This is a genomic window from Caballeronia sp. GAFFF1, assembly GCF_023630705.1.
Lineage (GTDB): Bacteria > Pseudomonadota > Gammaproteobacteria > Burkholderiales > Burkholderiaceae > Caballeronia.
Map to the genome: position 1 here is coordinate 345241 of NZ_JALQEM010000041.1, position 56983 is coordinate 402223.

Below are 56983 nucleotides of genomic sequence, written 5' to 3' on the forward strand. Positions count from 1 at the left end.
ATCTGCACTGACCGCCGCCGGTTCAACGACATCGCGGCTGTCCATCGACGCGCGCGTCAGCCATGCCGACTTCTGCAATTTACGTTTTCATGCAGCCGCTGCCGTCAAAAGACTTTCATCGAACTGAGTCATCAACGTCCTTACTAGCTCAACGATACCGGGCTAAATATGTCACGACGTGACAAATTTTCAAAGCTTTGAAAAAGCGCGCAGCGGCGCATTCGGACCGCCGCCGTCCTCGTCGTCAGCGCATTGCATTCGGCAGCCGCAGCCGCGGATTTGCGCTGGCTCTCGACAACACCGAAGCAAAACCGCCTTTCAAACGCCTCATGCGCCAACGGCACGTTCGTTGCGTCTAGCTAGATACCAACCCTGTCACCGCGTCATCGCACCGGCGAATCTCGACGTAAGGTGACACCGATCGCATCCTTATCCCGGAGAATCAAATGACGAGCCCGACGGTGGGTGACTTCCTTGTCGACCGCCTCTACGCCTGGGGCGTGCGCCGCATTTACGGCTATCCCGGCGACGGCATCAACGGCGTATTCGGCGCGCTGAACCGCGCCAACGGAAAGATCGAATTCATTCAGGCGCGCCACGAGGAAATGGCCGCCTTCATGGCCTCCGCGCACGCGAAGTTCACGGGCGAACTCGGCGTGTGCATCGCGACTTCCGGACCGGGCGCCTCGCACCTGCTCACCGGTCTCTACGATGCCCGCATGGACCACATGCCGGTGCTCGCCATTTGCGGGCAACAGGCGCGCGCTTCGCTCGGCGGTCACTATCAGCAAGAGCTCGATCTGTCCGCGATGTTCAAGGACGTCGCGGGCGCCTTCGTGCAGCAGGCGAGCGTGCCTTCGCAAATCCGACATCTGGTCGATCGCGCGATTCGCACGGCGCTCGGCGAACGCAGGGTGACGGCGCTCATACTGCCGAACGATCTGCAAGACCTCGACTACGAACCGCCCGGCCGCAAGCACGGCACCGTGCATTCGGGCGTCGGCTATCGCGCGCCGAAGACGGTGCCCTACGCCGACGATCTGCAACGCGCCGCCGACGTGCTCAACGCGGGCAAGAAAGTCGCGATCCTTGTCGGCGCAGGCGCGCTGCAAGCCACCGACGAAGTGATCGCCGCTGCTGAAAAGCTCGGCGCGGGCGTCGCCAAGGCGCTGCTCGGCAAGGCCGCGCTGCCCGACGATCTGCCCTTCGTGACCGGCTCCATCGGTCTGCTCGGCACGGAGCCGAGCTACAAGATGATGACCGAATGCGACACGCTGCTCATGATCGGCTCGGGCTTTCCATACTCGGAGTTCCTGCCGAAGGAAGGCGCCGCCCGCGGCGTGCAGATCGACCTGAAGGCGGACATGCTCTCCATCCGCTACCCGATGGAAGTGAACCTCGTCGGCGATAGCGCCGAGACGCTGCGTGCGCTCTTGCCCATGCTGCAACAAAAGACGGATCGCGCATGGCGCGAAGGCATTGAAGGCTGGATGGCCGATTGGTGGAAGAAGCTCGAAAAGCGCGCGCTGGAGCCGGCTACGACAGGCGTGAATCCGCAGCGCACGGTGTGGGAACTGTCGCCGCGCGTGCCGGCCAACGCCATCGTCACAAGTGATTCGGGGTCCTGTGCAAACTGGTATGCGCGTGATCTGAAGGTCAAGCGCGGCATGATGTGCTCGCTGTCCGGCGGCCTGGCTTCGATGGGCGCGGCGGTGCCGTATGCAATCGCGGCGAAGTTCGCGCATCCGGAGCGGCCCGTGATCGCGCTCGTGGGCGACGGCGCCATGCAGATGAACAACATGGCCGAGCTCATCACAGTCGCGAAGTACTGGAAGCAATGGTCCGATCCGCGCTGGATCTGCATGGTGCTCAACAACGAAGACCTGAATCAGGTCACGTGGGAGCAGCGGGTGATGAACGGCGACCCGAAGTTCGAGGCGTCGCAGAACATTCCGTCCGTGCCGTATCACCGCTTCGCGGAGTTAATCGGCTTGCGCGGCTTCTATGTAGACGACGCGGAGCGCATGGCCGCTGTCTGGGACGACGCGTTGGCATCGGACCGGCCTGTCGTGATCGAAGTGAAGGCGGACCCGAACATCGCGCCGCTGCCGCCGCACATCACGCTGCAACAGGCCAAGGCATTCGCGACGACGCTCTTCGAAGGCGATCCGAACGAACGCAACATCATCGTCGATACGGCGAAGCAGGTGTTGGGCGCGGTGCTGCCGGGGCACAAGGACGAGTAGACGGGGCCGCGCCATGCATCTCACCAAACGCGAAGCGCCGATCGACGCCGTTCGGGCACGCGCCTATACGATCCCGACCGATCGTCCCGAAGCAGACGGCACCTATGCGTGGAACTCGACGACGCTCGTCGTCGCCGAGGTCAGCGCGGCGGGCAAGACGGGCATCGGCTACACGTATAACGATGCGAGCGCGGCGACGCTCGTCGAAGCGACGCTCGCGCCGACGCTCATCGGCGAAGACGCTTGGAATATCGACGCGCTCTGGCTGCGCATGCAGCAGCGCGTGCGCAACATCGGGCGTTCGGGGCTCGCGGCCAGCGCCCTATCCGCGCTGGACTGCGCGCTTTGGGATGTGAAGGCGCGCCTGCTCGACATGCCGCTCGCGCGTTTGCTCGGGGCGATGCGTAATCGCGTTCCCATCTACGGCAGCGGCGGATTCACGACCTACACGGACGATGAAATCCGCGCGCAGCTCGGCGGCTGGGTTCACGAAGACAGATGCCGCTGGGTCAAGATCAAGATCGGCACGGAGCCTTCGCGCGATCCGCATCGCGTGGCGGTGGCACGAGAAGCCATCGGGGATGCAGCGGGCCTTTTCGTCGATGCGAACGGCGCATTCGATCGCAAGCAGGCGCTCTTCTATGCGGAGCAGTTCGCGCAATACGGCGTGGAATGGTTCGAAGAGCCGGTGTCATCGGACGATATCACGGGCCTCGCTTTGCTCAGAGATGCGCTTCCCGCGCACATGGAACTCGCTGCGGGCGAATACGGCTACACGCTCGACGACTTCCGCGCGCTGCTCGCGCATCACGCCGTCGATGTGCTGCAAGCCGATCTCACGCGCTGCGGCGGCGTCACGGGCTTCTTGCGCGTGGCCGCCCTGTGCGATGCCTTTCACGTGCCGCTGTCCGCGCATTGCGCGCCCGCGCTGCATCTGCACGCGGCCTGCGCCGCGCCCCGCTTGCGGCATCAGGAATGGTTCCACGATCACGTTCGCATCGAGTCGATGCTGTTCGACGGCGCGCCGCGCGCCCACGAAGGCGCCATTGCGCCGGACTGGTCGCGGCCCGGCTGCGGGCTCGATTTCCGGCACGCGGACGCGCACCGGTATGCGGTTTAGAACGTACGGCATTCGACATCAAAATGACGCAAACCAGAATGATCGACATCGCCATCGGCTGCGGCGTCGCGGCGGCGGGACTTGCCGTCGCGCGGCTCGGCACGCGCGAAGCGCATCGCTCGAAGAAGCAGACGCACATCGACACGGCGCGCACGTTCAACCATAGCTCGGCGCTGCTGGCGCTCTCCGTTCTCGCGGACAGCGCGATGGAGCACTATCGCGGCTCCTTCGACAACCCGGCTATGTACACGCCGCTCGTCGTCTCGACGCTCTCGCTACTCGCCGGACTGCACGGCGGATCGGACCGCGAGGCGGCACGGCATCCCGTGCGCGATTCGGTCTATATTGGCGCGGCGCTCGCGGGTATCGCGGGGACCGGGTTCCATCTGTACAACATCACGAAGCGTCCTGGCGGATGGAGCTGGCACAACCTCTTTTATGCCGCGCCTATCGGCGCGCCCACGGCGCTGCTGCTTTCCGGCGCGCTCGGGGCGGTGTCCGAACGATTGCGCGACGAACCCGCGCACGAGCCGCGTCTTTTCGGCATGCCGGCCGGACAGGCGCTCGCGCTCGTCACGAGCGCGGGCCTCGTCGGCACGCTCGGCGAAGTCGCGCTGCTGCATTTTCGCGGCTCGTTCCAGAACCCGTTCATGTATGCGCCGATCGTCATTCCGCCGGTCGCGTCCGCCCTGCTTCTCGATACCGCACTTGCCGCACCGCGCGAACGCCCGCTCACCCGGCTATGGCTGCGCATCACGACGGCGCTCGGCTTTGTCGGCGTCGGCTTTCATGCACGCGGCGTCGCGCGCAATCGCGGCGGCTGGCGCAACTGGAGTCAGAACCTGTTCAACGGGCCGCCGCTGCCCGCGCCGCCGAGCTTTTCCGCGCTCGCGCTCGCGGGGCTCGCCGCGCTTCGACTGCGGGAGACCGAAAAATGACCACGCTGCCCCGCTATCCGGACTATGACGTGATGAACAAGCGCGACACGCCCTCGTGGGACGACGTGACGCGCCAGGTCATCGACAAGCGGCTCGCCACGCCGAAAGGCCCGAGATTTTTCGATGCAGTCGAATGGCGCGCGCTCTGTGCGTTGTGCGCGTGCATCGTGCCGCAGGACCGCGAGCGGCCCGCCGTACCGGTGGCTTCGCTCGTCGATGCGCGCCTTGCCGAGAACACCGGCGACGGCTATCGCGACGCGCGCTTGCCGCCGATGCGCGACGCGTGGCGCATCGGCCTTCGCGCGCTCGATGCCGAAAGCCGCGCGCGCCATGAACTGCCGTTCGCGAGCATCGACGACGACGCGCGACGCGCGCTGATCGACGGCATGCAGCACGGCAAGCTCGACCGCCCCGAGTGGCAAGGCATGCCGCCTTCTGTCTTCTTCGCGGATCGCGTGCTGCACGACATCTGCGGGATGTATTACGCGCATCCGCACGCGTGGAGCGAGATCGGCTTCGGCGGGCCGGCCAATCCTCGCGGCTATGTGCGCATGGTCGCCAACCGGCGCGATCCGTGGGAACCGGCCGAAGCGAAGCCCGGCCACGAAGACGATGCACGCAAGGAGAATCGCCGTGTCCGCTGAATCGCCGAAGGACGCTGAGCACTTTCCGCGCGGCAAGAACGGGCGCGCGCCCGACGTATTCCATCCCGGCGCATGGATTCCGATGCGCGAATATCCGCAAGACGAAGCAGTCGATTTCGCGATCGTCGGCACCGGCGCGGGCGGCGGCACGCTCGCGTGTCGACTCGCGGAGAAAGGCTTTAAGGTCGTCGCGTTCGATGCCGGCGCGTGGTGGCGTCCGCTCGAAGAGTTCGCATCCGACGAGACGCATCAGGGCAAGCTCTTCTGGACCGACGACCGCATCTGCGACGGCGAAAACCCGCTCAAGCTCGGCAACAACAACAGCGGCAAGGCGGTGGGCGGCAGCACCGTTCACTTCGCCATGGTCTCGCTGCGCTTTCGGCCGGAGTGGTTCAAGTCGCGCACGCTGCTCGGCTACGGCGCCGACTGGCCGGTGGACTGGCGCGAGATGTGGCATTACTACGCGCAAGTGGAAGACGCGCTGAAGATCGCGGGACCGGTGAACTATCCGTGGGGCCCGAAACGTCCGCGCTATCCGTACCGGCCGCACGAACTGAACGCAGCGGCGCTCGTGCTCGCGCGCGGCTGCGAGGCGCTCGGCATCGACTGGTCGCCGACGCCGCTCGCCACCGTCTCCGCGCCGCGCGGCGAAGCGCATCCGTGCGTGTATCGCGGCTTCTGCGTGTCGGGTTGCGCGACGAATGCGAAGCAAAGCGCGCTCGTCACGTGGATACCGCGGGCCGTGCGCGCAGGCGCGGAGATTCGCGACCTCGCGATGGTCGGGCGTATCGTGATGGGCGATGACGGACGCGCAACCGGCGTCGAATACATGCGCGGAGGGCAATGGCAGTTCCAGCGCGCGCGCAATGTCGTCGTGGCGGGCTATGCGATCGAAACACCGCGCCTGCTCTTGATGTCCGCCACGGACCGCTATCCCGATGGCCTTGCGAACAGCTCCGGGCTCGTCGGCAAGAACCTGATGGTGCAGATGAATCAGGCCGTCTGGGGAACAATGGACGAAGAAGTGCGCTGGTACAAGGGCCCGCCTTCGCTTGCGCTCACCGAGCACTGGAACTACGAAGACACGGGCAAGGATTTCTTCGGCGGTTATTGCTACATGAGTCAGGGCCCGTTGCCGGTGGCGTGGGCGTCCGTGCAGAACGGGCGCGGCCTGTGGGGTCAACAGTTGCTCGACGAAATGCAGAAGTACAACCATCAGGCCGGGTTGAAGATCGTCGGCGAGACCATGCCGCAGGAACGCAACCGCGTAACGCTCGCCGATGAGAAAGATCAGTACGGCCTGCCGGTGGCGCGCGTGACCTATTCTCTCTGCGACAACGACAAGCGCCTCGTCGCGCATTCGCTCGACTACATGAGTCTCGCGCTCGAAGCTGCCGGCGCACGCGATGTCTGGCGCGAAACGGACGACACGTGCCATCTGAACGGCACCGCGCGCATGGGCGACGATCCCGCGACGAGCGTCGTCAATGCCGACTGCCGCAGTTGGGACATCGACAATCTCTGGATATGCGACGGCTCGGTGTTTCCGACAGTGGGCGGCGTGAACCCGTCATTGACGATACAAGCCATCGCCATGCGCACCGCCGACAGGATCGAGGCGCTTGCGGCACGCGGCGAACTGTGACGACAATGAATCTTCTCAACGACATCTTCGGCACGCAGGGACACGTCACGGTGCTTCAGGAATGCGCCCGGGCGGCGATCGTGTTTTGCTGGGGTCTCTTTCTCGTGCGGGTCGCGGGGCGCAGAATCTTCGGAAGATGGGCGGCCCTCGACATCGTGGTGGCGATCATCGTCGGGTCCAACTTGAGCCGCGCCGTGACAGGAAACGCGCCGCTCACCGGCACGCTCGTCGCAACCGCTTTCATGATCGCGGCGCACTGGGTGGTCGCGCATCTCGCTTCGCGCTACCGGCTGTGGACGTTCATTGCGGAGGGCAGTCCCGTCACGCTGTTCTCTCAGGGCAAGCCATGCGAAAAGGCGCTCATGCGATACGGCGTGTCCGAGAATGACATCAACGAGGCGCTAAGCGAGAACGGCGTCGACGACGTGGAAGACGTGCAGAAGATCACGCTCGAACCCAGCGGGAAAATCAGCGTCTCGAAACAGAAACGAAGCAATTGACGACGAATGCAAACGGCTTGCGCAGACCGCGATGCGGAACGACGCTTGCTTATGTCACGACGTGATATTGGTCCCCCAGGAGCGCGCAGATGAGCAAAGAAGCCAAGAACCCATCGTATCCTTTCGCTTCTGGCGGGTGGGGATCGATGAAAGCGGTCGCGACGATCCTCATGCAGGAAAAAGTGCCGATCAAGGACAGCGCGATTCTGCTCAAGCAGAACAAGCCTGACGGCTTCATGTGCGTGAGCTGCTCGTGGGCCAAGCCCGCGGATCCGCATACGTTCGAATTCTGCGAAAGCGGCGCGAAGGCGACTGCCTGGGATACGACCGCGAAGCGAATGACGCCCGAGTTCTTCGAACTGCACACCGCTAAGCAATTGCTCAACTGGCACGATCACGATCTCGAAGAAGCAGGACGGTTGACCGCGCCCATGCGCTATGACGCAGCGACGGACAAGTACGTGGAAGTCACCTGGCAGCAGGCGTTCGACGAGATCGGCAAAGAGCTGAACGCGCTGGACCCGGAGACCGTCGTCTTCTACGCGTCCGGGCGCGCCTCGCTCGAAACGGCCTACATGTACCAGCTTTTCGCGCGCATGTACGGCTGCAACAATCTGCCGGACAGCTCGAACATGTGTCACGAAAGTTCGAGCGTCGGTCTGAAGGAAGCGATCGGTGTCGGCGTCGGGACCATCACGCTCGAAGACTTCGAGAAGACGGACCTGATGTTCTTCTTCGGCCAGAACGTCGGCACGAATAGCCCGCGCATGCTCCACCAGTTGCAGGACGCGCGCAAACGCGGCGTGCCGATCATCACGTTCAATCCGCTTCGCGAGCCGGGTCTCGTCTCCTTTGCGAATCCTCAGTCGCCAGTGGAGATGCTGACGCCCAAGGAAACGCAGATCAGCACGCAATATCATCAGTTGAAGACCGGCGGCGATACGGCCGCCATTCTCGGTATCTGCAAGGCGGTAATCGAGGCCGATGACCGCGCGCAGGCGGAAGGCACGGAACGCATGATCGATGTCGCGTTCATCGAGGAACACACGACCGGCTTCGAGGAGTTCGCGGCCTGCGCGCGTCGAACCGAATGGAGCGAGATCGAAAAGATCAGCGGACTGCCGCGCTCCGCGCTGCTCGAAGCGGCCAATGAGTACATGAAAGCCAAGGCCGTGATGGCGCACTACGGCATGGGGCTCACGCAGCACAGGCTCGGCGTGCAGAACGTACGCATGCTCTGCAACCTCCTCTTTCTGCGCGGCAACGTCGGCAAGCCCGGTGCGGGGCCTTCGCCGATACGCGGCCATTCGAACGTGCAAGGGCAGCGCACGGTCGGCATCACGGAAAAGCCGGAACTCGCGCCGCTCGATCAGCTCGCGAAGCAGTTCTCTTTCGAGCCGCCGCGAAAGAAAGGCATGAATACCGTCGAAGCATTCGAGGCGATGGTGAAGGGCAAAGTGAAGGCGGTCTTCAATCTCGGCGGCAATCTCGTGCGCTCGGTGCCGGACAGGTTGCAGACGGAGCCCGCGTGGTCGAGCCTGCGCCTCACGATCAACGTGGCCACGAAGCTCAATCGCAGTCACCTCGTGCATGGCGAGATATCGTACGTGCTGCCGTGCCTGAGCCGTATCGAGTTTCATCGCACCCGGCTGGGCGATCAGGCAGTCTCGATGGAAGACAGCACGGGCTGCATGCACGGCTCGAAGGGCGTGACCGAGCCGGCAAGCGAGAAAGCGCGAGCGGAGCAATTCATCGTCGCGGGCATCGCCAAGGCGACGCTGGGCTCGCGTTCGACAGTCGACTGGGACGCATGGAGCGACGACTATTCGCTCGTCAGGAACGAGATCGCGACGACGTATCCCGAGACGTTCCATGACTTCAACGAACGCATGTGGGAGCCGGGCGGCTTTCATCGGCCGCTGCCCGCTTGCAAACGCGTCTGGGAAACGAAGTCCGGCAAAGCGGAATTCATGACGCCGAACTCGCTCGGCGAAGACCCGGACATGCCTGAGAAGACGCCCGACGCGCTGCGGCTCATGACTCTACGGAGCGACAGCCAGTTCAACACGACCATCTATAACCTCGACGACCGGTTCAGAGGCGTAAAGGGTTCACGCATGGTCATCTTGATGAACGAGGCCGACATCACGAAGCATCATCTGAAGGAAGGTCAGGAAATCACCTTGCAGACCGTTGCAGACGACGGCATCGACCGCCGGCTGTCGGGGCTGAAGATCAAGGCGTATGCAATTCCCGAAGGCTGCATCGGCGGCTATTACCCGGAGTGCAATGTCTTGCTGCCGCTATGGCACTACGCTGAGGAGAGCAAGGTGCCGGGCGCGAAGTCGATCCCGGTGCGTATTGTTTGATTCAGGCGTCGCTGATCTGAGCGGCCCGCGTGCGTCACCGCGCACACGGGCCGCTTCTCATTGATGGATCTTCGAACGAAGCCGCTCCACCTCGCGGTCCGAGACCGGCGCCGCATGATTTCCCCAAGTGCCACGAATGAAGCTGACGACCTGCGCCATTTGCGCGCTCGTCAATTGACCATGAAAGCCCGGCATCTTCTGCGGCGCAGGCCCTGTGTCCGTCTCCGGGCTCTTGCTGCCCTCGATCACGATGCGCATGACCGATGTCGGATCTTCCGCCAGCACGAGCGGGTTGCCGGCGAGCGCTGCCACCTTGCCCGGCTGACCCTTGCCGTCCGCCTGATGGCAGCGCGCGCAGAACGACAGATAGACACCCGCGCCGGGACGCTCCACTTCGCCGGTCTGAATGCTGCGCGCCGTCTGCACCTTCGCATGCTCGTTGTTGGCGTAACTGCCGTACGTGCGCTGCGGAGGCAGTGACTTGAGATAAGTGGCGATCGCTTGCAGGTCTGCATCGGTCATGTACTGCGTGCTGTCCCCGATGACCGGCGCCATGGCTCCGAAAGCAATCGCGCCTGCGCCGTGACCGGTACGCAGGAAATCGACGATGTCCTGGGCAGTCCAGCGCGCCAGTCCGCTCCCCGGGTCGCCGGTGAGATTCGGCGCGAGCCAGTGATCGTTCACGCCGCCCGTGAGATACAACGGCGAGGCCTCGCTGTAGCCGAGCTCGTTATAAGCGGGGCCGCGCGGCGTATGACATGCGCCGCAATGCCCCAATCCCTGCACCAGGTACGCGCCGCGATTCCATTGCGCGCTGCGCTTCGGGTCGGGCTCGTATTGATCTCGATTACCGAATGCCCAGCTCCAGAACAACATGCCCCATCGCTGATTGAACGGAAACGGCAGATGCGTTTCCGGCGCGCGCTTCGCGCTCGGCTTCACGCCATGCATCAGATACGCATAGAGCGCGGTGACGTCGTCATCCGTCATGTTGGCGAGCGACGGATACGGCATGGCCGGATAAAGCCGCTTGCCGTCGCGGCGCTTTCCATAGCGTATCGCGTCCGAGAACTCCTTCAGCGTATAGCGTCCGATACCCAAGGTCGGGTCCGGCGTGATGTTGCTCGAATAGATCGGGCCAAAAGGCGAATTGACCGGCATGCCCCCGGCAAGCGGCGTGTGATCGGCCGCATCGTGACACGCGCTGCAATCGCCCGCTTTGGCAAGGTATTCGCCGCGAGCGATCAATTGCGGCGAACGGATCATCGGCGACTGCGCCGTAACGTTGTCGGGAAGCGTGTCGTTCGCCCGGCCACTGCATGCGCCCAGAGTGGCGAGCACGACTGGCATCAGTGCAGCGGCGATGTGGTTTTTCAAACTCGTCGCGTTCATTTCAATGCCATTGATTGCAGGAGTCGAGGAACACTTCGGCCAGAATGGTGAAGACCAGCGCGAGGACGAAGAGACAGCCGATCAACGCACTGCAGAGCGCAATGAAGCGCTTGCGGGCCAACTGTTCTTCGAAGCGCGAAGGCTTATCCGACGAAGAAGCGCTCGCTTTGGCCTGCTGCTCTTTCTTCTGCAAGAAGCGAAAGCCGTAAACCGCCATGCTCGCGCAAACAAGCGACACGATCACAGCCGCAGCCGAGGTGCCGTACAGCCACGCATGAAAGTGCCTGAAAACTGGCTCCGCACGGCGAATCGACTCGGCGTAGCAGGCCTGGGCCGAGATCGTCTCGGAGATCATCACCTGCAGCAGCCACGCGCCCGGCGAGAGGAAAAAGCCCGCGCACGCGCAGACGACGAGACGTCGCTTTTCTTCTTTCGTGAGATGCTGCTCAGGCAGCGTGCACGTTTGCATCAGTGACCCCGCATCCAGAAAGGCGTCACATAGAGCGACGTGAAGATGAAGAGCCACACCACGTCGACGAAGTGCCAGTACAGGCCGCCAATACGCATCGGTGCATTACGTTCCTCGTCGAAATAGCCGAGCGCGATCCACACGGCGAGCAACACGAGAATCGCGATGCCGACCATGACGTGCGCCATGTGAAAGCCGGTGATCGTGAAGTACAGCGAGCCATAGAGATGAGCCGTGATGCCGTAGGGATGGTCGTGCCATTCCTTCAACTGCATGCCGGAGAACACGCAGCCCAGCGCAATGGCGCCGAGCATCCACGCGAATGCCGGCCAGCGCTTGCCCTTCTTGAGCGTTCGCTCCGACATCCACGCCAGCACGCTACTCATGATGAGCACGCCGGTGCTCATCGCGCCGGTGCCGATCTTCGGCATGCCCTCGGGCGGCCACGGCAATGTGGTTTGCGACTGCGAATAGAAATAGCAGAAGATGAGATAGCCGAAGAGACTCGCTTCGGTGGCGACCAGCGCGATGACGCCCCACCATCCGCCCGAATGCTCGCCCGTGCTTCCGACGGGCAGTACGTCGTTCTTCTTCGCGGTCTTCGCCGGAATGGTTTCTTGAGAAGTGGGCGGCTCGCGTTGCCCGAGCGAGCGGCGGGGCCACATCCACGCCACCAGCGTTGCACCGCACCCCGCGAGCATGAGAGCAGTGAACCACGGCGAGCGAAGCAGCAGTGCCGCGAAACAAAGCGCAGCGAAAAGAGCCAGCAGGAATGGCGACCATGCGTCCTCCGGCATCTTCAGAATGGCGTCGGGCTTGCCGTTGAACGGATGCACGCCGAGCGCCTCGCGTCCCTGATGCAGCAGATAACCGGACTCAAGGCTCGACTGCCGCCCTTTGGGTTGCAAGCGATCTTCCCACATAGGATGCCGCGACTCGACAATCGGCAGCACCGCGAAGTTGTAGGCCGCAGGCGGCGAATCGGTCGACCATTCGAGGCCCGGCGCATCCCACGGGTTCTGCGGCGCCTTCTTTCCCCGCTTCGCCGAGATCAGCGCATTGACCAGAAAGATCCCGATGCCGATGGCGAAGATGAACGAGCCGATCGTCGTAATGAGATTGGAGGTGTCCCATCCCATGCCTTCCGGATACGTATAAATGCGCCGGGGCATGCCGAGCAGCCCGGATATATGCATCGGAAAGAAACCGACATTGAAGCCGACGAGAATGATCCAGAACGCGATCTTCCCCCAGCGCTCGCTCATCAGACGCCCGGTGAATTTCGGAAACCAGTAGGTGATGCCGCCGAATACCGGGAACACGTTGATGCCGAGCAGCACGTAATGAAGATGCGCGACGACAAAGTAAGTATCAGTGAGTTGCCAGTCGAGCGGCACCGCTGCGGTCATCACGCCCGAGACGCCGCCGATCACGAACATCAGCACGAAGCTCGCAAAATAGAGGAATGGCGTCGAGAACACGGGGCGCCCTGTCCAGATCGTCGCGATCCACGCGAAGACGGCGACCGCGCTCGGGATCGTAATGAGCACGCTCGCCGCGCCGAAGAAGGCCAGCGCAAGCGGCGGAATGCCGGTCGCGAACATGTGGTGAATCCACACTTCGAACCCGATGATCATCGTCGCGACCGTCGACATGGCCACTGCCGCGTAACCGACGAGCGGACGCCGACAAAACGTGGGCAATGCATCCGAGACGATGCCCATAGCTGGCAGCACCACGACATACACCCACGGATGCGCGAACATCCAGAAAAGGTGCTGCCAGAGCAGTGGCCTGCCGTCGCTCGCCACATCGAAGAAATGCGTGCCGACGTTGCGGTCCATCCATAACAGGAAGAATGCAAGACTCACGGACGGCACGGCAAACAGGTTCGCGAACGAGATGGTCAGCGTGCCCCATACGATGATCGGCAGCCGATCCACCGACATGCCCACCGCGCGCATGCGAAAGAGCGTGACCACGAAATTGACGGCGCCCACGGTCGTCGAAATGCCGAGCAACACCATGCCGAGCGAATAGACGTCGATGTTCATTCCACGGCTGTATTCGAGCGACGAAAGCGGTACATAGTTGAACCAGCCCGCATTGGGCGCTTCGCCGAGCGGAAAGCTGCAATAGAGAAAGATGCCGGCAAACAGAAAGACCCAATACGAAAGCGCGTTCAGACGCGGGAACGCCATGTCGCGCGAACCCAGCATGAGCGGCCAGAGAAAATTCGCGAAGCCGCTCAGGACCGGCAACGCGTAGAGAAAGATCATCGTGATGCCGTGCATCGTGAACAGCTCGGCAAACTGTCCCGGCGTGACGAGCGTCTCGTTCGGCCGCGCGAGTTGCAAGCGCATGATGAGCGCCTCGACGCCGCCCAACAACAGAAACACGAACGCGGTCACGATATAGCGCAGGCCGATCTTCTTGTGATCGACTGTCGTGATGAAGCCGCGCCATCCCGCTTCGCCTTCCCATACATCGAGCAGCCGCTTCTCGGCTTCCGATCCTTTCGGGACGCTGCCGAACTCCGGCTCGCGTCTGAACGCGACGCGGTGCGAGTGCCCGGCGCTTCGATCCCCTGTCACGGCCATCGTCTTGTCCTTACCTTAGAGTAGCGAGGTATGCCGACAGCTCGCCTGATTCAACAGGCGAAAGCTTCATGTCGGGCATGAGCGTGCCGGGCTTGATTTCCTGCGCATGCTGAATCCAGTCCATCAGATTCTCCGGCGTATTGACGACCGTGCCCGCCGCCAACAGCCGGCGCGACAGCACATGCGTGAGATCGGGCGCCTGAACGCCGGCCGCGTTGCTGCCGCGCACCGCGTGGCATCCCGCGCAGCGTTCCTCGAAGAGCTTCCTGCCGTGCACGGCCTGCGTCGTGGCGGGCGCGGCTGCTGTGCGTTGCTGGGCGGCGTACCATCGGTCATAGTCCGCTTGCGGCTGCGCGTAGACTTCGAATGCCATGTGAGCATGTTGGACGCCGCAGTACTGCGTGCACTGGCCGCGAAAAATGCCGGGCTTGTCTGCCTGTATCCACTGACGGTTGGTGTTGCCGGGTATGGTCTGCGTCTTGCCGGACAATTGCGGCACCCAGAACGCATGAATGACGTCCGCGCTCTTCAGCAGCACGAGCACCGGCACGCCCACCGGAATATGCAGTTCGTTGGCGGTCGCGAAGGCGCTCGGGCCCTGTCCGTAGTCCACTTTCCACCACCAGTCGTACGCAGTGACCGTGACGGTGAGAGCCGGCGTTTCGGGCGGATCCGCGACCTCGGCCAGCACCGTCAGCATATAGATGGCGATGCCGAACAACGCCGCGGTCGATATGGCCGTGCCGACATAGATAAAACTCAGGCCGCCACCGTTGCCGAGCGCGCGGTGGTCTTCTTTCTTGCGGTGACGGAAGGTCGCAATCAGCAGCATCACCGCGATGATGATGCAGACAAGACTGCATATCGCCGTCAGCACCCAATCGAGATGCAGGACGGGATGCGCCGCGGGTCCCTTGCTGTGAAGGAAATAGGCAAGCGGCGTCGGTCCGCTCGTGAGTGAATCGGATGTGTCGGGCGCTGCCTCGTTCGCAGATGCCGTGATCTGACGAAGCGAAACCGCGAGCGCCAGCCCCGTTCGCAAGAGGGATACGAAAAACCGACGCACACAGATCACATCTTCTCCTTGATGCCTCGCCGGATGAGCCAGTAAATGACCGGGTATGTAGTCAGAAAGCCCGCCACCATCGCAAGTTGCATGCGCACCCACTACGCCGAGTCAGTCGGCTCGATCGGCGTGGCAAGCTTCGCGAAAGCGTTCGTCACGCCGAACATGCCCACCTCGTACGCGACGAGAGAAAGCGTGTCCGCCTTGACTGCCGCGATCACGCCATCGCGAAAGCCATGGCCCCGCATTGGCGCGCCGATCAGCTAAAGCCTGCACCAACGCCAGCGCGAGCCGCACGATCAGTTCCGAACCCGCGATGCTGAAGGCAAGCAGTAAGGCTAGCCATTACCCAATGCGGTCTCCCAATGCGCAGCCTGCGCCGAATGCGTCGCACCCAGAAATGTGGCTTGCCACATCGGCGCTTCGCGCTGCTTTGCGCCTGGCGTGGCGCGCCTGGACGCGCATTAGAAAATCAAGCCTGCCGGGCCCCAGTACAGCATCGTCAACGGCTATACCACTGACATGATCGCCACCGGTTGTCGATGTCCGGGCATTGCAACGTCAACTACCACTGCACAGGTGGAAGCACTGATAACGCCAGCCATGCCGGTGCAATCGCGACCGACCAGTGTGCCGGCATCTCGGTTCTCCTGCGTTGTGATCGGGCGACATGCTCGTGCTCGCACGGCTCCAAGAGATCATCGAAAAAGGGGGCTCATCTGGGGGCTTCCACGAAGCAAGCCGCATTCCGGGGCTTGTTTCACGCACGCAGCGCGGGCGATCCGCCGCGCGCCAGCGGTGGCATCGACGTCGATTTGTAGCACATTGTGCTTTTTTCCTGCCGATTGCAAATTGTTCCTGAGCGCCGCCCCGCGCGACTTCAGGCACCTGGCAGGCTCAGATGCATCTGCTACCATGAATGGCACATCCGGCCGAAACGCAATGCATTTACCGACCCACTGAACGAAGATCCGTGCGCAGAAATGAAGCAACCGAATATTCGCGGGACCAAGGGCCTGCCGAGCAAGACGGATCTCGAATCGCTTTCGAATTTCCGCTATCAGCTTCGCAAGTTCCTTCGTTATTCCGAAGAAATCACTCACGCGGCCGGCATCACGCCTCTGCAGTATCAACTCCTGTTGCATGTGCGCGGCATGCCGGGACGTACGTGGGCGAGTGTCGGTGAACTGGCCGAACGCCTTCAGGCAGCGCCCAACGGCACGGCCGCACTGGTAAGCCGGTGCGAGCGTGCGGGACTCGTCGTGCGGAAGCCGGGAGAGAGCGATCGGCGCCAAGTTGAAGTCCACTTAACGCCTAAGGGCGAGCGATGTTTGTTGATGCTCGCTGCAATGCATCTCACCGAGATGCAAACCTTCGGCTGGCTGGCAAACAGTGTTTGATGCTCTCATAGCGTCGTCTGCGCATCAGCGGTTCACCTCACCACAAAACGTCACCGCGTGACATTCTCGCTCGCCGCCGAAAACTTGGCACGGCTGCTGCTGTGAGGCGTTTGACTGTCCTTTCAACCGTTGTTCCTGACATCGCCCTAAGCGTCAACGAGGAGGCACCGAATGCCAAAGGTAGTCGTAATCACAGGCGCGGGTGCCGGCGCAGGTCGCGCGACCGTAGATGAATTCGCGCGGCAGGGCTACGACGTCGCCCTTCTCTCACGCGACGCCGAGCGGCTGGAGCGGGCGGCGTCGCAAGTCCGCGAGACGTATGGCGTGCGCGCGCTGCCCATTCCGATCGACGTGGCGGATGCGCAGGCGGTTGAGCGCGCGGCATCGCATGTAGAAGAGACACTGGGACCCATCGACATCTGGGTGAACGTTGCGATGGCGACCGCGTTCGCACCGGTCTCCGAACTCACGGCAGAAGAGATCGAGCGCGGCACGAAGGTCACCTATCTCGGGCAGGTCCACGGCATGATGGCCGCCCTCGCGCGCATGCGCACGCGCAATCGCGGCACCATCGTGAATGTCGGCTCGGCGTTGGGCTACCGCTCGGTGCCGCTGCAATCCGTCTATTGCGGCGCGAAGTTCGCCATTCGCGGCTTCACGGACTCGCTTCGCTCGGAGATCATCCATGACCGGCTGAAGGTCCATCTGACGATGGTCGCGCTGCCCGCTCTGAACACGCCTCAGTTCGACTGGGCGCTCAACAAAATGGGTAAGCGCGCGCGACCCGTCGCGCCGATCTTCGAACCGGAGGTCGCTGCGCGCGCCATCTATTTCGCCGCGACTCACCGCCGGCGCGAGGTCTGGGTGGGCTTTTCGAGCGTCAAGGCAATCCTCGCGAACCGCATTGCGCCTAATCTCATCGACCGCTATCTGGCACGCAGCGGTTATAGCGGCCAGCTTACCGACGAGCCGCTCCCGCATGACGCGCCGAGCAATCTGTTCGAGCCCGTTCCCGGCGATTACAGCGCCCACGGGCGCTTCGGCGATGAATCGCGGCAACGCAGCGTCGAATTATTCACCGATCGTCACCGCGCGCTGTTGTGGGGACTCGCGGGGATCGGGACCGTCGGTTTGTTCGGACTTCTATATAAACGATGGAGCGGGCAGCGGTGAGCCGGCGCATCGAAGACTATGCGCTGCTGGGCGACGGCCAGACCGCAGCGCTTCTGAGCCGCGATGGCTCCATAGACTGGCTATGCTGGCCGCGCTTCGACGACGATGCGTGCTTTGCCGCGCTGCTCGGCACGTCGGACAACGGATGCTGGTCGCTTGCGCCTGCCGGCAACATCGAGCGTCGGGCGCGGCGCTATCAAGAGAACACGCTCGTCATGGAGACCGACTTCGAACTGGGCGACGGCGCGGTTCGCGTGATCGACTTCATGCCTGTCGGCGAAGCATCGAGTTCGGTGGTGCGCATGGTCGTGGGCCTGCGCGGCGTCGTGCAGATGAACATGAGCCTCTGCTTACGCTTCAACTATGGCGCGCTGCGTCCGTGGAGCGAACCGATCGACGGCGCGATTCGGTCTTGCATCGGCCCGGATGGCGTTTTCCTGCGCGCGGACATTGCGCTCTGTATGGACAAAGGTCGCGCGCAGGCGTCGTTCGCCGTGCAGGCCGGCGAATCCGTCACCTTCGCGTTGAGCTATGGCGCGCCGAACGAGACTCCGCCCCCGCCCGTGGATGCGCAAGCCGCGCTGCGACGAACGCAGCACTTCTGGCGCGACTGGATAGACCGCTTCGATAACGGCAGGACGCACTGGCCGGAAGCGGTCAGGCGCTCGCTGCTGACGCTCAAGGCGCTCACGCACGGCCGCACCGGCGCCATCGTCGCCGCGCCCACGACCTCGCTGCCGGAGGCGCCGGGCGGACGGATGAATTGGGACTACCGTTACGGCTGGCTGCGCGATACGAGCTTCGCCATGGTCGCCCTGCTGAACGCGGGCTTCAACGAAGAAGCGAGTGCATGGCGCGACTGGCTCCTGCGTTCGATCGGCGCGTCGCCCGAGCATATCCGCATCATGTATCGCGTCGATGGCGGGCGTCACCTGTCCGAATGGACCGTCGACTGGTTGCCGGGCCACCGCTATGCGTTGCCCGTGCGCGTGGGCAACGCCGCGGCCCATCAGCATCAGGTCGATGTCCTCGGCGAAATCATCGACTGTCTCGACGTGGGACGGCGCGGCGGGCTCGAGCCTGCGAGCAGCGAGAAGTTCATCGAGACGCGCATCGTCGAGCATCTGGAGCAGGTCTGGAATACGCCGGGCTCGGGTATTTGGGAGTCTCGATCCACGCCGCGCCACTACACCTATTCACGCGTCATGGTGTGGGTCGCGCTCGACCGGTTCGTGAACAACCGGTCGGGCGACGCCGCTTGCGCTGCGCTCGTCGAACGCATTGCGTCGCTTCGGGAGACCGTGCGCGAGGAAATCTGTCGCGAGGGTTGGAACGAAGCGATGGGCAGCTTCACGCAGTACTACGGCGCGGACGAGCTGGACGCCAGCCTGCTTCTGATGCCGCTCGTCGGTTTTCTGCCTGCCGACGAGCCGCGCATGGCATCGACGATCGAAAGAATACGCCGCGATCTGAGCGAGAACGGACTCATCCGACGCCGCAAGAAGCGGCCGGACGGCCCCAACGAAGGCACCTTTCTCGCGTGTTCATGCTGGATGGCCGACTGCCTGCAAATGCAGGGACGCACGGAAGAGGCCCGGCAACAATTCGAGCGCGTGCTTGCCGTGGCAAACGACCTCGGACTGCTTTCGGAGCAGTACAACGCAGAGCGCCACGAACTCGCCGGCAACTTTCCGCAGGCGCTCACTCATCTCGCTGTCATCAATTCCGCACTCGGTCTATGCGGGCCGACGATACAGCGCGGAGGCGGGTGATCGCGATGCACCGTTTCGGACCGCCCTCAGTTCCCAACATTCCTTCGACAATTTCAACCGCCGCGCGGCGACCAACTAATTAGCCATCCGTAATTCACCTAACGAATAGGCATCCGGTTCAACTTACCGATTCGGCGCGCAGGCTTTGTGGGGAAACACACACATACAAAACGATTAGGGATACGACGGTTTTTCCAATGCCCTAATGTCTCCTTGCGGTGATCCGACACCGTCCGTGGACAGAGGAGCACACATGAAAACGTCGCTGAAAGAATTCGGCGCTGCTATGCGCGCCTTGCTTCTCACGCTGGTTTTGATTCCTGCGCTATCGTTCGCGCAGAGCACGCTGAACGCGCGATCCTTCACCGATGTAGACGACACCGCCGATGCGACCGCCGGCAATTCGGCCGTATCCACAGCCGGAAGTCTCGCCTCGCTGTTGCAGCGGCTGCAATGCGCCTCGGGGCTCAATCCGTCAGGCAACTCGGCGACCGTCTCGCTCACGGCGAAGATGACGTCGTATCGAATCTACAACCCGTCCACGAATGTGTTCGATACGGTCAACATGCGTTCGTATAACGGCTGTCCATCGGGACCGACCATCAGCATCAAACCGGGCGCCACGCTCAAGCTGAACTTCACGAACAATCTTCCGCTGAATCCGAACGACGCGACCTGCCCCAGCCAGCCCGATCATGTCACGCCGCATTGCTTCAACAACACGAACATTCATACGCACGGGCTGCACGTATCGCCGTCCGGTAATGCCGACAACGTGCTGATCACCGTGCCGCCGAGCGGCGGAAAGTCCACCAGCGACAGCACGCATCACTACGTCTACGAGATTCCGTCGAACCATCCGTCCGGCACCTTCTGGTATCACTCGCATCTGCACGGGTCGACCGCCATCGACGTGGCGAGCGGCATGGCGGGCGTGCTCATCGTGCGCGGTTCGCGTCAGGCGCGCGCGGGCGTCGCGAACGGCAGCGCGGACATCGACACGATCCTCAAACGCAGGACATTCGGATTGCCGCTCACCGAACATGTAATGCTCTTCCAGCAGATCGAATACGCGTGCTTCAGCGACGCGACTTCCACGGTGCCGCTGCTCGACTCGACCACGGGCGAGTGGATCTGCCCATCGGGCAAAGTAGGCGAGATTCGCGGGTATAACAATCAGTTAGGGTTCGTTCCCGATACGCGAACGGGCGCGCCCGCCGGCGCGGTGAATTCGTCGTGGATCATCTCGGGACGCTATACGCAGATCAACGGCGTGGTGCAGCCCATCTTCCCGAGTGCGATCGGCTTCGTGCCGGCCGGCGATATCCGGCGTCTGCGCATGGTGCACGGCGGCAACCGCGACACCATCAACGTGAAGATCGTGCGGGCGAACCTGTCGTCGCTCGGCCTCGCCGATTCGCAGTCGCTCAGTACCGCACAGGTGAACACGGCGACCAATGCCGCGACGTCCGCATTGGCGAACGACCGCACGAAGTCTTCGCAGGTCGTCACGCTCGACGCGCTATGCAGCGGCGAGACAGTGAAGCAACTGGAGTTCGCCGAAGACGGCATTACCATGCAGACGATGGTGGAGAAAGACGTCAACTCAATGAATCCTGGTTATCGAAGCGACGTGCTGGTGGCGTTCCCGTCGCCTGGCTTGTACTGCATCCTCGACGAAGCGGCATCCGCTTCGGCCACTATCAATTTCCGCGCCGGCGCGAGCAAGGTCAAGGACCGCCGGCTGCTGTCGTTCGCGCGCGTCGGTCCTGGCGTGAACATTCCCAATACGACTCTGGGCAGCCATTCGAAGTACTGGCAGTTCATCCGCGATCAACTGGTGGCCGCCAATCCCGCGCTCGCGCAACCCGCGAAGTCGGATCTCCAGTCGTTGAACCTGCGCGCTTTCGCGCCGACCGTGCCCGTCGACGGTCCCATCAAGCAGACGGTCAATCAGCAATTCCAGATCAATCTGCCGACCGGGCCGAATCAGCCGCTGACTTTCCAGATCGAAGGCGCGTCGTATGACCCGTCCGTCATACGCGTGACCGGCACGCTGGGCACGGTGGATCAGTGGAACGTGTCCGCCTCGACCTTCGCGACGCACGTGTTCCATATCCACACGAACCCGTTCAAGATCATGGACATCAAGAACGCGGCGAACCATTCCATCTTCGACGGTTCCGGCAATTGCACGCAGGAGGAACTTGCAACCGGCGACACGGAGTACTGCAACCTGCAAGGCGTGATACGCGACACGCTCTTCATCAAGGCGGGCTACACGCTGCAAATGCGCACGGCCTACGAGGACTTCACCGGCAAATTCGTGATGCACTGCCATATCCTCGATCACGAAGACCGCGGCATGATGGAGAACGTGGCTGTCGTATCGCCGACGACCGCCTGGTTGCAGCGCCTCACGTCACCGGTCACGGCGATGAAGGCGAGCACGAGCCGATGGCTCGCCCGGCTTCGCGGCGAGGACGAGACCAAGCTGGCTCTTGCGGCATCGTTATGTTCTGCCAAAGACTTCGGGAGAGGTCAGTAGCGTGATGCACATTCGCCGGCGCGCGAACGAACCCGCCCTTTGCGGGACCGTTCGCCGCGTTGGGGAACGCGAGTTGTTCGCGATGACTCAAAGCGCGAATCGCGCATGCAAGCTGCAACGAGACACGCCGTCTATTTTTCTCGCGCCTCAAGCCTGCACCCGCCGCAATGCGCCCTTGAACGAACATCCATTGAGCGCGAGAAACACGAGCAGCGTCGCGCCGAAGATGCACTGCCGCCCTGCTTCGCCGATCTGCAGCGCGGTCAGGAGACTCGTGAGCGCGGTGAGCAGCAGCGCGGCCATGGCCACCGCGATGTAGTCGCCGCGTCCACCTGCGAGCGACACGCCGCCGATCACCGCGACGACCACGCTCGGCAGCACATACGTGGTGCCGAGCCCGAGGAACGCCTGACCGACATAGCCGACCAGCAGCACGCCCGTCAGCGCCGCGATGACGCCGCTCGCCGTATAGACCGCGATGCGAATGGCACGCACGCGCGTCCCCGCTATCGCCGCCGCCGTCGGGTTCGCGCCGCTCGCGAGCAACCGTCGCCCCCACGCGGAATGATCGAGGAAGCGCCAGACAAGCGCGCCGGCCACGAGCCAGATCACCGCGACGGTCGGCACGCCCGCGAGCGTTCTGCCGGCGAGCGCGGCGAGCGCCGGGCTCGCCGCCGTGTTCACATGCATTACCGATGACCATACGATCAGCCCGCCATCCACGAGACTCGCCATCGCGAGCGTCATGACGAGCGGCGGTATCCGCAAAAGCGTGATGCCGACGCCGTTCACCGCGCCCACCAGCGCGCCGCTCGCCGCAGCAACGGCAATGGCCGCGCCCAGACCCAGCGACGCGGGCCCAAGCAGCGCCGCGCCGAGTATGCCGCCGAGCGTGGCCGCCGCGCCGACCGACAGGTCCAGCCCCTGTTCGCCCGCGATCATCACGAGCGATTGCGCGATGCCGAAGAGACCGAGAAACGTCGCGATCTTCAATTGATTGGCGACTTGCCCCGGACTCGCGAAACCCGGCACGGCGAACTGCCCGCCGACGAGGACGATGATCGCGAGCACGAGCAGGAAGAGGCGGCGCGATTGCGTATTCATGATCAAGCTCTCCTTTTCGCGCCGACGAATGTGAAGCCGAGCGCGATCACGATCACCGCGCCCTTGAACACTTCCTGATAGTTGCTCGGAATGCCCGCGAAGTAGACGACGTTGCCGATCAGCGCGAGCACGAGCGAGCCGCAGACCGCGCCGAGCATGGAGCCGCGCCCGCCCGCGAGCGAGATGCCGCCGATCACCACGGCGGCCACCGAGTTCAGCGTGTACGGCAGGCCGAGGCGCGCATCGCCGGATGCGGTCTGCGCCGAGAGGCACACGGCCGCCGCGCACACGAAGAGCCACGCGAGCATGTAGCCGAGCAGCTTGACGAGCCGCACGTCGACGCCGACCTTGAACATGGCGTCGGCGTTGCTGCCGGTTGCAATCAGCCGCCGTCCGAAACGATGCCGTTGCAGCACGGCCCAGATCACGACAGCCGCGAGCACGGGCAGCGCCGCGACCGGCACCACGCCGATGCGCGCCGCGAACCATTCGCCGAGCGCGTCGGGAACGGTGCCGCCCGGCTGCGGCATGAGCAGCAGCGCGCAGCCGAACCACACCGCGCCTGTCGCGAAGGTGGCGATGAGCGCGCTCTGCTTCGCGTAGCCGACGAGAAAGCCGTTGCACGCGCCGGCCGCGAGCGCGGCAACCAGCGCCGCAAGACACGTCGCGCCCGTGCCCCAGCCCATGAGACCGGGCGCGGCCGCGAGCACGCAATTCACGAGCGAGATGCCCGCGCCCACCGACAAATCCAGCTCGCCCATCAACACGACGACCGCCTGCGCCATGCAGACAAGAATCACCGGCGCGGCGTTCTGCATGTTGCTCGCGAGCGAGTCGAGCGTCAGAAAGTCGGGCTGAAGCCATGCGTTGCACACGATCACGGTCAACAGCATGACGAGCGCCGGCAATGCGCTCGCGGCGCGCGCAAGCGTCGCCTTCAGCCCCGTGCCGGTGCGTGTCATCGGCACGGCTTTCGTGCCGGGAAGGCCTTCGCTCAAGTGCGCTTTCATGCCGCGCTCCGGCCGAAGAGCGCACTGGTCACGCGGGATTCGTTCATCTCGTCTCCTTCCAGCAGCGCGACGATCCGGCCTTCGTACATGACGACGAGCCGGTCGCACACTGCGAGCAATTCTTCGGTGTCCGAAGCATAGACAAGCACGGCGGTCCCTGCCGCGGCGAGCGCGCCGATCGCTTCGTAAATATCCTTGCGGGCGATGACATCTACGCCCTTGGTCGGATCGCTCAGGAGCAGCACATCGACCTGACGGTTCAGCCAGCGGCCGATCACCACCTTCTGCTGGTTTCCGCCCGAGAGATCGCGCACCGGCTGCCGCGCATCGGATGTCTTGATGCGCAGGCGCTTCACCACGTCGTCGACGAAGCGGCGAATCGGCGCGCGATGCAACCGCCACGGGCTTTGCGCGAAGTTCACGTTGACCTGCGCGAGGTTGAACTCGACCGAATGATCGAGCCACAAGCCCTGACGATGCCGGTCGTTCGGCACGAGGCAGACGCCGGCCGCGATCATCTGCCGTGGCGAGCGCGGTTCGACCGTCTTCGCGCCGTGCGGTCCTGCCAGCGTCACCGTGCCGCCGTCCGGCATGCGAAAGCCGGCAAGCGCATCGAGCAGTTCTTCCTGGCCGTGGCCCTGCAATCCCGCGATGCCGAGTATTTCGCCGCGCTTGAGTTCGAGATCGACGCCGCGCAGCCGCGCGCCCGCTCGCAGGCCGCGCACCGTCATCGCCACAGATGCGCCGTTGCGCGACACGCGGTCCGTTTGCGCCGTTTCGTGCGCGCCATCGTGCAGATGCGCGGCCGCCGCGCCGCCCGCCACGCCGCCCATCAGTTCGAGCACGCGCGGCTCATCCAGTTGGCCGCGCACCGGCAACTCGCCGACCGCGCGGCCGTTGCACAGCACCATCACGCGATCGCATAGCGACTCGATCTCCGCCATGCGATGCGAGATGAAGACGACCGCCGTGCCGCGCGCCGTCAGGCCGCGCACGGCGCGCATCAGGCTATCGACTTCGGCTGCGGCGAGCGCGGCGGTCGGCTCATCGAGAATCAGGACGCGCGGCGCGAGCGCGAGCGCCCGCGCGATCTCGACCAACTGCTGATCCGCCGCGGTCAGGCTGGCCGCAGCGGCATCGACGTTCCAGCCCGGCCGCAGGCTTTCGAGCAACTGAAGCGCGCGCTCGCGCGTGCGCGGCTGATTCAGAAAGCGCGCCGCGCGACATAGCTCCGCGCCCAAAAACACGTTCTCCCAGACTGGCAAGTCGGGCGCGAGCCCCGGATGCTGATGCGCGATCGCGATGCCCGCCGCCCGCGCCGCCTTCGGCGATCCGACGGCGAGCGGCGCGCCGCCCAGTTCGATGGAACCGTGGTCCGGCATGCTGTCGCCCGCGAGAATGCTGGAGAGCGTCGATTTCCCCGAGCCATTCGCGCCGAGCAAGCCGAGCACTTCGCCGGCTTCGAGCGTGAGGCTCGCGTCGTCGAGCGCCAGCACGCCGCCGTAGCGTTTCGTGAGCCCGTTCGCGATCAATAGAGACATGGTGCCGCCGTCACTGCGCGAAAAGCGCGTCGAGCTCGGCTTCGGAGAGCCACTGCCCGAGGAAGTAGCTGTCCGGCTTGCCGTTCATCGAGGCGAGGGTGGCGTCGAGCGTGTCGCTCGTCACCGTCTTCGTGATCGGGAAGTAGTAGGTGTTCTCCGGCAGGGCTTTGAGCTTGCGTCCCTGCGCGAGACGCACCGCGATGCCGAGCGCCGTGCGGCTGATATCGGGCGGATTCACCTGCACGAAGACCTTCATCGGATTGCCCGAGTCGCGCTGCTTCTTCCATTCGGTGAGAAAGCCCTTCTGCGCCTCGCCGGTCATGATCGGCACGCGGCGGTTCGCGTTCTCGAAGGCGCGCAGCACGCCGAGCGCCATCGCGTCTTCGGTGAACACGGCGTCGATTTTCGGCTGCGCGGCGATCACCGTCGCCATCACGGACTGCGCCTTTGCCTCGTCCCATTCGCCATAGCCGGACCACACGACCTTGATGCCGGGATACTTCGCGAACGTATCGAGCGCGGCTTTCTTGCGCGCTTCGGCCGCCGGATGTCCGGGAATGCCGTCGAGCACCACGACATTGCCCGTGCCGTGCAGTTGCTCCGCGATCCATTCGGCGTAGCGCTGGCCCCACTTGTAGTGATCGACCGTCACGTTGGTCGCATAGCGGTTCGACACGGCCTGATCGAACGAGACGACCGGAATCTTGCTGCGCTCCGCTTCGTTGATGACGCCGTTGAGCGCGGTCGCGGAATTCGCATCGACCATGATCGCGCCGACTTTCTGGCGGATCATGTTGCGCATGTCCTGGATCTGCTGGCCGGTGTTCGCGCCCGACTGCTGGATGACCAGCTTGTCGGCCATGCCCTTCGCCTTATAGGTCTCGAACTGCTGGTTCGCGCCGTCGATCATCTGGTTGCGCCATTCGGTGCCGAAGTAGCCGTTGGACAGCCCGATGGTCGGCGCGGCGGCGAACGCGGATGCGCACGCGAGGCTGGTCGCCAGCGCGGCGAGCAAAGTGCGCGGTTTCATGTGGTCGTCTCCTGATTTTTTCGTAAGCGAAGGCGCCGGCCGCAAGGAACGGCCGGCGCCACGCAACGCGTCTGCGAGCGTTTAGTGCACCGGCGCGGGCGCCGCTTGCTCGACGCCTGCATCGGCCGGCAGCGGCGTGCCGATATGCAGTTCCCCGCGCGGCGGCAGCGAGTCGTGCGTCGTCTTGAAGATGTCGCCGTCTTTCATCACGAGCGTGATCTTCTTCGGGTCCTGCAAGATGGTGAGGTCCGCGAGCGGATTGCCGTCCACGAGGATGATGTCGGCGAGATAGCCCTCGCGAATCTGGCCCAGCTCGTCGGGCATCATCATCAGTTCGCCGCCGTAGCGCGTCGCGGAAACGAGCACTTCGACCGGCGTCATGCCGATGTAATCGACGAAGTACTGAAGGTCGCGCGCGTTGGTGCCGTGCGGCATCCACGCGAAGCCGTAATCGCCGCCCGGCAGAACGCGGATGCCGCGCTTGTGCATCTTGCGCAGCGTTTCGGCGGCGGTTTCGAGCTCGCGCTTGTAGCCCATCTTCGTCGCCATTTCCTCCGTGATGCCCCACTTCTCCGCGTGATACAGCGTGCTGATGAGCCAGCCGATGCCCGGCGCAACGAAGTGCTTCTCCTTGTTGGCTTCAAGCATGTCGAGCGCTTCTTCGTCGGCAAAGCTCGCGTGGAAGATGAGTTCGAGACCGTGCCGCACGCATTGCTTGACCGATTCGCTCGACCGCGCATGCGCCGCCACGCGCTTGCCCGCGCGCTTGGCTTCGGCCGCGAGCATCGCGATTTCTTCTTCCGAGAACGGCGAGGATTCCGCCGAAATGCCCGCGATGTACTCACCCGACAGATTGATCTTCAGGTGATCGACGCCGTACTTGACGAACATGCGCGTGGTCGCGCGCATTTCTTCGGGGCCGCTCACGACCGCGCCGAAGTTCAGTTCCTTGAACGGCATGTGCGGCAGCGTGTTATCGGCGAGGCCGCCGAGAATGGTGATTTCCTGACTGCCCGCGAGATAGCGCGGCCCCGGAAACTCGCCGGCATTGACGGCATTGCGCAGCACCACATCGAGCCGCGGCTTCGCGGCGGCCGCGCCGAGCGCCGACGTCCAGCCCATTTCGAGGTAGCGCTTCGCCACGCGCACGCACCACAACATGTGCTCCTCGGGCGGCATGAACTGGATGGCGGATAGCGAAGGCTGGTCGTTCCACGAGAAATGCGTGTGCGCCTCGGTCATGCCGGGCATCAGGAACGCGCCGCGGCCGTCGATGCGCCGCGCGTCGGGCGCGCTGATCGGCGCTTCCTCGCGCGCCACGCGCACGATGCGGCGGCCATCGACGAGCACCTGGCCTTTGAAGGGCTGGGCGCCGCTGCCATCGAAAATGGATACGTTGTCGAACAGGATCGAACTCATGTCTGTCTCCTCCACGCGGACCCGGCGCGTTCGCGCGGGCCGCCGGTTGATTACGGTCTGACCTGGTGGGTGTTGGTCCGGCGCCGGTCGGTGGCCGTCTCTGCGGCGCTTGCTCGACGCGGCGTGCCGGCTCGTTCAGTTCCTCACTGCGCCGCCTCGTAGAAGCGCTTGAGTTCCGCCGTCGATTCGGCGGGCTTCTCGAACGTCGTCCAGTGGCCGCAGCCGTTCAGCACGACGACCTGCGCGCCCTTGATGCGCTCGGCCATCGCCTTGACGGCATCCGGCTTGCCGACGCCGTCCTGATCGCCGGTGACGAGCAGCGTCGGCACTTCGATGCGCTCGATCTCGGCGGCCTGAGCGCCCGCGAGCGCTTCGCAGCTTTGCGCGTAGCCTTCGGGCGACTGCCGCATCACGCTTTCGCGCACGAGCGCGAGCGTCACCGGGCGCTGCGACTTCGTCTCGTCGCTGGTCGCGCCCTTCACGATGGCATCGGCAATCTCCTGCACGCCCGGCACGCCCTTCTCGCGCGCGATTCCGGCGCGCTGGCGCATGCCTTCGCGGCCCGCATCCGGCGGCGCGACGAGCGGCCCGAATAGCGCGAGGCTCTTCACGAGTTCCGGATGCTTCACGGCCAGATGCTGCGCGACGATGGTGCCCATCGAATGCGCGACGACGTCGGCATTCGTCACTTGCATCTCGCGCAGGACGGAGGCGATCGTGTCCACGTACAGATCGATCGACAGCTTCCCTTCAGGCAACGGCGAACGTGCGCTGCCCGGCAGGTCGAGGCGAATCACCTTCTTCCCTTCGAATGCCGACAGCACCGGCGTCCAGTTGTTCGACGATCCGCCGAGACCGTGGATGCACACGACCGGCGCGCCTTCGCCATCGGTTTCGATGAATACGCCCTGCACTTCTCTCGTTGCCATGTTCACGCCACCTCGTTTTCAAGAATGCCGATGCCCGGAATCTCCATACGCACGACGTCGCCGCTTTGCAGGAATTTCGGAGGATTGAAGCCGATGCCCACGCCCGCGGGCGTGCCCGTCGCGATGACGTCGCCCGGCTGAAGCTCCATGCCGGCCGAAAGCGTCTCGATGATCGTCGAGATATCGAAGATCAGGCGCTTCGAGTTCGATTCTTGACGCAGCTCGCCGTTGATCCAGCAGCGCACGTCGATGTTCTCGGCGTCGATCTCGTCAGCCGTGACGAGAAACGGACCCATCGGGCAGAAGCCGTCGAGCGACTTGCCGATGAACCATTGGCGATGCAGCTTTTGCAGATCGCGCGCGGTCACGTCGTTGATGATCGTGTAGCCGAAGACGTGGCTCATCGCGTCGGCCTTCTTGATGCCGCGCCCGGCCTTGCCGATCACGACGCCGATCTCCACTTCGTAGTCCATCTGCTGCGTCACGTCGGCGTGGCGCGGAATGCGCTCGCCCGTCGCGATGATCGTCGAGACGGGCTTGGTGAACACGACCGGCGCTTCCGGAATGTGCTCGCCTGCCTGCGCGCTCTTGTCGAAGCCCGACTTGCTGAACTCTTCGGCGTGGTCGTGATAGTTCTTGCCGACACAGAACACGTTGCGGCGCGGCTGGTCGATCGGCGCGAGCAATCGCGCCGAGGCGAGCGGCTTGCCTTCGCCGCGCGGCTTGAGCGTTTCGCGCAGGTCGGCAAACTGTTGGACCAATTGGACCATGTCGTCGGAGAAGCCGTCGCAAAGCTCGGACACCGGCCAGTACTTCTCGCCTTCCGCATCCACGACAGCGACCGTTTTCGCGCCATCTACCCGCAAAGTTGCTAATTTCATGGTGGGCCTTTAATCTAGACTTGTCGGTGAATCTGGAGCCACTCTAGGACCAAAAAAGGACAAAGAGAACTAGGGTTAACCAATCATCGGTACCAATTGGTCTTCAAGGATGAGCAGGAAAAGTCATGAGCAGCGTCGACGAAATCAGGCTGACAGTCAGGTCCAAAGGAGCGCGCGAGCTCGCCCACTATCTCGAAGAGGCAATCCGCAGCGGCCGGCTGGGCGTGGGCGTGCGTCTGCCGCCGGAGCGCGAGTTGAGCGAAGAGTTCGGCGCGTCGCGCGGCGCGGTGCGCCGCGTGCTCGCGGATCTCAAGGAACGCGGGCTCATTCGCCAGGCGGTGGGCAGCGGCACGTTCGTGATGCCGGGCGGGATGTCGACAGGCCTGGTGGCGCCGCCCGAGCCGCAACCGGAGTCAAAGAGCGACGTCGTGCAGACGAGCCCCGCCGAACTGATGGAAGCGCGGCTCCTGATCGAACCGCTGATGCCGGGATTGATCGTGCGCTATGCGACGGTCGCCGACTTCACGCACATGACCGAGTGCATCGAGCGTTCGGAAGCGGCGCCGAGCATCGAAGAATTCGAACACTGGGATGGGGAGTTGCATCGCGCGTTCGCGGTGGCGACGCATAACAGCTTTTTTCTGCGCGTGCTGGAATTGACGAACGAAGTGCGCGAACAAGGCGAATGGGGACGCCTGAAGCGCAAGTCGCTCACGCCCGAGCGGCGCAGTCAGTACGAAGCGCAACACCGCGCCATCGTGGATGCGCTTCGGGATCGCGATGCGGAGCTGGCTTGCGAGCTACTGACCGGGCATCTGCTTCAGATTCGCGAGAACCTCTTCGGGCGTTGAAGCAGTCACTTGCCGCCGCCCGCATCGCCACGCTTTTCGCGGACTCATTCACCGCATGAGTCCGTGCGTGCGTTTCATCGGGAAAGCTCTAATCGAAGCGCCGAAAATAGCTGCATATAGTGGCTCTGTTCTTTTTCCCGCCTGTGCGCTGCATAAACCAAAATATGAGACAACCGCGCGATTCAGTGCGTCATGCCCGCCGCGATTCCCGTTTCTGAGCGCCAAGACGCGAATAAATACGCATTCAGAGCTTCATCGAAACGCATCGAAAGAAAATCATCATCGACGTCTTTCCAATGTGAAAGCCGCTCTGAAGTGATTAGCAAGCGATCACCCATTATCTGGACGCAATCGACGACACGTCGACTCGCATCGACCAAGAAACGGAGGTGGACATGACGCAGAACGGCAACGCAAAAGACGGCAGCACGAAAGACGATAACCACAGCATCAGCACCGCGCGGCGCGGCCTGATGCAGGGCGCGGGGCTCGGCGCGGCGCTCTCGCTGCTGGGCGGCGTCACGGGCGCGGGCGGGTTGATTTCGAGCGCTCAGGCTGCCGAATCCGCATTTCCGCAGCACAAGAAATGGAAGATCGTGTTCGTCAATCACGTCACCACGAATCCGTTCTTCGTGCCGACGCAATACGGCATACAGGACGCGTGCTCGCTCTTCGGCATGGACTATCAGTGGACCGGCTCGGCCACGTCCGATGCCGGCGAAATGGTGCGCGCCGTGAACTCCGCGATCGCCGCGAAAGCCGATGCGATCGCCGTGCCGATTGTCGATCCGACTGCATTTGACAAGCCGATACAAGCCGCGCTTGATGCCGGCATTCCGGTGTTCGCCTATAACGCCGACGCGCCGCGTGGCAAGACGAGTCCGCGTCTCGCGTATATCGGACAGGAACTGTATCTCTCCGGTTATCAGATGGGCGAGCGCATTGCGAGTCTCGTCGACAGCGGCATGGTGGCGCTCTTCATCTCGACGCCGGGTCAGTTGAACATCCAGCCGCGTCTGGACGGCGCGAGCGATGCCATCAAGAAGTCCGGCAAGAAGATCGACATTCAGACCGTGGCGACGGGCGCGACGGTCAACGAGGAACTGTCCAAGATCAAGTCGTTCTATCTGGGACACCAAAACCTCAAAGGCATGTTCGCCGTCGATGCAGGCAGCACGCAAGGCGTCGCGCAAGTGATGAAGGAATCGAACCTGCCGTCGAAGGGCGTGCATGGCGGCGGTTTCGACCTGTTGCCGCAAACCGTTCAGCTGATCCACGAAGGCTTCCTCGATTTCACCATCGACCAGCAGCCGTATGTGCAGGGCTTCTATACCGTGGTGGAAGCGTTCACGTTCCTCGCGTCGGGCGGACTTGTCGGACCGGCGAATATCAACACGGGTCTCAAGTTCGTGACCAAGGCGACCGTCGAGCCGTACCTCAATACGTCGACGCGTTATGAAGGCAAGACCACCAAGCCGCAAATCGTTCCGATGAGCGGCGCGATCAAGTCCTGATGAATACGCTGAACGAGCCGGGCAAAACACACGGCGCCGCGCCGGTCGCGAGACCGCGCGGCGCGCTCTTCGCGCAATGGGCGGCCGAGTTGCGGATACTGCTCGTCGCGGTGCTGCTCGCCGCGTACTTTCAGGTCGTCAACCACGACTTCCTGCTCTCCAACGCGAGCCTCGTCAACCTGTCGCAGTTCATCGCGCCGGTGGCGATCATCGCGCTGGGCGAAATCATGCTGATGATCGGCGGCGATATCGATCTGTCGGCGGGCATGGTGTTCGCGTTCGCCCCGTTCATGATGGTCTTCGCCAACGATGCCGGCGCGCCGATGTGGCTCGCCGTCATCGCGGGCCTCGTCGCGGCGGCCATCATCGGCTTCGTGAACGGCGCGGTGACGGTATATCTGCGCCTGCCCTCCTTCGTCACGACGCTCGGCACGCTGTTCCTCATCAACGGCATCACCCTCACGGTTTCGCGCGGCACGCCGGTCGCGACGCCCGGCTCGCCGGAGTTCGCCGCCGTCATGGGCGCGTGGGGCTATAGCGAGATCATCTGGACGGTCGGGCTCGCGATCATCATGCATGTGCTGTTGCGGCACACGCGCTGGGGCCTGCATACTCAGGCGGCGGGCGCGAATCCGCTTGGCGCGGGCGAAGCGGGCATTCTCGTGAACCGGCTGCGCCTCGGTAACTTCGTTCTCGCGGCCGTGCTCGCGGGTCTCACGGGCATACTCGAAGGCTTTCGCATCACGTCGATCGATCCGCAAGCGGGCGGCAATCAGATCATGTTTCTCGCGGTCGCGGCAGCCGTGATCGGCGGCACGCCGTTGACGGGCGGCTCGGGCACGATCGTCGGCGGCGTGATCGGCGCGGCGGTGCTCGGCATCCTGAACGACGGCTTCACGCTCATCGGCATCAACGCGTTCACGTTCAACATCATTCTCGGCGCCGCGATTCTCGCCGCGATGATCTTCAACATTCACGTCGGGCGCATTCGCCGCAAGGGAGGACGGTAATGGCTGAAGCGCAAACCGCCGCGCCCGATCTCGCCTTGCGCGGCGACAACCTAGTGAAACGCTTCGGCGCGGTGACCGCGCTCGACGGCGTCTCGCTCACGCTCGGCAAGGGCGAGATTCTCGGCGTGCTCGGCGACAACGGCGCGGGCAAGTCCACGCTCGTCAAGATTCTCACGGGCTTTCATCAGCAGACTAGCGGCACGCTGCACGTGCACGGCCAGGAAACGCTGATCCGTTCCGTCGATCACGCGCGTTCGCTCGGCATCGAATGCGTGTATCAGGACCTCGCGCTCGCCAATTCGCTCAGCATCTACCACAACATGTTTCTGAACCGCGAGATCGTGCGGCGCGGGCCGCTCAGTCTCCTGCGGCTCGTGGATCACAAGCAGATGCGCGAGCGCGCGGCGCAATGTCTCGACGATATCGGCGTGCATGTGCCGTCCGTCGATTTGCCGGTGGAGCGTCTGTCGGGCGGTCAGCGTCAGGCGATCGCCGTGGCGCGCGCCGTCAATTCGAACGCGCGCATTCTGCTGCTCGACGAACCGCTCGCCGCAATGGGCGCGCGCGAAGCGGGGCTCATCATCGACCTCGTGCTGCGGCTCAAGGAGAAAGGCGGGCTGTCGATCATCATGATCATGCACAACTACGCGCAGACGCTCGACATAGCGGATCGCATCATGTTGATGCAGCGCGGCCGCGTCACATATGAGCAGCGCAGCGCGAATACCTCGGTTGCCGAACTGATGGATATCGTGCGGCGTGAATATCGCGCGATGCGGGCAGCCACGGCGCATTGAACGCGCTTGGCCGAAGCGCGAACGTTACTCGACTTCCCGCCCGCCGATAAAACCGATGCCGCGAGCATGATGCAAGCCCGCGGCATCGGTCATCAAACAGCCACTACTGCGCCGCGCACGTAAAGCTCGACGCGACGTTCACATCGCCCGAACCGTTATAGCGCGGGAAGGTCGGGTACTCGCAGAGCGGGCGCGTGCGGCCCGGCACGCCCGTCTTGTCCGCGACGATCTGCGCAGGCGGCGTTACGCCCTTCTCGACCCAGTTCTCGAGCGTCGTCAGCGAGTCCCATCCCGCATTGAAGATGCTGCTGATCGAGTGCCCGTAGCCGGGAATCTCGTAATAGCGCACGAAATTGCTCACCGTGGACGCGCCCATCGTCTGACGCAGACGCTGGTAATACTGCTCAGTGGCCTGCGTGCTGACGAGCGCATCGGACATGCCGTGCGCCATCAGGATCTTGCCGCCCTTCGCATTGAACGCGGACAGGTCCGTCTTGTTCACGTCCTGCTCGGCCGTCAGCGCGCTGATCCGTGCCTGATACGCGCCCGGGTTTTGCGGATCGACCGTGAGCGAGTTGACGCTCGGATCACGCGCCACGAAGTAGCGAATCCACTGATCCCAGAAGACGCTGAAGTAAGGCGCGGTGGCAGGCATGGGACTCGCCGGCTGCACCAGGTTCAACGCGAGGGCAATGACGGTCGGCTGCACCGCCGATGCATTGACCACGCCCAGGTCTGCGCCCCACACGTTGAAGCCGGGATACTGCGTCTCTCCGCTTGCCAGTGGGTAACTGAACGTGATCGGCGTCGCGTAGACCTTGAGCGCCGTGATCTGCGCATCGGAGAGGCACGTGTCGCCCGTGTCCGCGCCGTTCGCGCATCGCAGCGGCGTGCCGTTCACCGTCGCGGTCGCCGGATCGAAGCTCGCATTGCAGGCGGCCACGTTGCTGATGAGACCGTCCGCTACGCCGTCGAGCGCATCGCAGGCGGACACCGCGGCATCGAGCAGCACCTTGCGCTTCGCCTGATTCGGATACGCGCCCGGCTGCGCGAGCGCGCGCGTGATGCGGCCAAACTGAAGGTCCAGCGTCGCCGCATTCCATGCCGGATACAGCACGATGGAGCCGTCCCAGTCCTGCGGCCAACGCTGGACGACCGCCAGCGCCTCGCGTCCGCCGGACGAGCCGCCTGCGAAGTAGGCGCGCTTGGGCTTGTCCACCGCATAGCGCTTGCCGATCAGATAGACCGCCGCATCGCGCGTTTTCTTGAGCGCATCGCCGGAGAAGTTCGCGACGGCTTCGTCGTTGGTGCCGAACGAACCGTCGCGGCTGCCGAGCGCGCCGGCCTGATGGCCGGAATCGCTCGCGAATACCGCATAGCCGCGAGCGAGCGGCGCGGGCTGTGTCGTCGGGCCGGCCGGGACGTTGCCGCCCACGGCGGGTATCGTGCCGTCGTAGCCGCCGCCGCCGAACATCATCGCCTTGCTGTTCCACTGCGTCGGCATCGCGACCTGGAAGTTGATCTTCGGCGCGGTCTGATCGACGGGCGCAATCGATCCGCTCACGAGGCAATACTCGGGCGTCGCCGTGACGCCCGTTCCGGATGCGGGCACGATCGCGGCGGCGGCGACGGTCGCGCCCGTCGTCGGCAAACCGATCGCGCTTGCAGGCACGCTCATTCCCGCGAGTTGCGCACAACTGAGCGCAGCGGTCGGCGGCGTGCCGTTGTTGTTATCGTCGTTTCCGCCATGACACGCGGCAAGCGCCAGCGCGGCAAACGGCGCAGCCGCCACCGCTGCCTTGTTGACGTACCGGATATAGCGAGGCCTGCAGAATGCTTCGGGCATGTCTCCTTCCTCCTGGCAATTGAATCGCTCTCGTGAACGGCTTTCTCGTGCCGCGTCGTGCGGTGCGTTTTTTTGCGTCCGCGTAAGAATCGTTGACGGCGGCGCGATGGAAGTCAAGCGGGGCGTGTACCAACGCGTGGGATGGCAATCAATTCAATAAGACTTACTGCGCCAGCAGGAATAAAAGTGAGTTGCGAAGGTAGGCTTTACCTCGTCGATGAACGGCTCATCGGCCCGAGTTCGATTTGATTTGACATGTGCGATAGCGGAAGGCCGCATCCGTGCCTTCTTTTCGCATGAGTTGGCCGATTAGCCGGATGATTCATCAGTCGCCATGCAAGGCGAGCGATTAGCACGCTTCTTGGCCGTGCTCAAAGAAGCGCCGGAGTCATTGACATGACGAACCGGCGCTCGCGTGACTTAACTCGCCTCGGCTGCGTTTGCGCTGCCATTTTGCGCAGCCTCGGATACCGAAGCGCGCTTGACGGAAGCCTTCTTTGCAGCCTTCTTCGTCGCCGTTTTCCTCGTCGCGGCCTGCGTTTTCTTTGCGACCTTCTTCGTGGCCGCCTTTTTGGTTGCCTCCTTCTTGGTTGCCGTCTTTTTGCCGGACGCGCCGTTCGCCGCTGCGGCATCGATCAGAAACTTGGTTCTGTCTTTCGCGGAGGCGAGCCACGCCGGTGCCTTGCCTCGGCCACTCCATTCCGCGCCTGTCTTCGGATCGCGATACTTCGGCGGCTGCGGGCCGCGTACATAATTGCCGAGTTGCTTGGCCGGTTTCGCATCGGCGGCTGAGGCCGTGCTTGCGCCGCCGTCGATGAGAAACCTGTTGCGGTTCTTGGCATTTGCAATCCAGCCCGGCGCGCGGCCGTGACCGCTCCACGTCGCGCCGCTCTTCGGATCGCGATATTTCGCATTCGACGCGCCGCCTTTCTGCAACCCCGCGCTTGCGCCGCGTTTCGCGCCAGTGTCTTTGCCGGCCGCGTGCGCACGCAAGTCGTCGACAGTCAAACCATATTCGTCCATCAACGAATGAATTCGGGCGATGACACCCGCCGACTGTTTCTTTGCTATTGCTTCGGCTTGCGCCTGTAGCTTGGCTATCTTCGTCTGAATGTCTTTGAGCGTTGCCATAGGATTCCCCTTTTCGATTGCAATGCCCGCACTATGCCATATGCGTCGCCCGCGAAACACATTCATCGCGTGACACAATGGCCGACATCGATCGAAGCAAACGCATTTTGACGATTTTTCGGCGCGCGCGAAGCCGCTAATTGCACGCTATCCGAAAATACGCGCCCAAATCTTACGAATGCGGCGAGCGCGGTCCTCAAATAGAAATGAAGCGATGAACGCGAAGATTCCTGATACCACGCCAGTCAGAAAATGTTCGACGTACGGATTGGAGTAATGACTTGCGTGTGAATACGCATCGCCTAATGCAGTCAGCAAGCCCACCAGCAATGCATTGCCGTATCGGTTTTCATAGAGTTTCGTCGCCGGCGTGAAAGTGAGGAGCACCGCGAGAAGTCCCGTCAGAAGTCCGGTTTTGAATGCGATAGTCCAGTGCGCGAGACTCATGACGTTGCTCCAGCTACCCGGCATGCAGGTCATGCATGCACTTGTCGGTTGCCAGAAACGCTGCACGAACAATCGGACGCGACGTTTCCACTCGGTTGACATGATCGTTGCCCTCGGCAATCGCGACGCCGGATAACTCACGTTACGACGACGAGCGGCTATGTGCAATCCCTGTCTTGGTTACGCCTCTTGTTCGAAGTCATTCGCTTCGAGTGACTCAAGACAACCCAGTCCAACGAGCGTCGCTTCGATTGCATCGTCGAGCGGCGTATGCGGCTCATGACCGAGCACATCGAGAAGCCGTGTGTTGATCATGCGCACCGGCGTTCGCCATAGATAACGCATTTCGCGCATCTCGCGAAAAGTCACGTTGAATGGCGATGCAAGCGCCAGCAGCCACCACGGAAAGGCGCCTATCGCAGGCGCTCGCCCGCTCTGCCGCGCTACCACGCGTTGAATGGCCGCGGCGAATTGTGTGCCGTCTTCGTCCCAATGGCCGCTCATATGAAAGCGCGCGAAACCATCCAGCGTATTGCGGCGCTCAAGCAGTTCGACCATGGTGCGTGCCACGTCCGGTAGATACGACCACGCGTGTCCGACACCTGCCGTCCCCGGATAGACGATCTTTTCGACCGGCTTTCCCGGCTTGACGAGCCCTTGCGAGAACCAGTTGTTGCCCGCTTTCGGCCCGAAGAAATCGCCCGCGCGCACGATCAACGTCTGCACGCCGTCGCGGCTTGCATGTTCGAGCCGCGCTTCCATCTCCACGCGAATTGCGCCTTTCTTCGTGACCGGATGCTGCGGCGCATCCTCGACGATAGCGGGAAACGCGTCCGGTCCGAAGTTGTACACCGTGCCGGGCAGCACGATCGTCGCGCGCTCGGTTTTCGCTGCCGCAATCGTGTTGTCGAGCATCGGCAGCACGAGATCGGCCCAGCGCCGATAGCCCGGCGGATTCACCGCGTGCACGATGACCGTCGCCCCCTTCGCCGCGCGTGTCACGTCCGCGCGATTCATCGCATCGCCGTGAATCCATTCGATGCCGTCCGTCTGCTCGCTCGCCGCAGCGGAACGCCGCAGGCCGCGCACGCGCCAGCCTCCATCGCGCAACTGCCGCGCAACCTCGCCGCCGATGCCGCCGGTTGCGCCGAGCACCAAAGCCGTTTCCCGAGTCATGACACGCTCCTTGTTATGTCGATTGGATGATTCTGCGCGAGACACGGCTGCAATAGAATTGCCGAACCACGTAGAGCGGATATACAAATTTGCATGGCAGACAACATAGGCTGGGAACTCTATCGCACGCTGTTAGCGGTGCTTCAGGAAGGATCGCTGTCGGCGGCGGCGCGCGCGTTGGGCATCACGCAGCCGACCGCTGGCCGTCACATCGAGGCGCTCGAACGGGCGTTGAACGTGAGCCTCTTCACGCGTTCGCAAACCGGCTTGCAGCCGACCGACGTCGCGCTCAATCTGCGCGCTCATGCGGAGGCGATGCAGAGCACGGCTCTATCGCTGGAACGCGCGGCCAGCGGTCACGGCAATGGCGACGACGTGCGGGGCGTGGTGCGCGTATCGGCGAGCGATGTGGTCGGCGTCGAAGTGCTGCCGCCCATCATCGCCGCGCTGCGGCAACACCATCCGCAGCTGGTCGTGGAACTGGTGCTGTCCAATCGCGTGCAGGACCTGCTCAGGCGCGAAGCCGATATCGCCGTGCGCATGGTGCGGCCGAAGCAGACGCAACTCGTCGCGCGGCGTGTCGGCAACATCGAACTCGGGCTGCATGCGCATCGCGACTATCTCGCGATGCATGGCACGCCCAGGAACGCGGCGGCGCTGTGGAAACACGCGATCATCGGCTACGATCAATGGACGGCCTTCGTCCGCGAGGCGAGTAAGGCTTTTCCCGGCTACTCGCGCGGCGCGCTCTCGCTACGCACCGACAGCGATGTCGCGCAATTCGCGCTGATCCGCGCGGGCGCGGGCATCGGCGTGTGTCAGGTGCCGCTCGCCCGCCGCGACGCGTCGCTCGTCCGCGTGCTGCCCAAGCTCGTCGCGCTGCAACTGGAAACGTGGGTCACCATGCACGAGGACCTGCGCGCGTCGCCGCCTTGCCGCGCGACCTTCGATGCGCTCGTGCAAGGGCTTCTGAACTATGTACGGTGAGGCAGCCACGCTTCAGGCGCGCGTGAAACGACTCGGCGCGAGCCGGTGAGACAATGGTTCGCATTGAGCGTCAACTATCGGGAGCACATCATGTCACGCTGCGTCGCAAAGAAACGCGCGGCCTTTCGCGCATTGCATGAGTCGGGTTGCTTCATCTTGCCCAACCCTTGGGACGCGGGCAGCGCGCGTTATCTCGCGAGCCTCGGCTTTCAGGCGCTCGCGACCACGAGTTCCGGGTTTGCCTGGTCCACCGGGCACGCCGACAATCACGTCACGCGCGATCTCGTCCTCGGGCATTTGCGCACGATGGTGGACGCCACCGATCTTCCCGTGAACGCCGACTTCGAGAACGGCTTCGGTGCGACGCCGGCCGATGTTGCCGCAAGCGTCGAGCTGGCGGTCGCGACCGGCGTGGCCGGGTTGTCGATCGAAGATTCCACCGGCGACGCGTCCGCGCCGCTCTTTCCGCTCGACGTCGCCGTCGCGCGCCTGCAAGCGGCGCGCCGCGCCATCGATGCGAATGGCGGCGACACGCTCTTGGTCGGCCGCGCGGAGAATTTCTTTGCCGGAACGCCCGATCTAAGCGACACGCTCGCGCGCCTCACGGCCTACGCGGCGGCGGGCGCCGACTGCCTCTACGCGCCCGGCATTCACACTCGCGAGCAGATCGAGGCCGTGGTCGCCGCCGTCGCGCCCAAGCCCGTCAACGTGCTGATCGGCGGACCGTCGGCCTTCACGTTGAGCGATCTCGCCGCGCTCGGCGTGCGGCGCGTGAGCGTCGGCGGCGGACTGGCACGGGCCGCATGGGGCGGTTTCATGCGCGCGGCCGCGACGCTTGCCGACGGACGCTTCGACGGTTTCGAGGGCGCGGCATCCGGCGCCCAACTCAACGCGCTGTTTTCGGGCAACGCGTGACTTCGAAGGAGCCCGTCATGGCTCGTGAAATCATTCGCGTGGAACCGCTTTCCAGTTGGCTCGAACGCAGGAAGGCGCCAGTATCGGTTGTCACGCGTCATCGCGACACAGTGTTTGTCTCGGGTCTTCCGCCCTTCGATCCCGAAACCGGCGACGTGCTCGATGCGCCTATCGAGCAGCAGACGCAACGCGTGCTGGAGCAACTGAAGCTGTGCGTGGAGACGGCGGGATCGTCGCTCGATCAGGTGTTGAAGTGCAATGTCTACTGCACGTCGGTAGAGCTGTTTTCCGTCGTGAACGAGATTTATACGCGCTTCTTCGGGCATGCGCCGCCAGCGCGCATTTTCGTGAACGTGCCTGCGTGGCCGGGACGCTTCGACATCGAGATCGACTGCGTGGCGGCGGTGTCACGGTAGGCCAGCGAAAGCCGCATCATTCCGGCGTCTGCGCGCCGCGCCATACGCGGCACTGCTGGCGCACCACTTCGTGCAGCGAATCGTGCGCGCCGTAGATGCGGCGCAGCCACATCGCATCGGTCATTCCCTGGGTCACGGTGCGCCTGATTGCGTCGAGCGCTTCATCAGCGGCGAGAGCGCGGGCGTGCGGCGCGATGGCGTCGAGCGTGGCGAGAATGTCTTCGCCAATCGGGCGGCGCATCCCTGTCTCCGGATTGACGCATACGCCGTCCAGTCCGAAGCGGCACGCCATGAACCGGTTCGCCCGATAGACTTCGTAGTCGCGCTCGGTCAGGCGCAAAGGCAGATCGGTCAGCAGATAGCGCGCGAGCGACTGAATATACGCGGCAATGGCCGCGGCCCATTCGACGCGCAGCGGCGTATCCATCACGCGCACTTCGATGGTCCCGTATCCCGGACTCGGGCGAATGTCCCAATAGAAGTCTTTCAGGCTTTTGACGAGACCCGTGTGCGTCATGCGTTCGAAGTACGCTTCGAACTCACTCCATTTCGTCACGAAAGGCGCTTGCCCCGACAAAGGAAACGGCGCGACCGAATTCAGGCGGGCGCATTGAAACTGCGTGTCGCTGCCCTGCACGAACGGAGAAGACGCGGCGAGCGCAATGAAATGCGGCACGTAACGCGAAAGCGAATGCAACAAAACGAGTGCCGAGTCGGAGTCCGCGCAGCCGACATGCACGTGCTGGCCGAAGATAGTGAATTGCTGATAGAGCGCGCCATAAAGCCCCATCAGATATTCCGAGCGCTCGCGTCCGTCGGAACGCTGGTCGTACCAGTTCTGGAAAAAATTCGTTCCACCGCCGCACACGCCGACATTGAGAAAGTCGCCTGCCCGAACGAGCGTATCGCGAAGCACCTGCAATTCGCCTCTGGCCTGATCGAAGCTCTTGCAGATGCCCGTCGACAACTCGATCATCCCTTCGGTTGTCTCCGGATTGATCGCGCCCTCGAAATGCTCTTCTCTCACGCGATTCAGGAGTTCCGTCGTCGCCTTCGTCAGGTTGTAGTCGTGTGTATTCACGACCTGAACTTCCAGTTCGACTCCGATCGTGAACGGCTCTGACGACGCAAATGGCTGGAGCATGGAGTGTCCTGTTTCGCGGGAGACGAGACGAAGCGGCGAGTTCATTCTACGCGACGAGCGGGGCTTGACGACGAGACCGGCGTGCGCGGAGAAAGCCGCATGCAAGTCAGCACCTTCGACCTGAAGTCGAACGATCGATCGTGATGCGCACCGCGTAGCAATAAGAAAGGCGTCGCGGTGCCAGCCTCCTCATCCGAGACGCCGTCTGTCCTATTCAGCAGGCATATTCACTATCAAGATTCCAATGCTTTCTGAACATGCCCACTTCTATCAAGCACGCGCCCTACGACCCGCCGCACGACCCCGAAACGCTCGTTCTCACATGGATAAGACGCGCCCGCGAAGCGCAAATCCGTCACTACGCGATGGCCGACCGCCTGAGTGCCTGCGCACGACACCTGGGCCTCGCGGTCATCGCGATAACCGCGCTCACGGGCACATCGGCGTTCGTGTCGCTTGTGACGCTGGCCGTGTCGCCGGGATTGCGGGTGGTCGTCGGACTGACGAGCATGAGCGCTGCGGTGCTCGCCTCGTTGCAGACGTTTCTACGCTATAGCGAGCGCGCGGAGTTGCATCGCAAAGCCGGCGCGCGCTATGGCGCGGTGCGCCGGCGACTCGAAACCATTCACGTCGACGGTGCGCGTGAAGAAGCCATGTTCAGCATCGACGTCGTGCGCGACGAACTCGACGACATCGCGCAAAACGCGCCGCACGTGCCGCGCCGTGTCATGGCCACGCCTTAGCGACCGCGCTTTTCAAGGCTTATAACCGTCGTTCAGCGTATGAAGAAACGCGACGATATCGTGAATATCCTCTGGCGTCATCGCGGGCGTATCGCCGAACTTGCGATCGAACGGCGCGTCCTTGTCGTCCACGTTCGCGTGAAATTGCGGCGGCAGGTCGTCGTATTTGCGCACCTCGCCCTTGGCGTCCTTCGGGTAGAACTTCTGCGGCGCGGTATTGCGCTCGTTATAGAACGCCATCACGTCGTCCAGTGAACGATAGATGCCGTTATGAAAGAACGCGTGCCGCGTCGCGACGTTGCGCAGCGTGGGCGTGAGGAACATGCCGCAATACTGCGTTTGTTCGCGCAGGTCTTCGCGGAACGGCCCGCACACGCCCATGTCGTAGAACGTCGGATCGCGATTGATCGCGAGCGCCTTGTTGCGCGGCACGCCGAGCGATTCGTACTGGAAGTCGGTGAACATCGGCGGCAGACCGTCCGTGCTCGGCTTCGAGACATGGCAGCCCGCGCAATTCGCCTTGTCGGGATCGTTGAAAAGGCGCAGTCCGTGCAGTTCCGCCTGCGTCAGCCGCGCCTTGCCTTCGAGCCAGTAGTCGTATTTGCTCGTGTACGGATGAAACGCCTGCTCTTCCACCTGATAGCGGGCCACGGCGAACATTGCCTCCGATACCGCCAGATCGCCGCTAATAAAAATGCGCGCCCCGAAGAGCTTCTCGAAGTCCGCCTTGTAGGACGTACGCGCGAGCTTGTCCGCGACTTGCGCGAGGCTCGCGTTCGCCATTTCGACCGGATTGACCATCGGTCCGCTCGCTTGCGCCTGCAAGGTATCCGCGCGGCCGTCCCAGAAGAGGCCGCCTTGCGGCACCATCGCCGGGGCGGCGGGCGCCACGCCCGCGCTTTTCTGCGCGCGCGCCGTGCCGCTCGCCTGCGCGGCGAGTTTCGCGAGATCCGGCGCTTCGTCGGCATCGCCCTGATCGGGACCGATGCTGAATGCCGGCTGCCGGTACAGATACATGAGCGACGGCGGCGGCCGGTATCCCGGGAGCGTCAGATGCGGCCCGCCCTGCTGCACGGCGAGATCGTTCGGCGGGCCGAAGGCATGCGCCGGATCGTGGCAGGAGGCGCACGACTGCTGGCCCGACGCCGACAGAGTCGGGTCGAAGAAGATGCGCTTGCCGAGTTGCGCGACGGCGCTCAGTTGCACCGTCGGCGGACGTTGCAACACGACGGGATGCGCGTTCGCGCCGGTCAGATTTTCGACGACATCGCCGATTGCCGCGGGCACGCGCGACGGCGCGACGACGGCATACGCGCCGAACGCGCCCGCCGCGACGATGAGCAGAGCGGCCACGCGAAGCGCGCGGCGCTTCCGGTTCGGTTCAACGCTGGAGTGGCCGAGAGCCGGATCGACGGTAGTGGACATGGACTGATGAATACGAGAGCTTCGATGAAAACGCGTTGTCGCCGGCAAGCGGCGACAACGGAAAACGTCAAGGCATGAGCACGCACGGACGCGCCGTGCGTGCTCGTGCGCATGGCGAGCTTAGATCGCCGGCACCGATGCCACCGGCGAGCCGAGGTTCGGATCGACGAAGAGCTTCGCGTTGTTGCCCTTGCCGCTGAAGTCGAACATGCCCATGATGCTGCCCGCGGTCGCATCGAACGAGCCGCCGCCGAGACGCGCGGAGCCGAGCCAGTTGTCTTCGATAAAGCGCACCACGGAAGCCTGGCTGATCGGCGTGTGATCGACGTAGTTCACCTTCGCCCACGGCGAGATCACGAGGAACGGAATGCGCGTGCCCGGGCCGCAGCGGCCGTTCACCGCGCCGCCGTTCACGCCGATCGGCGCCGCGCCGGAGCCGCACTTGCCCGCGCCGTTCAGCTGGTCGGCCTGCGCGTCGAACGAAGAGGCAGTCGGCGTGGCGTAGGCGTGGTCGTACCAGCCGTCCGAGTCATCCCATGCGACGATCACGGCGGTGCTGTTCCAGTCCGGCTGCTGTTGCAGGAAGTTGACGACCTTCGCGGTGAACGCCTGTTCGTCGAGCGGGTCCGAGTAGCCGGCGTGGCCGTCCTGGAACGCGGGCGCCTTCACGAAGCTCACCGACGGATAGTTGCCCGCCTTCACCGCCGCGAAGAAGTCGTCGCTGTCGTACTGATGGTTCGCGGGCTCCGGCGTCTTGCCGTCCGCTTGCACCGACGAGCCGATGGCCGCCGTCGAGCTCGGGCGCAAGTGCTGCGGATTGGCCGTCGACGCGTAGTACTGGAACCAGTTGTGGTGCGGGATATAGTCGGCCGTCGCCTGTCCGACCACCGGCGACACGGTGCTGCGCTTGCAGCCCGTCGTGCCGTTGCCGTTCACGGTCGCGAGGTTGAAGCCGCCCATGAAGCCGCCCCACGTGATGTTCTTCGCGTTGAGCAGATCGCCGATGTTCTTCGAGGTCATCATCGCCTGGTCGGTCGTGCTCGAGCAGATGTCGTAGCCGGGATCGACGTCGTTGATCATCGAGTAGCCGCCCTGGCCGTCTGCGACATAGTACGAACCCGAGGCCGTCGTCATATTGAACACCGGCTTGCTCGCCTTGACGATCTGCATGCCGTTGTTCTGGCCGGACACCACTTCGAGCGCGCCCGGCGTCGACGGGCCGTAGGTGTCGGTGTAGGCGTTGTCGCTCATCGCGAATTTCTGCGCGTAGTTCCAGAGCGCGGCGACCGTGTTGCCGTCGAAGTAGCCCATCACCTGCCCGGCCGTGCCGAACGAACCCGCGCCGCCGCTCGAACCCTTACCCGTGTACTTCGGGAACAGGTCCGCCGCGCCGTTGTTGTAGGCCTGCTGTTCGGCCGTGTACGCGTGATTCTGGTCGGCGGTGGCCGCCTGCGTGCGGTCGAGGCGGAACGGATTGGCCGCCGCCGCGCCGTTCAGCGTGTTCGTGAAGTTCGGGTTGGCGGTGAGGAGCGTGCCGCTCAGGCCGTTGACCGCCGGAGTGCCCGCCGCCGCCGTGAAGGCCGGTTCGCCGGCCGGGTTCGTGGCGTTCGGGTAGGTCGCGAAGTAGTGATCGAACGAGACGTTCTCGTTGAAGATCACGACGAGATGCTTGATCGGCGTCGCCGTGGCGAGCTTGTTCTGCGCGCTTTGCGCGGTGTCGTTGTGGTCGCTGCCGCAGGCGTACATGCCGATTGCGGCGGCGGCCGATGCGCCAACCATGAGGGCTCGACGAAACATGAAGGGGACTCCGGTGTCGTTTTGATAGTGGTTCGGTCGTTCGCGCTTTCAGGCGCCGCGAAAGCGAGAGCGCGCACTGTGCACGCGCGACGGATTTAAGCACCCGCTGATGGCCTCATTAAGACAGTGCGCTTGCGGCAGACTTACCTTGAGTTGACGATTCGTCTCGGCGGACTTTCGAAAGCGTTACGCGGCCGCGCCTGGACAAAAGCTTTGCGGCGTTCTGCGGGTAAATGCGCCGTTCGTCGCGCTAAAGCATCGCATTCGCGCGACGTAAACCAGCTATCGCCACGCGTTTGCCGCGCGGCCGGCTCGTTCGCTCGTCCATCCCACAGGCCCATGCTTCGTCACCTTCTATCGACTACCCGCCGCATCGTCGCCCGTCGCGGCGATGCGCCGGGCATGCTCGGGTGCGAACATGCTTTCGCGCATCGCGCGGGCTTTGAATCGACCGAGGGCTGCTGCCATGACCTTCGCTGATGCGTCCGATCTCGCCCCGGACGAGCGCCCGACGACGCATCGCCGCGGCGCCGGCTTTGCGAGGCGTTCGTACGGGCTGCGCTGCATCGGCCTCGCGATGGGCTTCGTGCTCGTTCAGACGGTGCTGTGGACGCAGCATGCGTCGGCCGGCGCGCGGCTATTCGTCTTGGCCTACTGCTTCGGCTGGCCGCACCTCGCGTTTGTCCTCGCGCGCGCCGGCGCCTACCCGGACCGCAGCGAGCGGCGCAATATCTACGTCGACAACCTCGCGGGCGCGATGATCGTCGTCGCGATGAAGTTCGCGTGGCTGCCGTCCACACTCGTTCTCTTGATGTTCATGATGAACAACGTGGCGGCGGGCGGCGCGCGCTTGCTCGCCCGCGGCTCGCTTTTTTGCCTAGCGGGATTCGCGCTCGGCGCGCTCGTGTTCGGCGTCGGATTCGACTGGGGCAGCGTGTCGGCGAGCACCATCGCGAGTGCGCCGATGCTGATCGTCTATCCGTTGTCGCTCGGCATCGTCACGCATCGCACGGCGATCAAGCTTGCCGACCGTTCGCGCGCGCTCAAGCATCTGAACGAACGCGACGTGCTCACCGGCCTTTTGAATCGGGCGACGCTCGCGCGGCGTCTGGACGACACGCTCGCGCGGGCGCGGGCGGACGGCACACGCGTGAGCGTGCTGTTCATCGATCTCGACGAGTTCAAGGTGGTGAACGATTCGCTCGGTCACCATCTCGGCGACGAACTGCTGGCCACGGTGGCGGCGCGGCTCATGGCGACGGCAGGCCCCACAGAGCAGATCGGGCGATACGGCGGCGACGAATTCGTGTTGGTGTCGACGCTGCCCGCGCTGGAAGCGGTGAAGTCGCTAGCCGCGCGGCTCATCGACGCGGTGAACGCGCCGGTCCAGCTCGGCAGCGACACGGTCGGTCCGCGGCTGAGCGTGGGCATCAGCACGTGCCCCGAAGACGGCGACGAAGCGCAGCCGCTTCTCAATAAGGCCGACGCGGCGATGTATGCGGCCAAGCACGGGGGAAGGAACCGATGGGTCGTGTTCGAGGAAGGGCTGGCTGAGGCCGAGGTGTACGGGTAGATCGAGGGCTGATATTCGACAGACGACGCGCGTCGCGGCCAGCAACGCGCTTGCTTCGTTGCCTCGTGCTATCAAGGCGTCTGTGGTCCGTAGCGCCGCCGTCCGCGCATTGGGACCTGAGCAGCATGGGCCACGCACGTCGAGCGCAGCGCTTGCGATCGCCAGCGCTATCGCGAAACCGCGCCCGTATCAACGCGGCTTCATTGCGCGACCGGATCGAGCCCGGTCTTGCGGACGGTCGGCTGCGCGGCGGGCGACGCGAGGAACCGGAGCAGCGCCCGCGCTTCGTCTGGATGCTTCGCGCCGACCGGAATGCCGGCTGCGTAGCGCGTGACCGACTGCACTTCCTCCGGCACCTTGCCGACGAACTCGACGCCCGGCACCGGCAACAATTCGGCGACCTGCTGGAAGCCGATCTCGTAGTCACCGTTCGCGACGACCGAGGCCACGGGAATGCGCGGAACCATCTTTGCCTTCGGCCCGACCTGATCCTCGATGCCGAGCTTTCTGAACATTTCGTTCTTGATGTACACGCCGCTCGCGCTGTCCGAATACGCGATGGATTTGGCGTTCAGCAGCGTCTGCCGCAATGCATCGACGGTGCCGATGTCGGGCTTCGGCGCCCCCGCGCGCACCACCATGCCGATGCGCGAATCCGCCAGCTCGACGCGCGAGCCGGGCATCACCTTGCCGTCCTTGATGAGATCTTCGAGCGCGTAGCCGACCATGATGACAACATCGGCGGCCTCGCCGCGCGCGAGGCGATTGGGTATCGCTTCGGGCGACTTGCCCATGGAAGGGCCGAGGATGGTGTCGAGCGTATTGCCGGTCTCCTTGGCGAACTCGGGGCCGAGCGCCTTGTACGCGGCCGTGAAGCCGCCCGAGGTCATCACGTGCAAGTCGGCCGCGTATGCCGCGACGCTTGCGCATGCGACGGTGGCGACGAATGAGAAGGCGGCGAGTCGGGCGAAGCGTGTCTTCATAAGAGCGGGATCGGGTGTCGAGAAGTCGGGAAGCGGGCTGCCATTTGACCGCATGACGCGGCACGCGCGCAAGTTGGGTTATGGCGACTTCGAAGAGTCTTCGTTACCTCGACTCATCTTGACGCGATCCGCCGATGATCGCGGCTGCGGCTGTGTTGCTCGATGCGGGCACGCGTGGGCGTATCGGCGGATCAGGCGTGCGGCACGCGCGTTGCCGCGATATGGCGGTACGTCCGGTCATGACGCGACGCGTATGAACGACCAGCATAACGAAGCCGTGCGTCGCGAGTCCGCGACTGACGAGATTCGCGCGAGAGAGATTGCAGAGATGCGAGATGTCATGGCACGCGCACTCGAAGCGCATCCCGTTCGTGCTGCATCAAGCCAGAATGGTTCCGACGTCGGCGAACACGTCACCGATTGATGCAGTGCCTCGCGCAACGTGAGCTCATCGGAAGAAGGCGCCGCCCGCATTGCGCGGCCCGAAACTTCCAAGCGTCGAGGGTTCGGCTGACACGCGACGCGCTTGACGCCGCACATCAAGTACGGATGCGTGCTCGACCGCACCACGCGCGACTCTCCACTCGCCCCGCAAAGCGCCGCCCGCATTGCGCGGCGCGCAGCTTCCGAGCGTCGAGGCTTCGGCTGACACGCGACGCGCTTGACGCCGCACATCAAGTACGGATGCGTGCTCGACCGCACCACGCGCGACTCTCCACTCGCCCCGCAAAGCGCCGCCCGCATTGCGCGGCGCGCAGCTTCCGAGCGTCGAGGCTTCGGCCCAGACGCGACGCGCTTGACGCCGCGCATCAACTACGGATGCATGCACGACCAAATTACCCCCCTACTTCCCACTTGCCCCCGACGCCCCGCCCGCCTTCCCATGCTGCCGCGCGGTCTCATCGCGCTTCAGTTCCGCCGGCGGCGTGCCGGTCTGGGTCGCGCCGCCCTGACCGCCCTGCGGACTCGCGCCTTGTCCGCTCTGTCCCGACTGCCCGCCGCGCACGCCGAGCCCTTCGTTGCGTTGCTGATTGCCCGGCGTCGCCTGCGCGAGCAGGAGCGCAGAGCCGCCTGCGTCGTTCGCCGAGGCGGGCGTCGCGGCAATTACCGCAGTCGTGAGCACGAGACCCAATGCCGCTGTGTACTTGCCAATCATTGCATTCTCCTTCGATTATTCGACCCGCATCGATGCAATGCGCATGCCACGCGCGGCATCGAAGCTCTTACCACTCGACGCAAATCTTCCCCAGATGCGCCGCGCTTTGCTGATAGCGGAACGCATCCGCGAGCGCATCGAAGTCGAAAGTCCGGTCGATGACAGGCCGCACGCCGCTCTCTTCCAGCGCGCGCACATACTCCTGCTGTTGCCGCCGGCTGCCGACGATCAGCCCCTGCAAGCGCGCCTGCCGCGCCATCAGCAGCGACGTCGGCACGGTGCCTTCGCGCCCCGTCAACACGCCGATCAACGAGATATGCCCGCCCACGCGCACCGCCTCGATGGACTGCGCGAGCGTGCCCGGCCCGCCCACTTCGATCACGTGATCGACGCCTCGTCCGCCGGTCAGCTCGAGCACTTGCGCCGCCCACTTTTCGTGTCTGCGGTAGTTGACGACCTCGTCGGCGCCGAGCGCCTTCACGCGCTCCAGCTTCTCGTCGGACGACGACGTAACGATGATTCGCGCGCCCATCATCTTGCCGATCTGCAACGCCGCGATCGACACGCCGCCGGTGCCGAGCGCGAGCACGGTGTCGCCCGCCTTGAGCGCGCCGTCCGCAACGAGCGCGCGCCAGGCGGTGAGCCCCGCTGTCGTAATGGTCGCGGCTTCGGCGTGACGCCAGCCGCGCGGCGCGTGGGTGAAAGCGGTCGCCGCGCGCACCACGTGCATCGCCGCCATGCCGTCGATGCCGTCGCCCGGCGTGCCCGCGAAGTTGCCCACCTCGGCTTGCGCGGCGCCGTCGAGCCATTGCGGGAAGAAGCACGACACCACAGGGTCGCCGACGGCGAACTCGGTCACGCCGTCGCCGAGCGCCTCCACGACGCCCGCGCCGTCCGCCATCGGCACGCGGCCATCGGCGGTCGGGCTCTTGCCGCTCACCACGAGCAGGTCGTGAAAGTTGAGCGATGTCGCGTGTATCGCAACACGGATTTGTCCCGGCCCCGGCGCGCCCGGGTCGGCGACGTCGCGAATCTCGAGCTTGTCCAGTCCGCCCGGCGCGCGGACAACGAATGCCTTCATCAGAATCTCCTTGGCCGCGCTGCGGCAGTGAATGGGTCGCGCACCGACAGCGCGCGCGGATCACGCCGCAACTCGTGGACCCGCTCCGTCACGCGCGCGCGGTCAGCCTTTCTCGCTGTCGAGATGCGCCATCTGCACGGTCGCATAGCGGTCTCCGGCAGCGGCGCCCTTTGGCACGGCAGCCTCGATGGCGGCGATATCGTCCGCGTTCAGCGAGACCTCGAGCGCGCCCAGCGATTCGACGAGCCGCTCCCGCGTGCGCGCGCCGATGACCGGCACGATGTCCTCGCCCTGCGCGAGCACCCACGCAATCGCGATCTGCGCCACGCTCACGCCCTTCGTCTGCGCGATCTGCGCGAGCGCATCGACGAGCGCGAGGTTGCGCTCGACGTTGCCCTCCTGAAACCGCGGGCTGTGCGCGCGCCAGTCGCCCGCTTGCGCCGATGCCTTCGTCCAGTGGCCGCTGATGAGTCCGCGCGACAGCACGCCGTACGCCGTGATGCCGATGCCGAGTTCCCTGCACGCCGGCAGGATCGCCTCCTCGATGCCGCGCGAAATCAGCGAGTATTCGATTTGCAGATCGCACACCGGATGCACGGCCGCAGCCTTGCGGATGGTCGCCGCGCCCACTTCGGACAGTCCGACGTGGCGCACATAGCCCGCCTGGATCATGTCCGCGATCGCGCCCACGGTGTCTTCGATCGGCACCTTGGGATCGAGCCGCGCAGGGCGGTAAATGTCGATATGGTCGACTTGCAGGCGCTGCAACGTGTAGGCGAGAAAGTTCTTCACCGCATTGGGCCGCGCGTCGTAGTCGGTCCAGTTGCCCGACGGCTCGCGCATGCCGCCGAACTTCACGCTGATGATCGCCGAATCGCGGCGCGACGGCGGCGCGCTCTGCAGCGCCTCGGCGATCAGCAATTCGTTGTGGCCCATGCCGTAGAAGTCGCCGGTATCGAGCAGCGTGACGCCTGCTTCGAGCGCGGCATGAATCGTCGCGATGCTTTCCGCGCGGTCGGACGGGCCGTACATGCCGGACATGCCCATGCAGCCGAGACCGATGGCGGACGATTGCGGTCCCGTCTTGCCGAGTTGACGCACTTTCATGTTGATTCTCCCAACGAGATGGTCAGACGATGGAGCCCGCTAACCCGGGCTTGCGATGCATTATCCGAGCAAACTGCGCGTGCGATAATCCGCCTCAATTCGAATGGGCTGTGCGCCGAGGCGAACAATGAGCGAACCGGATCTGTCGGACCTGCATGCTTATCTCGCGGTGGCGCGCTCGCGCGGCTTCCGTCAGGCGGCGCTTCTGCGCGGCGTGTCCGCTTCGTCTTTGAGCGACGCCATTCGCCGTCTCGAAGCGCGGCTCGGCGTGCGGCTTCTGAACCGCACCACGCGCAGCGTGACGCCGACCGAAGCCGGGCAGCGTCTGATCGAGCGGCTCACGCCCGCGTTCGCGGAGATCGCCGGCGCGCTCGACGCCGTCAACGTCTTCCGCGACAGTCCCACGGGCACGCTGCGTCTCAATGTGCCGACCATCGCCTCGCGGGAAATTCTTCCGTCCATCATTCCGCGCTTTCTTGCCGCGCATCCGGGCATCTCGCTGGAAGTCAGCGCAACCGACAACTTCATCGACGTGCTCGCCGCCGGTTTCGACGCCGGCATCCGCTATGACGAAAGCATCGAGCGCGACATGATCGCCGTGCCGATAGGACCGCGCACGCAACGCTTCGTCGCGGCCGCCGCGCCTGCGTATCTCGAAGTGCATGGCGAGCCGAAGCATCCGCGCGAACTGGTGAATCACTCATGCATTGCGCATCGCTTCGAAAGCGGCGTGCTCGCGTCGTGGGAATTCAAGCGCGGCGGCAAGACGGTGCGCATCGCGCCGCGCGGGCCGCTCGCCACGACGTCGATCGAACTGAGCAGAAGCGCCGCGCTCGCCGGACTCGGCTTGACCTATACCTTCGAAGAATTCGTCCGCGCCGAGATCGAGCGCGGCACGCTGGTGCCCGTGCTCAAGCCGTGGTGGCAGAGCTTTCCGGGGCCGTCGCTCTACTACCCGAGCCGCGCTCACATGCCGGGGCCGCTGCGCGCGTTCGTCGATTTCCTTCGGGCGGAGAACGCGCGGTCAGTCGAAAAGTAACTTCTACCGCGCGTCGAAAAACATGCAGTAGATTCTTTAGACAAAAGCTAAAGTCGCCTCGGGGTGGGTCGTTAAACAAGCAAGAAGAGCAACACCTGGTTACAAACTCGGTAAGTTCTTCCTAAATCCATTGAACTGCAAACGTTTGCACTTTTGCACTTCCGGACGGTGAAAGCCACGGAAGCGTACGCGCTCGGCAGTTGAATCGAAGTTGATGCAGCTTTGCCCGCCCGCAGAGATACGCGGGACTCGTGGCCCGTTGCCGACCCGCCCCTGAACGGCGCTCCGGACAGCACGCCTCCTTTCGACGATGCACGCTTGTCCATCAGTAGTACTTACCATACTAACCAACAAAAAATCATGACCCAGACCACCACTCGACGCCTCTTCGCGCGCAAGGCAGCCATCGCCGCCGCAATGACCACGGGATTGCTGCTCGCCGCTTGCGGCGGTGGCAGCGCCGCCGACTCCGCCTTCGATGCAGCCGCCACCGCGAAGGCCTCGACCGTGCCGGGCAGCATTTTCTACGGCATCAACGGCCACAATAACGAAGGCGGCGCGTACGACATTTCGACGCCCACGCTTCAGCTTCAACAGGTGAAGGACCTCGGCGCCACGCTTTACCGCAACGAGGTGTACAACCTCGGTTCGGCGACCAAGCTCGCCGGCATCGCGAAGACGGCAGCAGCGGCAGGCGTCACGGTTTATCCCGTGCTGCTCATCGGCGTGAGCAGCTTCACGAACGAAACCGACGCCTATAACGCCGGCTTCACGCTCGGCCAGCAAACAGCAACGGCGTATAAGTACCCGTACTACGAAGTCAGCAACGAGCTCGACAGCAGCCTTCTGACCGGCAATGTGGACGGCGTGTATCCGCAGCAGTTCGTCAACGCCAAGTTCCAGATCGCGCGCGGCATCGTGCGCGGCATGATCGCGGGCATCAAGTCGGTGGATACGAACGGCAAGATCATCATCGGCGGCGGCGCGTGGATGCACTACGGCTTCGACCAGATGCTGTGGAACGGCACGCAGCCGGACGGCACGTCGGGCTATCCGAAGGTGACGTGGGACATTACCGCGTGGCACTGGTATTCGGATCAGGGCGACATCACGCGTGCTTGCGGCGGCACCGGCTGTCACGACATCCTCGCGACGCTGCAACAGTTCGGCAAGCCGATCTGGATCAACGAGTTCGGTGTGCGGCCGTGGCTGGGCACGGACGACCAGATCGCGTCGTACCTCGTGGGCAACAAGATGATGGCGCAGTTCGTCTCTATCGCCTCGAAGTACAACATCCAGTCGATCCAGGCGTATCAGCTGTATGACGACCCCGTGGGCGGCGAAGGCAACTACGGTCTCTTGAAGAACGACGGCAAGACCACCAAGGCGGCCTACAGCGCGTTCAAGAACTTCGTCGTGGCCAACCCGAAGTAAGCGGCACGCGGGCAGATCCACATAACGATCTGCCCGCTCGAACATCGACGAATGCTGGACGCGAACTCGCTTAACATAGACGCGCGTCGTCCTGTAACCGTACCGGCCACCGGTATGCGCGTTGCTACGACGAGACGAACCGGCGGACAAGAACAATGCCGCCGGCTCGACCACTCACCTGTGACTCTGGCACAGAGCAAGGAGCGCGCTATGAGCGACAAGGCATTTCTCACCACGCGACAGGGACACCCTGTTCCCGACAATCAGAGCATGCGCACCGTCGGCGAACGCGGCCCGGCGACGCTGGAAAATTATCCGTTCATCGAAAAGATTACTCACTTCGATCGCGAACGCATTCCCGAGCGCGTCGTGCATGCGCGCGGCACCGCGGCTCACGGCTACTTCGAGCCGTACGGCAAGATCGGCAATGAACCGGCTTCCAAGTACACGCGCGCGAAGGTGCTGACGCAAACCGGCGTCAAGACGCCCGTTTTCCTGCGCTTTTCCACGGTGATCGGCGGCAAGGAGTCGCCCGAGACGGCACGCGATCCGCGTGGCTTCGCCATCAAGTTCTATACGGAAGACGGCAACTGGGACCTCGTCGGCAACAACCTCAAGATTTTCTTCATCCGCGATGCGATCAAGTTCCCCGACATGATCCACGCGTTCAAGCCCGATCCTGTCTCCAACCGGCAGGAGCCGTGGCGCTTCTACGATTTCATCGCGCATCATCCGGAATCGCTGCACATGGTGACGTGGGTCAAGAGTCCGTGGGGCATTCCCGCCGGCTACCGCCACATGCAGGGTTCGAGCGTCAACACCTACAAGCTCGTGAACGATCAGGGCGAAGCCGTGCTCGTCAAGTTCTCGTTCGAGCCGAAAGCAGGCGTCAAGAATCTGACCTCGCAGCAGGCGTCCGAGATTCAGGCGAAGGACGTGGGCCATGCCACGCGCGACCTGTACGATGCGATCGAACGGGGCGAGTATCCCGAGTGGGAAATGTGCGTGCAGATCATGTCGGACGACGAGCATCCCGAACTCGACTTCGATCCGCTCGACGACACCAAACGCTGGCCCGAGGACAAGTTTCCGCTTCTGCCGGTGGGACGTCTCGTGCTCGACCAGAACCCCAAGAATGTGTTCGCCGAAACGGAGCAGTCCGCGTTCGGCACCGGCGTGCTGGTGGACGGCATCGACTTCTCCGACGACAAGATGCTGCAAGGACGCACGCTCTCGTATTCGGATACCCAGCGGTATCGCGTCGGCCCGAACTATCTGCAACTGCCGGTCAATGCGCCGAAGAACGGCGCGCGCACGAATCAGCGCGACGGGCAGATGGCGTATTACGTCGATCAGGCGGGCGAGAATCCGCACGTCAACTATGAGCCGAGCATGATGGGTGGCCTGAAAGAAGCGCCGAAGAAGGAGCACGACTACCACCAGTGGGTCGAAGGGCATCTCGGACGCTATCAGACCTCACGCACGCAGGACGACTACAAGCAGGCCGGCGAGCGGTATCGCACGTTCGAGGATTGGGAGCGCGATGACCTGATCGCGAACCTCGTCGAAGACATGAAGGCGTGCCCGAAGCCGATCGCGCTGCGCATGGTGTGGCACTTCTGGCATTGCGATCCGGACTACGGAACGCGCGTCGCGCAGGGCGCGGGCATCGACCTCGAAGAAGCCAAGAAGCTGCCGCCGCTGGAAGGCAAGCCGCTTCCGGGCGAAGGCCGCGAAACGCCGGCCTACACGACTAACGAGCCGGAAGCAGAAGCGGCGCGTTGATCGACGAACGGTTCGGGGCGCATGGTGCACGCGCTCCGAACCGCGCGCGTGGCTAGAAGAATCGCGGCGCGAGAAAGATGGTCAGCGCCGCGACCAGCCATGCGGCGAGTCCACCGAGAATTGCCAGCCGGTAGTCCACGAAATGCACGAGCACGTAGCATGTTCCCAGGAATACGAGGTGGGCGGGAATGGTGCGCGCGCCGGAGAGGCACGTGGTCCTGAAACCGCCCGCATCGCCCTTGGCGCCTACCACGAGGAGCGCCATGATCGCGAACGTGGGCGCAAGAGGGAGAATGCCGGGAAGCACGTTGCCCCGTTTGGATGCCATCGCGATCAGCGCGGTGACAAGACCGCCGAGCAGACCCTTCCACAATACGTCCATCGAATTTCCGTTGATGCAGATGCGAAGCGGGGATCATAGGGAGAGTGGGATGGACGTGTGCGCACCGAATGTAACCGCGCGAAAAGCAAGGCGCTTGCGCCGCGCGTCTATTGATCCGGATATACCGCCACCGAATCGAACTCGATGAGCGCGTCGGCGCCAATGGACGCGTCGATGGAGGCGATAAGTTTATGTGGGCTATCTCTTCCCCACGGATACGAATTGTCGAGGGCGGCGCGAGCCTGTTTGAATTGCTGAGACTCGAAATCCGATAGGACAGTCATTGAAGAGATGATGTTTTGAATCAGGAAGTCTCTAACGAGACACCGCGTTGCTCCTCTGAAGACGACCCGGACCCGATCCTTTCGGTTATCGAATAAGAGTCTCAGTTCGACGACGGCCCCGAACATGTCTGCCGAAATTGCGCACAAGTACCAATCGTGAAACG

Annotated in this window: 50 protein-coding genes (1 of these 50 cut by a window edge); 24 read left to right on the forward strand and 26 right to left on the reverse strand. The window is 63.8% G+C overall.

What is annotated here, in order from left to right:
* Positions 1-446: 446 nt before the first annotated feature.
* The 7 genes from NCR37_RS26905 to NCR37_RS26935 all read left to right on the forward strand — a co-directional run bounded on the left by NCR37_RS26905 (position 447) and on the right by NCR37_RS26935 (position 9462).
* Positions 447-2246 (forward strand): thiamine pyrophosphate-requiring protein, encoded by a 1800-nt coding sequence (locus NCR37_RS26905; RefSeq protein WP_250475846.1) that lies wholly within the window; start codon positions 447-449, stop codon positions 2244-2246.
* A 13-nt stretch (positions 2247-2259) separates the two neighbouring features.
* Positions 2260-3366 carry an enolase C-terminal domain-like protein gene (locus NCR37_RS26910; RefSeq protein WP_250475847.1) on the forward strand — a complete coding sequence of 369 codons (1107 nt, stop codon included), beginning with the start codon at positions 2260-2262 and terminating at the stop codon, positions 3364-3366.
* A 23-nt stretch (positions 3367-3389) separates the two neighbouring features.
* Positions 3390-4304 (forward strand): hypothetical protein, encoded by a 915-nt coding sequence (locus NCR37_RS26915; protein ID WP_250475848.1) that lies wholly within the window; start codon positions 3390-3392, stop codon positions 4302-4304.
* Positions 4301-4948, forward strand: coding sequence for a gluconate 2-dehydrogenase subunit 3 family protein (locus NCR37_RS26920; RefSeq protein WP_250475849.1), 648 nt, complete (start codon positions 4301-4303; stop codon positions 4946-4948). The genes NCR37_RS26915 and NCR37_RS26920 overlap by 4 nt, the downstream gene beginning before the upstream one ends.
* The gene (locus tag NCR37_RS26925; RefSeq protein ID WP_250475850.1) at positions 4917-6593 is read left to right on the forward strand and encodes a GMC family oxidoreductase; all 1677 of its coding nucleotides are present in this window, start codon (positions 4917-4919) and stop codon (positions 6591-6593) included. The genes NCR37_RS26920 and NCR37_RS26925 overlap by 32 nt, the downstream gene beginning before the upstream one ends.
* Before the next feature lie 5 nt (positions 6594-6598).
* On the forward strand, positions 6599-7093 hold the full coding sequence (locus NCR37_RS26930) for a DUF421 domain-containing protein (RefSeq protein ID WP_250475851.1): 495 nt from the start codon (positions 6599-6601) through the stop codon (positions 7091-7093).
* Between the two features lie 89 nt (positions 7094-7182).
* A complete protein-coding gene (locus tag NCR37_RS26935) occupies positions 7183-9462 on the forward strand; it encodes an FdhF/YdeP family oxidoreductase (RefSeq protein WP_250475852.1) in 2280 nt (759 codons plus the stop codon).
* 57 nt (positions 9463-9519) lie between these two features.
* On the opposite strand, the gene NCR37_RS26940 is transcribed toward NCR37_RS26935, so the two are convergent.
* From NCR37_RS26940 to NCR37_RS26965, 6 genes are read right to left on the reverse strand one after another with little or no spacing between them, the layout of a single operon-like run.
* Complete coding sequence (locus NCR37_RS26940; RefSeq protein ID WP_502800602.1) at positions 9520-10812, reverse strand: c-type cytochrome; 1293 nt, start codon at positions 10810-10812, stop codon at positions 9520-9522.
* A gap of 43 nt (positions 10813-10855) precedes the next feature.
* Complete coding sequence (locus tag NCR37_RS26945) at positions 10856-11323, reverse strand: hypothetical protein (protein WP_250475853.1); 468 nt, start codon at positions 11321-11323, stop codon at positions 10856-10858.
* A complete protein-coding gene (gene ctaD, locus NCR37_RS26950; protein ID WP_250475854.1) occupies positions 11323-13923 on the reverse strand; it encodes a cytochrome c oxidase subunit I in 2601 nt (866 codons plus the stop codon). Before ctaD ends, NCR37_RS26945 begins: the two co-directional genes overlap by 1 nt.
* A gap of 10 nt (positions 13924-13933) precedes the next feature.
* Positions 13934-14989, reverse strand: coding sequence for a cytochrome c oxidase subunit II (gene coxB, locus NCR37_RS26955; RefSeq protein ID WP_250475855.1), 1056 nt, complete (start codon positions 14987-14989; stop codon positions 13934-13936).
* A 5-nt stretch (positions 14990-14994) separates the two neighbouring features.
* Positions 14995-15081, reverse strand: coding sequence for a DUF4396 domain-containing protein (locus NCR37_RS26960; protein ID WP_350029102.1), 87 nt, complete (start codon positions 15079-15081; stop codon positions 14995-14997).
* A 9-nt stretch (positions 15082-15090) separates the two neighbouring features.
* On the reverse strand, positions 15091-15237 hold the full coding sequence (locus NCR37_RS26965) for a hypothetical protein (protein WP_250475856.1): 147 nt from the start codon (positions 15235-15237) through the stop codon (positions 15091-15093).
* 735 nt (positions 15238-15972) lie between these two features.
* Between NCR37_RS26965 and NCR37_RS26970 the strand changes: the two genes are divergently transcribed.
* From NCR37_RS26970 to NCR37_RS26985, 4 genes are all read left to right on the forward strand, one after another.
* Positions 15973-16389 carry a MarR family winged helix-turn-helix transcriptional regulator gene (locus NCR37_RS26970; protein WP_250475857.1) on the forward strand — a complete coding sequence of 139 codons (417 nt, stop codon included), beginning with the start codon at positions 15973-15975 and terminating at the stop codon, positions 16387-16389.
* Positions 16390-16560: 171 nt separating this feature from the next.
* On the forward strand, positions 16561-17562 hold the full coding sequence (locus tag NCR37_RS26975) for an SDR family oxidoreductase (protein WP_250475858.1): 1002 nt from the start codon (positions 16561-16563) through the stop codon (positions 17560-17562).
* Entirely contained in the window at positions 17559-19334 is a 1776-nt protein-coding gene (locus NCR37_RS26980; protein WP_250475859.1) for a glycoside hydrolase family 15 protein, read from the forward strand. The genes NCR37_RS26975 and NCR37_RS26980 overlap by 4 nt, the downstream gene beginning before the upstream one ends.
* Before the next feature lie 253 nt (positions 19335-19587).
* A complete protein-coding gene (locus NCR37_RS26985; RefSeq protein WP_250475860.1) occupies positions 19588-21882 on the forward strand; it encodes a multicopper oxidase family protein in 2295 nt (764 codons plus the stop codon).
* Between the two features lie 147 nt (positions 21883-22029).
* Here the strand turns inward: NCR37_RS26985 and NCR37_RS26990 are convergent, their stop codons facing one another.
* The 7 genes from NCR37_RS26990 to NCR37_RS27020 all read right to left on the reverse strand — a co-directional run bounded on the left by NCR37_RS26990 (position 22030) and on the right by NCR37_RS27020 (position 29796).
* A complete protein-coding gene (locus NCR37_RS26990) occupies positions 22030-22986 on the reverse strand; it encodes an ABC transporter permease (RefSeq protein ID WP_250475861.1) in 957 nt (318 codons plus the stop codon).
* Between the two features lie 2 nt (positions 22987-22988).
* Positions 22989-23996: an ABC transporter permease gene (locus NCR37_RS26995; RefSeq protein WP_250475862.1), complete on the reverse strand. Its 1008-nt coding sequence runs from the start codon at positions 23994-23996 to the stop codon at positions 22989-22991.
* Positions 23993-25537 (reverse strand): sugar ABC transporter ATP-binding protein, encoded by a 1545-nt coding sequence (locus tag NCR37_RS27000; RefSeq protein ID WP_250475863.1) that lies wholly within the window; start codon positions 25535-25537, stop codon positions 23993-23995. The genes NCR37_RS26995 and NCR37_RS27000 overlap by 4 nt, the downstream gene beginning before the upstream one ends.
* Before the next feature lie 10 nt (positions 25538-25547).
* A complete protein-coding gene (locus NCR37_RS27005; protein WP_250475864.1) occupies positions 25548-26567 on the reverse strand; it encodes an ABC transporter substrate-binding protein in 1020 nt (339 codons plus the stop codon).
* 81 nt (positions 26568-26648) lie between these two features.
* Positions 26649-27986 carry a metal-dependent hydrolase family protein gene (locus NCR37_RS27010; protein ID WP_250475865.1) on the reverse strand — a complete coding sequence of 446 codons (1338 nt, stop codon included), beginning with the start codon at positions 27984-27986 and terminating at the stop codon, positions 26649-26651.
* 143 nt (positions 27987-28129) lie between these two features.
* On the reverse strand, positions 28130-28915 hold the full coding sequence (locus NCR37_RS27015) for an alpha/beta fold hydrolase (RefSeq protein ID WP_250475866.1): 786 nt from the start codon (positions 28913-28915) through the stop codon (positions 28130-28132).
* A gap of 2 nt (positions 28916-28917) precedes the next feature.
* Positions 28918-29796 (reverse strand): fumarylacetoacetate hydrolase family protein, encoded by an 879-nt coding sequence (locus tag NCR37_RS27020; RefSeq protein WP_250475867.1) that lies wholly within the window; start codon positions 29794-29796, stop codon positions 28918-28920.
* 125 nt (positions 29797-29921) lie between these two features.
* Here NCR37_RS27020 and NCR37_RS27025 point away from each other — a divergent pair, with 125 nt between their 5' ends.
* The 4 genes from NCR37_RS27025 (at position 29922) to NCR37_RS27040 (ending at position 33968) form a co-directional block, all read left to right on the forward strand.
* Positions 29922-30647 (forward strand): FadR/GntR family transcriptional regulator, encoded by a 726-nt coding sequence (locus tag NCR37_RS27025; RefSeq protein ID WP_250475868.1) that lies wholly within the window; start codon positions 29922-29924, stop codon positions 30645-30647.
* Between the two features lie 473 nt (positions 30648-31120).
* Positions 31121-32161 carry a sugar ABC transporter substrate-binding protein gene (locus NCR37_RS27030; RefSeq protein ID WP_502800603.1) on the forward strand — a complete coding sequence of 347 codons (1041 nt, stop codon included), beginning with the start codon at positions 31121-31123 and terminating at the stop codon, positions 32159-32161.
* Positions 32161-33171 carry an ABC transporter permease gene (locus tag NCR37_RS27035; protein WP_250475870.1) on the forward strand — a complete coding sequence of 337 codons (1011 nt, stop codon included), beginning with the start codon at positions 32161-32163 and terminating at the stop codon, positions 33169-33171. Before NCR37_RS27030 ends, NCR37_RS27035 begins: the two co-directional genes overlap by 1 nt.
* A complete protein-coding gene (locus NCR37_RS27040; RefSeq protein WP_250475871.1) occupies positions 33171-33968 on the forward strand; it encodes an ATP-binding cassette domain-containing protein in 798 nt (265 codons plus the stop codon). The genes NCR37_RS27035 and NCR37_RS27040 overlap by 1 nt, the downstream gene beginning before the upstream one ends.
* A 103-nt stretch (positions 33969-34071) precedes the next feature.
* On the opposite strand, the gene NCR37_RS27045 is transcribed toward NCR37_RS27040, so the two are convergent.
* From NCR37_RS27045 to NCR37_RS27060, 4 genes are all read right to left on the reverse strand, one after another.
* Positions 34072-35814, reverse strand: coding sequence for a tannase/feruloyl esterase family alpha/beta hydrolase (locus NCR37_RS27045; RefSeq protein WP_250475872.1), 1743 nt, complete (start codon positions 35812-35814; stop codon positions 34072-34074).
* Positions 35815-36234: 420 nt separating this feature from the next.
* Positions 36235-36945, reverse strand: coding sequence for an H-NS family nucleoid-associated regulatory protein (locus NCR37_RS27050; protein WP_250475873.1), 711 nt, complete (start codon positions 36943-36945; stop codon positions 36235-36237).
* A 147-nt stretch (positions 36946-37092) separates the two neighbouring features.
* Positions 37093-37494, reverse strand: a complete 402-nt coding sequence (locus tag NCR37_RS27055) for a hypothetical protein (RefSeq protein ID WP_250475874.1) — start codon at positions 37492-37494, stop codon at positions 37093-37095.
* 78 nt (positions 37495-37572) lie between these two features.
* The gene (locus NCR37_RS27060) at positions 37573-38568 is read right to left on the reverse strand and encodes an NAD-dependent epimerase/dehydratase family protein (RefSeq protein ID WP_250475875.1); all 996 of its coding nucleotides are present in this window, start codon (positions 38566-38568) and stop codon (positions 37573-37575) included.
* Positions 38569-38661: 93 nt separating this feature from the next.
* Here NCR37_RS27060 and NCR37_RS27065 point away from each other — a divergent pair, with 93 nt between their 5' ends.
* The 3 genes from NCR37_RS27065 to NCR37_RS27075 all read left to right on the forward strand — a co-directional run bounded on the left by NCR37_RS27065 (position 38662) and on the right by NCR37_RS27075 (position 40886).
* Entirely contained in the window at positions 38662-39555 is an 894-nt protein-coding gene (locus NCR37_RS27065) for a LysR family transcriptional regulator (RefSeq protein ID WP_250475876.1), read from the forward strand.
* Between the two features lie 90 nt (positions 39556-39645).
* Positions 39646-40470, forward strand: coding sequence for an isocitrate lyase/PEP mutase family protein (locus NCR37_RS27070; RefSeq protein ID WP_250475877.1), 825 nt, complete (start codon positions 39646-39648; stop codon positions 40468-40470).
* Between the two features lie 17 nt (positions 40471-40487).
* Positions 40488-40886, forward strand: a complete 399-nt coding sequence (locus tag NCR37_RS27075) for a RidA family protein (RefSeq protein ID WP_250475878.1) — start codon at positions 40488-40490, stop codon at positions 40884-40886.
* A 16-nt stretch (positions 40887-40902) separates the two neighbouring features.
* Here NCR37_RS27075 and NCR37_RS27080 read toward each other — a convergent pair whose 3' ends face one another.
* Entirely contained in the window at positions 40903-42030 is a 1128-nt protein-coding gene (locus NCR37_RS27080) for a YbdK family carboxylate-amine ligase (RefSeq protein ID WP_250475879.1), read from the reverse strand.
* A 257-nt stretch (positions 42031-42287) separates the two neighbouring features.
* Between NCR37_RS27080 and NCR37_RS27085 the strand changes: the two genes are divergently transcribed.
* Entirely contained in the window at positions 42288-42773 is a 486-nt protein-coding gene (locus tag NCR37_RS27085; RefSeq protein WP_250475880.1) for an SLATT domain-containing protein, read from the forward strand.
* Positions 42774-42785: 12 nt separating this feature from the next.
* On the opposite strand, the gene NCR37_RS27090 is transcribed toward NCR37_RS27085, so the two are convergent.
* The gene (locus NCR37_RS27090) at positions 42786-44198 is read right to left on the reverse strand and encodes a cytochrome-c peroxidase (protein WP_250475881.1); all 1413 of its coding nucleotides are present in this window, start codon (positions 44196-44198) and stop codon (positions 42786-42788) included.
* A gap of 120 nt (positions 44199-44318) precedes the next feature.
* Positions 44319-45995: a phospholipase C gene (locus tag NCR37_RS27095; protein ID WP_250475882.1), complete on the reverse strand. Its 1677-nt coding sequence runs from the start codon at positions 45993-45995 to the stop codon at positions 44319-44321.
* A 466-nt stretch (positions 45996-46461) separates the two neighbouring features.
* On the opposite strand from NCR37_RS27095, the gene NCR37_RS27100 reads away from it, so the two are divergent.
* Positions 46462-47568, forward strand: coding sequence for a sensor domain-containing diguanylate cyclase (locus NCR37_RS27100; protein WP_250475883.1), 1107 nt, complete (start codon positions 46462-46464; stop codon positions 47566-47568).
* 200 nt (positions 47569-47768) lie between these two features.
* Here NCR37_RS27100 and NCR37_RS27105 read toward each other — a convergent pair whose 3' ends face one another.
* Positions 47769-48551, reverse strand: coding sequence for a substrate-binding domain-containing protein (locus NCR37_RS27105; RefSeq protein ID WP_250475884.1), 783 nt, complete (start codon positions 48549-48551; stop codon positions 47769-47771).
* Between the two features lie 253 nt (positions 48552-48804).
* Between NCR37_RS27105 and NCR37_RS28775 the strand changes: the two genes are divergently transcribed.
* Positions 48805-48975, forward strand: a complete 171-nt coding sequence (locus NCR37_RS28775; protein ID WP_250475885.1) for a hypothetical protein — start codon at positions 48805-48807, stop codon at positions 48973-48975.
* Positions 48976-49395: 420 nt separating this feature from the next.
* Here NCR37_RS28775 and NCR37_RS27115 read toward each other — a convergent pair whose 3' ends face one another.
* From NCR37_RS27115 to NCR37_RS27125, 3 genes are all read right to left on the reverse strand, one after another.
* Positions 49396-49707 (reverse strand): hypothetical protein, encoded by a 312-nt coding sequence (locus NCR37_RS27115; RefSeq protein WP_250475886.1) that lies wholly within the window; start codon positions 49705-49707, stop codon positions 49396-49398.
* Positions 49708-49774: 67 nt separating this feature from the next.
* Positions 49775-50788, reverse strand: a complete 1014-nt coding sequence (locus NCR37_RS27120) for a zinc-dependent alcohol dehydrogenase family protein (protein ID WP_250475887.1) — start codon at positions 50786-50788, stop codon at positions 49775-49777.
* 102 nt (positions 50789-50890) lie between these two features.
* Complete coding sequence (locus NCR37_RS27125) at positions 50891-51895, reverse strand: aldo/keto reductase (RefSeq protein ID WP_250475888.1); 1005 nt, start codon at positions 51893-51895, stop codon at positions 50891-50893.
* Positions 51896-52022: 127 nt separating this feature from the next.
* On the opposite strand from NCR37_RS27125, the gene NCR37_RS27130 reads away from it, so the two are divergent.
* The 3 genes from NCR37_RS27130 to NCR37_RS27140 all read left to right on the forward strand — a co-directional run bounded on the left by NCR37_RS27130 (position 52023) and on the right by NCR37_RS27140 (position 56153).
* Positions 52023-52934 carry a LysR family transcriptional regulator gene (locus NCR37_RS27130; protein ID WP_250475889.1) on the forward strand — a complete coding sequence of 304 codons (912 nt, stop codon included), beginning with the start codon at positions 52023-52025 and terminating at the stop codon, positions 52932-52934.
* 360 nt (positions 52935-53294) lie between these two features.
* On the forward strand, positions 53295-54368 hold the full coding sequence (locus NCR37_RS27135) for a glycosyl hydrolase (protein WP_250475890.1): 1074 nt from the start codon (positions 53295-53297) through the stop codon (positions 54366-54368).
* 210 nt (positions 54369-54578) lie between these two features.
* The gene (locus tag NCR37_RS27140) at positions 54579-56153 is read left to right on the forward strand and encodes a catalase (RefSeq protein ID WP_250475891.1); all 1575 of its coding nucleotides are present in this window, start codon (positions 54579-54581) and stop codon (positions 56151-56153) included.
* Between the two features lie 52 nt (positions 56154-56205).
* Here NCR37_RS27140 and NCR37_RS27145 read toward each other — a convergent pair whose 3' ends face one another.
* Both NCR37_RS27145 and NCR37_RS27150 read right to left on the reverse strand, forming a co-directional pair.
* Entirely contained in the window at positions 56206-56535 is a 330-nt protein-coding gene (locus NCR37_RS27145; RefSeq protein ID WP_250475892.1) for a GlpM family protein, read from the reverse strand.
* 107 nt (positions 56536-56642) lie between these two features.
* On the reverse strand, positions 56643-56983 hold the 3' portion of the coding sequence (locus NCR37_RS27150; RefSeq protein WP_250475893.1) for a hypothetical protein. The gene runs 37 nt beyond the window's last position; only the last 341 of its 378 coding nucleotides appear in the window; its start codon lies beyond the right edge, outside the window; it ends in the stop codon at positions 56643-56645.

Excerpts from the sequence above, each read along its gene's own strand:
- NCR37_RS27060 (WP_250475875.1), bottom strand. The coding sequence starts at position 38,568 with ATGACTCGGGAAACGGCTTTGGTGCTCGGCGCAACCGGCGGCATCGGC.
- NCR37_RS27105 (WP_250475884.1), bottom strand. The coding sequence starts at position 48,551 with ATGAAGACACGCTTCGCCCGACTCGCCGCCTTCTCATTCGTCGCCACC.
- NCR37_RS27035 (WP_250475870.1), top strand. The coding sequence starts at position 32,161 with ATGAATACGCTGAACGAGCCGGGCAAAACACACGGCGCCGCGCCGGTC.
- NCR37_RS27050 (WP_250475873.1), bottom strand. The coding sequence starts at position 36,945 with ATGGCAACGCTCAAAGACATTCAGACGAAGATAGCCAAGCTACAGGCG.
- NCR37_RS26940 (WP_502800602.1), bottom strand. The coding sequence starts at position 10,812 with ATGCCAGTCGTGCTCGCCACTCTGGGCGCATGCAGTGGCCGGGCGAAC.
- NCR37_RS27080 (WP_250475879.1), bottom strand. The coding sequence starts at position 42,030 with ATGCTCCAGCCATTTGCGTCGTCAGAGCCGTTCACGATCGGAGTCGAA.
- NCR37_RS28775 (WP_250475885.1), top strand. The coding sequence starts at position 48,805 with ATGAACGACCAGCATAACGAAGCCGTGCGTCGCGAGTCCGCGACTGAC.
- NCR37_RS27130 (WP_250475889.1), top strand. The coding sequence starts at position 52,023 with ATGAGCGAACCGGATCTGTCGGACCTGCATGCTTATCTCGCGGTGGCG.
- NCR37_RS27020 (WP_250475867.1), bottom strand. The coding sequence starts at position 29,796 with ATGAAATTAGCAACTTTGCGGGTAGATGGCGCGAAAACGGTCGCTGTC.
- NCR37_RS27075 (WP_250475878.1), top strand. The coding sequence starts at position 40,488 with ATGGCTCGTGAAATCATTCGCGTGGAACCGCTTTCCAGTTGGCTCGAA.
- NCR37_RS27125 (WP_250475888.1), bottom strand. The coding sequence starts at position 51,895 with ATGAAAGTGCGTCAACTCGGCAAGACGGGACCGCAATCGTCCGCCATC.
- NCR37_RS27030 (WP_502800603.1), top strand. The coding sequence starts at position 31,121 with ATGCAGGGCGCGGGGCTCGGCGCGGCGCTCTCGCTGCTGGGCGGCGTC.
- NCR37_RS27025 (WP_250475868.1), top strand. The coding sequence starts at position 29,922 with ATGAGCAGCGTCGACGAAATCAGGCTGACAGTCAGGTCCAAAGGAGCG.
- NCR37_RS27040 (WP_250475871.1), top strand. The coding sequence starts at position 33,171 with ATGGCTGAAGCGCAAACCGCCGCGCCCGATCTCGCCTTGCGCGGCGAC.
- NCR37_RS27120 (WP_250475887.1), bottom strand. The coding sequence starts at position 50,788 with ATGAAGGCATTCGTTGTCCGCGCGCCGGGCGGACTGGACAAGCTCGAG.
- NCR37_RS27140 (WP_250475891.1), top strand. The coding sequence starts at position 54,579 with ATGAGCGACAAGGCATTTCTCACCACGCGACAGGGACACCCTGTTCCC.
- NCR37_RS26905 (WP_250475846.1), top strand. The coding sequence starts at position 447 with ATGACGAGCCCGACGGTGGGTGACTTCCTTGTCGACCGCCTCTACGCC.
- NCR37_RS27005 (WP_250475864.1), bottom strand. The coding sequence starts at position 26,567 with ATGAAACCGCGCACTTTGCTCGCCGCGCTGGCGACCAGCCTCGCGTGC.
- NCR37_RS27045 (WP_250475872.1), bottom strand. The coding sequence starts at position 35,814 with ATGCCCGAAGCATTCTGCAGGCCTCGCTATATCCGGTACGTCAACAAG.
- NCR37_RS27115 (WP_250475886.1), bottom strand. The coding sequence starts at position 49,707 with ATGATTGGCAAGTACACAGCGGCATTGGGTCTCGTGCTCACGACTGCG.
- NCR37_RS27145 (WP_250475892.1), bottom strand. The coding sequence starts at position 56,535 with ATGGACGTATTGTGGAAGGGTCTGCTCGGCGGTCTTGTCACCGCGCTG.
- NCR37_RS27100 (WP_250475883.1), top strand. The coding sequence starts at position 46,462 with ATGACCTTCGCTGATGCGTCCGATCTCGCCCCGGACGAGCGCCCGACG.
- NCR37_RS26930 (WP_250475851.1), top strand. The coding sequence starts at position 6,599 with ATGAATCTTCTCAACGACATCTTCGGCACGCAGGGACACGTCACGGTG.
- NCR37_RS26965 (WP_250475856.1), bottom strand. The coding sequence starts at position 15,237 with ATGCGGGGCCATGGCTTTCGCGATGGCGTGATCGCGGCAGTCAAGGCG.
- NCR37_RS27135 (WP_250475890.1), top strand. The coding sequence starts at position 53,295 with ATGACCCAGACCACCACTCGACGCCTCTTCGCGCGCAAGGCAGCCATC.
- NCR37_RS26990 (WP_250475861.1), bottom strand. The coding sequence starts at position 22,986 with ATGAATACGCAATCGCGCCGCCTCTTCCTGCTCGTGCTCGCGATCATC.
- NCR37_RS27090 (WP_250475881.1), bottom strand. The coding sequence starts at position 44,198 with ATGTCCACTACCGTCGATCCGGCTCTCGGCCACTCCAGCGTTGAACCG.
- NCR37_RS26910 (WP_250475847.1), top strand. The coding sequence starts at position 2,260 with ATGCATCTCACCAAACGCGAAGCGCCGATCGACGCCGTTCGGGCACGC.
- NCR37_RS26915 (WP_250475848.1), top strand. The coding sequence starts at position 3,390 with ATGACGCAAACCAGAATGATCGACATCGCCATCGGCTGCGGCGTCGCG.
- NCR37_RS27095 (WP_250475882.1), bottom strand. The coding sequence starts at position 45,995 with ATGTTTCGTCGAGCCCTCATGGTTGGCGCATCGGCCGCCGCCGCAATC.
- NCR37_RS26985 (WP_250475860.1), top strand. The coding sequence starts at position 19,588 with ATGAAAACGTCGCTGAAAGAATTCGGCGCTGCTATGCGCGCCTTGCTT.
- NCR37_RS26935 (WP_250475852.1), top strand. The coding sequence starts at position 7,183 with ATGAGCAAAGAAGCCAAGAACCCATCGTATCCTTTCGCTTCTGGCGGG.
- NCR37_RS26945 (WP_250475853.1), bottom strand. The coding sequence starts at position 11,323 with ATGCAAACGTGCACGCTGCCTGAGCAGCATCTCACGAAAGAAGAAAAG.
- NCR37_RS26970 (WP_250475857.1), top strand. The coding sequence starts at position 15,973 with ATGAAGCAACCGAATATTCGCGGGACCAAGGGCCTGCCGAGCAAGACG.
- NCR37_RS26975 (WP_250475858.1), top strand. The coding sequence starts at position 16,561 with ATGCCAAAGGTAGTCGTAATCACAGGCGCGGGTGCCGGCGCAGGTCGC.
- NCR37_RS27055 (WP_250475874.1), bottom strand. The coding sequence starts at position 37,494 with ATGTCAACCGAGTGGAAACGTCGCGTCCGATTGTTCGTGCAGCGTTTC.
- NCR37_RS27070 (WP_250475877.1), top strand. The coding sequence starts at position 39,646 with ATGTCACGCTGCGTCGCAAAGAAACGCGCGGCCTTTCGCGCATTGCAT.
- NCR37_RS26920 (WP_250475849.1), top strand. The coding sequence starts at position 4,301 with ATGACCACGCTGCCCCGCTATCCGGACTATGACGTGATGAACAAGCGC.
- NCR37_RS26960 (WP_350029102.1), bottom strand. The coding sequence starts at position 15,081 with ATGCAACTTGCGATGGTGGCGGGCTTTCTGACTACATACCCGGTCATT.
- ctaD (WP_250475854.1), bottom strand. The coding sequence starts at position 13,923 with ATGGCCGTGACAGGGGATCGAAGCGCCGGGCACTCGCACCGCGTCGCG.
- NCR37_RS26995 (WP_250475862.1), bottom strand. The coding sequence starts at position 23,996 with ATGAAAGCGCACTTGAGCGAAGGCCTTCCCGGCACGAAAGCCGTGCCG.
- NCR37_RS27085 (WP_250475880.1), top strand. The coding sequence starts at position 42,288 with ATGCCCACTTCTATCAAGCACGCGCCCTACGACCCGCCGCACGACCCC.
- NCR37_RS27010 (WP_250475865.1), bottom strand. The coding sequence starts at position 27,986 with ATGAGTTCGATCCTGTTCGACAACGTATCCATTTTCGATGGCAGCGGC.
- NCR37_RS27015 (WP_250475866.1), bottom strand. The coding sequence starts at position 28,915 with ATGGCAACGAGAGAAGTGCAGGGCGTATTCATCGAAACCGATGGCGAA.
- NCR37_RS27000 (WP_250475863.1), bottom strand. The coding sequence starts at position 25,537 with ATGTCTCTATTGATCGCGAACGGGCTCACGAAACGCTACGGCGGCGTG.
- NCR37_RS26925 (WP_250475850.1), top strand. The coding sequence starts at position 4,917 with ATGCACGCAAGGAGAATCGCCGTGTCCGCTGAATCGCCGAAGGACGCT.
- NCR37_RS27065 (WP_250475876.1), top strand. The coding sequence starts at position 38,662 with ATGGCAGACAACATAGGCTGGGAACTCTATCGCACGCTGTTAGCGGTG.